Below are 49849 nucleotides of genomic sequence, written 5' to 3'. Positions count from 1 at the left end.
CTGGGCCTCCGACGACTGGGCGGCGCGGGCCTGGGCCGGCGACGACTGGGCGGCCCGCGCCTGGGCCGGCGACGACTGGGCCGCGCGGGCCTGGGCGGCGGACCGATGGAGCGCCCGCTCCTGGGCGTGGTTGCCCGCCTCGTGATCTCAGCACCGTCAAGCGCCGGCCGCCCGGGTCTGTCCCGGGCGGCCGCCGCCGTGCGCGAACAACTGCGTGATCCGATCCTGCGCCGGGTCGTGGGTGTCGCCCTGCTGGGCGCCGTCCTGGCCGGCGCGGTGGCGATCGGCCTCGCGGATCGCGGCAGCGTCCTGCGGGGCCTCGGCGTGCCGACGGCGGCGTTGCTGCCCGGGCTGACGGTGCTGAGCTGCCTCGCCGAGATGACCGTGGTCCGGTTGCGGCACGGGGAGGCCGTCGAGGAACTCAGCCTCTACGAGGTGGCGCTGGTCATCGACGTGCTGCTGCTGCCGCCGCGGGACGCCCTCATCGCCGCCGCCGCCGGGCTGGTGCTCGCCAGCGCGCTGCAGCGGCGGGCGGTCGTCAAGGCCGTGTTCAACCTCGGCACCTACACGGCGGCCACCGCCGTCCTGATCCTCATCGTGCACCTGATCGGCGGTGCGCCCGGGGCGATGACCCTGGGGGTGCTGGCCGGCGTGGTGGCCGGCACGATCGCCTTCACCGGGGTGAACCTCTGCTGCCTGGCACAGATCCTCGGCGTGATCAACGAGCTGCCGCCCTGGCGGATCGTGCGCTCGGAGGCCCGGCTGTCCGCCTACATGGCCGTCGGGACGATGGCGACCGGGCTGATGACCGCCGAGATCGCGCTGCACTCGCCGCTGCTGCTGCCGTTCATGGCGATGCCCGCCCTCGCCGTGACCTACGCGTACCGGGCGGCGGCGCGGGAGGCCGACGAACACGCGCGATCCGCCTGCCTGCTCCAGTTGTCCCACGCGCTGGCCGAGCGGGAGGACGTGGTGCGCCAGTTCCTCGTCCTGGTCCGGGAGGCCTTCGGTGCCGACTTCGCGGTCGCGGTGCTGGAGCACGACGACCTGGCGCTGTCCGTGGAGGGCGCCGACCCCTCGACGCTGCTGCAGGGGCCGGTGCCGGAATACCTCGCCGCCCTCGGCCGCATCGACGGGCCCGTGCACCTCGCCGAGGACCTGCCCGACGGCCTGCGCCGGATGGTGGTCGTGCCGGTGCAGGGCGGCGGGAGCCGATTCGGTACGGCGGCCTTCGGCACCCGGGACCGCAGCCGCGGCTGGATGACCACCGGGGACGTCACCCTGCTGGCCTCGCTGGCCAGCGCCCTCGCCGTGGCGATGCGCGGCGCCGAGCACCTGGACCGGCTGGTGGCCGAGACCAGCAAGCTGCAGGCGGTCGTCGAGCAGTCCGCCGAGGGCATCATGGTGATCGACGGCGCCGGCCTGGTCGAGGTCTGGAGCCGGGCGCTGGCGGAGATCACCGGGGTCGACGCCGGCGACGCGATCGGCCGGCCGCTCGCCGAGGTCCTCGACGTGCCGGCCGAGGAGGAGGGCCAGCTGCTGATGCCCGTCTCGGTGGCGCAGCCGATGACGGTCGCCGAGCTGACCGTCCGCCGCCGGGACGGCGAGCAGCGCCGGCTGCGGCTCGCGCACTCGGCGATCTTCACCGCCGGTCTGCTCGTCCGGGACGTGGTCGTGATCAGCGACCTGACCCGCGAGTACCGCACCGAGCGGCTCAAGTCCGACTTCATCGCCATGGTCTCCCACGAGCTGCGCACCCCGCTGACACCGATCATCGGCTACGTCGATCTCCTGCGTTCCCGGGGCGAGCGGATGACCCCGCAGAAGCGGCTGGACGCGCTGAACCTCATCGGCGACCGCGCCGGGCACCTGTCCCGGCTGGTGGAGGACCTGTTGCTCGCCTCGCGGTTCAGCGACAACCCGGACGACGTCTCGTTGCAGGTGTCGGCGGGCACCCACGACCTCTGCGCCCTGGCCACCCAAGCGGCCCGCGACCTCGGCTCCGACCGGGTCGTGCTGGAGCTGCCCCCGGGGCCGGTCCTGGCGCACTGCGACGACGGCCGGGCCCTGCAGGTGCTCGCCAACATGATCGGCAACGGCCTCAAGTACTCCGCGGCGGAGACCGAGGTGTCGGTCGGCATGCGGCTCGACGAGACGCGGGTGCACGTCGACGTCCGCGACCACGGCCGCGGCATTCCCGCCGACCAGCTCGACAAGGTCTTCGACAAGTTCCACCGGGTCGAGGACCCGATGACGATGAGCACCAGCGGCACGGGACTCGGACTGTTCATCGCCCGCCGGCTGGCCCGCGCGATGGGCGGGGACGTCGCGGTCACCTCCGTGCTCAACAGCGGATCGGTCTTCACCCTCTCGCTGACCTACGGGACCTCGGAGCAGAGTGCGGGAATCCCGTCCGGAAAAGCATAGGAGCAGATATATTCGGCTAATTCGGACAATGCGAGGAGCCCCGCATGACGACCGCCGTCGACAAACCCCGGATCCTGCTGGTCGACGATGAGCCGAATCTGCTCGACGGGCTCCGGCGGCAACTGCGGCGCGACTTCACGGTCGAGACCGCGGTCGGAGCCGCGAACGGGTTGTTCGCCCTCAAGCCGGACGATCCGTTCGCCGTGATCGTGTCGGACTTCCTGATGCCCGGCATCAACGGCGCCGAGTTCCTGGCCGCGGCGGCGAAGGCGGCGCCCACCAGCACCCGGATGCTGCTCACCGGCCACACCAGCCTCGCCGACGCCGCCGTCACCGTGAACAAGGGGCGCGTCTACCGGATGCTCCTCAAGCCGGTCGACCCGGAGACCATGACGGCCGCCCTGCGCGACTGCGTCACCCAGCACAAGCTGATCGTGTCCGAGCGCGAGCTGCTGGAGCGCACCCTGCAGGGCAGCGTCAAGGCCCTGTCCGACGTGCTGTCGCTGGCCAGCCCGATGGCGTTCGGCCGCGCGGCCCGGATGCGGCGGGTGGCGTCCGCGATCCTCGACAAGGTCGAGGTCGAGGACCGGTGGGCGGTCGAGCTCGCCGTCGAGATGGCGCAGCTGGGCATCGTGTCGCTGCCCCCGACCGTCGCCGGCAAGCTCGATGCCGGTGTGGAGCTGAGCCCGGCGGAGCAGGCGATGGTGGACCAGTTGCCGGCCGTCGCGGAACAACTCATCTCACCGATTCCCCGGATGGCCCAGGTCGCCGAGTGCATTCACTACTCCCGCAAGGGCTTCGACGGTTCGGGGCCACCCGCGACCGCCGTCTCCGGCGACCGGATCCCGTTCGGGGGGCGGCTGCTGCGGCTGGTGCAGGACCACGACGCGCTGCTGCTGCAGGGGATGTCAGCGACGGTCGCGCTGGCGACGATGCGTGCCAACACCCAGCACTACGACCCCGCCCTGCTGGAGGCATTCGCGTCGACCGCCGCGGCCACGACCGAGTCGATCCGCGGTGTCATGCTGGACGACCTGCAGTCCGGCATGGTGCTGGCCGCCGCCGTGCGCAGCAAGTCCGACGTCCTGCTGGTGAACGCCGGTCAGGAGGTCACCGTCGGTCTGGTCACCCGGCTGCGCAACTTCGCCGCCCTGGAGGACAGCGTCGCCGAGCCGCTGATGGTCCTGGACAACGACGCTGTCACTGCTGATGCCGGCTCCGCTCCCGGCGCCACCGGGTGATCGCCTCGCGGGCCTGGTCGTCGAACTGATCCTCGTCTAGCGAGGCGGCACCGCCCGGCCCGCACACCGGACCCATCTCCGCCTCCACCACCATGTGCGCCAGCGCGACGGCGGACGACGCGTCGACCACCGCACCGGGTTGCACCGTCGCCGCGTGGCCGGCGACCGCCTCGATCACCGGGACCGGCAGTCCCCAGAACCGCAGCAGATCGGCACCCGCGTCGATGTGCGAGAAGCCGATGATCGCCGACTCCGTGACGCACAGGAAGGCGGTGTCCGCCGGCTCCGCCTCCGGGCCGCGCCACGCCTCGAGGGCTTCCGCGAACTCGCCCGGTCGCGTCGAGGCGAGGACCAGCTGGCCCACCTCGTGCAGCAGGCCGGCGGTGAAGGCGTTGCTCTCCCAATCGGTGCCGTCGGCGAACATCCGGCACAGCCGCGAGGTCTCGACCGAGTGCAGGGTCAGCCCATCCATCCACGCGGCCGGAACCCCGCCCGCGACGTCGAACGTGCGGATCAGGTCGTGCATCAGCACCAGCCCGCGCACCGTGTGCAGGCCGAGCAGGGCCACCGCCTGGCCGACATCGCTGATCTTGCGGCCCACCGTGTACGCCGACGAGTTCACCAGCTGCAGCACCTTGGCGGTGGCGGCGGGATCCTGCTCGATGATGGTGCCGATGGAGCGCGCCGACGCCTCGTCGTTGTCCAGCGCCGCCGTGAGCTCGATGAGCGTGTGCGGCGGACTCGGCAGCGACTGGACGTCGGCCCGCTCCGACCGGGTGCCCGCACCGGTGGTCGCGCGGACGTCGATGAGCCGTTCGACCGTGGCGACCAGCTGCTCCGGTGAGCTCGGCTTGGTGAGGAACTCGTGGGCCAGCACCATGATGCTGAGCAGGTTGTCCTCGTTGGTCTGGCCCGAGAGGATCACCCGGGCCGTGCCCGGATACTCCAGCCGCACCCGTTCCAGCAGCTGCGCGCCGTTCATCCCGGGCATCCGGTAGTCGGAGACGATCACGTCGCACGGCCGGTCCCGGAGCGCGACCAGGGCGGCCTCGGCGCCCTCGGCGAAGGACATGTCCCAGCGGTCCCGGTAGGTCCTGAGCATGCGGCGCAGGCCGCCGAGGATCCGGGGCTCGTCGTCGACGAACAGGATGTGTGGCCGCTCGGTCACGACACTGCCCGGGGTCACAGGGAAACCTCCGCGAGCTCGGTGTTCATCGGCAGCTCCTCGAGGCCGGCCACCGGCAGCCGTACGGTGAAGACGGTGCCGACCCCGACGGTGCTGGTGAAGTCGATGGTGCCGCCGTGCCGGTCGGCCACCAGGGTGCGCACCAGCGCGAGTCCCTGCCCGGTGCCCGTGCCCACCTCCTTGGTGGTGAAGAACGGGTCGAACAGCTTGTCGGCGATCTCCGCGGGCACCCCCGTACCGCTGTCGGCGACCTCGATGACGGCGAACCCGTCCTCCGGGCGGGTGCTGACCCGGATCGTGCCCCGGCCGCGATCCGCGGCACCGATCGCGTGGGCGGCGTTGACCACCAGGTTGAGCACCACCTGGTTGATGTCGCCGAGGTGGCAGTGCACCAGCGGCAGGTCCCCGAGGTCGGTCTCGACGTCGGCGATGTACTTGATCTCGTTGTTGGCGACCACGATGGTGTTCTTGATCGCCTCGTTGAGATCCGCCCGGCTCTTCTCCTCCGTGCCGGGATGACCGAACGCCTTCATCGCGCGGACGATGTTGGCCACCCGGCTGATGCCCTCGAGGGTCTGCGAGATGGCGGTCGGCACCTCCTCCATCACGAACTCGATGTCGATCTCGGTCGCCACCGCGTCGACGTCCCGCAGGGTGGTCTCGATGTCACCGTTCGCCTGCGCGGCCGACACCAGCTCGCGGTACGCGGCGAGCAGCCGGTCCAGGTCCGTGAACGCGGTCTCCAGGAAGCGGGCGTTGTCCCCGACGAACTGGATCGGCGTGTTGATCTCGTGCGCGATGCCGGCGGCGAGCCGGCCGACCGATTCGAGCTTCTGCGCGTGCCGCAGTTCCAGTTCGAGCCGGTGCCGTTCGGAGACGTCCCGCGCGGTGAAGACGATGCTCCGCGAGCCGTCATGCTCGCTCACGTACTCGACCAGTGCCTCCACATCGGTCCACTCGGCGTGCTCGCGCCCGCGGATCCGGCAGGGCACCGGCGTCGGCCGGACGAACGACGACACGACCTCCCGCAGCGCGGTGACATCGCCCTCGTGCACCAGCGGCCAGAGGTTCGAACCGACGAGTTCCTCGCTGGGGCACGCCAGCATCATCTCGGCCGCGGGATTCACGAACCGGATCAGACCCGACTCGCTGGCGAGGATCAGCGCGTCGGCGGAGTGCTCGACCACGATGCTCAGCCGGGACCGGCTCAGCAACTGGTCGAGGGTGAGGGCCGACTCGTCCGCCAGGGTCGTCACGGCTGCCGACAGATCATCGGTCGGCAGCCGGTCGAGGGCCACCACCAGCAGACCGAACGCGTCACCGTGCGCCGCCATCGGCGCGAGCACGATCATGGCGGGCGGGGGCAGCCGCAGAACCTCGGCGACCTCGGCGGCGGTCTGGTCGCAGACGACCGCGCATCCGCCCGGCCGCAGCGCTGCCCTGGCCTCCTCGGGCAGCCTGGTCAGTTCGGTGACCCAGCCATAGGCCTCGGGCCCGACGTCCCCGGCCGCCGCGATCACGTGCAGCGAAGGCCCGGTGACGGTCATGATGAGGGCGGCGCTCGCGGCGCGGTCCATGCTGAGCGCGGCGCCCAGGGTCACGTCCATCGCCTCGGCCCGGGTCGTCGAGGCGACCAGCCCGGCGCCGGCGGAGGCCAGCGTGCCCTCCCGGTCGGCCGACCGGTCGCGGGCGCTGCTGCCCATCGCGAGCACGTGGCTGACCGCGAGGGAGATCAGCGCGGTGAAGAACAGCGGAATGGCGACGCCCGGCCGGACGTCGAACATCAGGGCCCCGGCAGCCATGATCCCGCAGACCACGGCGGTCCCGAGGATCTTCTCGCGCAGCCCGCCGTACAGCGCGCGGAAGCTGACCCAGACGAAACACAGGCCGATGGTGGGGCCGTACTCGGAGGCCGCGGCGACCAGGCACACGCCGGCGCCTTCGAAGATCCAGCTCCAGGCGGGGAAGCGCTGCCGGCGATAGCCGGCGTAGAGCCACCCCACCACCGCGAGAGCGGTCACCACCGCGAGAGCGGCCAGCTCGGGCCGGGAACCGAGCAGGCCCCACAGGCCGAACGCGGGCCAGAGCAGCAGAACGCCGAGGAACAACGTGCGAACCTGCCCCCGCATCGTGTCCGTTCCGCGAAGCCAGCGTTGTGCCCACAACGCCCCAGCTACCATGGCCGCCCCTTCAGCCCCACCCGGTATCAACATTTACCGGACTCATGGTGTATATCGGTTCATAGTCTCAGAACCGAGGCGCTGCGGCGGCCGTTCAGGCCCATCGTGCGGCGGGTACCGTCGACCGGTCCGCCACCGGGCGCGGTTCACCCCCGCGATCAGGATGCCGGCGCGGGTTTGACTTCGGAGATCATGGGTACGGGCGGGTCCAACTACTCCAGGGGGAGGGCTGCAGGTGCTGGACATCCAGGCCAACGGCTCGGGGACAGTGGAGGTGGCCATCCGCGGGGAACTGGAGATGCAGCACGCACCCCAGCTCCGCGAATCCCTGCTGGCTCTGCTCAACCGCGGCGACGTGACCGGCGTCAACCTCAACCTGGCGGCCGTGACCCTGCTCGACGCCACCGGGGCGGGCGCGCTCATCGTCACCCACCGCATCGCCACGAATCGGCGGGTGGCCCTGCGGATCACCGCGGTCAGCGTGGTCGTGGTGCAGATCCTCACCCTCGTCGGCGCGGCGGATCTCCTCCCGGTCTAGCCAGCTCCCGCGGGCTAGTAGGCGACCGAGAAGTGCATCCGGTGATGCTTGGGGTTGTCGATCTCGTCGACGACGGCGGAGGCGAAGTCGGCGCCGGAGATGACCGACTTGCCGTCGGCGTCGGCGATCGCGACGTCGCCGCCGAGGCGGTAGGCGCCGGTGGCCTCGCCCGGGGCGAAGGCGCCGTACTGCGCTGCCGGGCTGACGAAGAACCAGTCGAGCCCCTCGGGCGCGGACAGCAGGGCGTCCGCGACGGCGGCCATCGTCCGGCCCTCGGCGGCGAATTCGGGCGGCAGGTCGCCGTCGGCGAAGCGGGGAGCGCCCGGCGCCGGTCGCAGCGAGCTGTAGCCGCCCACCACGCCGAAGCGGACGCCGGCCGCTGCGGCCAGCTCGCCGAGGCGGGTGTCGACGGAGAGCAGTTCGCGGGTCAGCTCGCCGCGCGGCGACAGGGCGGACACCACGACGTCGGCCCGCTCGACCGCGCGGGCGCGGACCTCGTCGTCGAGCATCGAGCCCTGCTCGTACCGGACCCCGGGCACCGGCTCGGCGGGCGCCGAGCGGCTGTACGCGGTGACCTCGTGACCGCGGGCCGCGGCCTCGCGGACGATCGACGCCCCCGCGTAGCCGGTGCCGCCGATGACGGTGATGCGAGCCATGAGGATCCCTCTCTCCGACGGCCGGGTGCCGCCATCCGATAGTGACCGTAGGCGAGCGGGTGTCGCCCGGGAAGCAGGCACCTGCCGGGAAGTGTCGTCAGCCGCGCCGGCGCAGCCTGCTGCGGAGGTGGGCGCCGACGCGCCGCGGCGTCAACGGCGCCACCGAGACCATGAGCCGGCCGGAGCCATCCACCGTGCAGGTCACCGCGGCGAACCGGGCGCCGCTGCGGACCATCAGCGGCCGGAGACCGCGCATCCCGGGTGCGCGCAGCGCCATCGACCCGGCCGCCCCGGTGGCGTTGGCGGCACCCATCGCGCCGTCCACGTGCCAAGTGCCGGCCTGGGCTGAGATGGTGCGGCGCTGGCCGGTCGCCGCGCTGGCGGCGAGCAGGTCCGCCGCCGGGAACCTGATCCGTAGGGTGGTGCCGGTGGCGTCGCTGCCGAGGACGCTGACATCGGCGCGGATCTCCTCGGCGCTCACCGCGATCCGGTCCGCCCCGAGGGCGGACAGGTCGGCGACGGGCGTACGCGCGGTGATGGCCAGCACCCGCCGGCCGCGCTCGTCGGCCGTCCAGGCGAGCCCGGTCGCGTCGAGCCGGGCCGCCCAGTCGGGGATCGCGGTCACCTCGAAGCAGGAGTCCGGCAGCCGGCGGTCCGGGTCGCGGAATCCGGGATACATCGCGTACCGCCGGCCGTCCTCGACCAGGGTGGCCGGCGCACCGGTCCGCGCGTCCCGGCGGATCACGGCGAGCAGGTCGTCGACGTCGCCGTCGCGGGTCAGGGCCATCCTGATCCGGGCCTCGGCGCCCAGCCGGCCGGCGATGCCGTCGGTGAGGTGGTCGGTGACCAGCCGGCCCACGCCCTCGTGGATCTGCCGCTGGACGTCCCGGTCCAGCCGCAGGAGGTCGTCCTCCAGCAGCCGGGCCACCTCGTGGTCGAAGCGGCGCAGCATGATCGCGTCGCGTTGCCGGCCGGGCCCGATCAGCTTGGCGACGAACGCCATGTTCGCCTCGACCGTCCGGAGCCGCTCCACGTGCCGGCTGAGATAGGTGATGTTCGTGGCGCTGAACCGCCGGACGGCGTAGTAGTACTCGTAGTCGGCCAGCACCGAGATCCGCCGCGCCCGGTAGCACGCCTCCAGGGTGAACGGCAGGTCGCTGCCGATCCGCATGTCCTCCGGGTAGCGGATGGCGTGCTTGTCGAGCAGTTCGCGCCGGAACAGCTTGGTGTTGGCCAGCGACCGCGGCAGCGGCGAGTCGAACAGGTCGAGGTCGGGCTCGTCGCGGGCGAAGATGTCCTGGTAGATGTGCCGGCTATGGACGCCGACGACCTTGCCCAGCACCACGTCGGAGCCGTAGGTGTCGGCGGCGGCGACCAGCCGTCGCAACGCATCCGGGCCCAGCCGGTCGTCGGAGCCGACGAAGAAGACGTAGCGGCCGGTCGCGACCTCCAGCGCGCGGTTGCACGGCCCGGCGGGGCCGCCGGAGTTGGCCTGGTGGATGACGGTGAAGGCCGCCGGATACCGCCGCGCGAACCGGTCCAGCTCCGCGCCGCTGCGGTCGGTCGAGCCGTCGTCCACGGCGACGATCTGGATCCGGTCCAGCCCGATGGTCTGCTCCACCAGCGAGGTCAGGCACTGGGTGAGGTAGGGCATGGTGTTGTAGACCGGCACCACGATGCTGACGTCGGGCTCGCTCATCGGGCCGTGGCCTCCTTGCTCGTCTGGTCGCCCGCCAGCAACCTCTGGTAGAGGGCGTCGAGCAGCGCCGCCTGGGCCTCCCAGGTCCACGCCGGCAGCGGGCTGTCCGGCCCGTCGTAGCCGGCCCGGTATCGTCCCGGGTCGGCCAGCACGGCCCGGGCCGCGCGCGCGAAGTCGGCCGGGTCCCGGGTCCGGAACACCTCGCCCTGCCCGGTGGCGCGGACGGTCTCGGCCATGGTGCGCACCTCGCTGACCACGATGGGCAGCCGGGCGTGTGAGTATTCGAAGAACTTCGTGATCAGGGCGATCTCGTGGTTCGGCCAGTGGTGGATCGGGATGACCCCGGCGTCGGCCGCGGCCAGCAGGGCCGGCACCTGCCAGTGCGGCACGTAGGGAACGGTATGGACCCGGTCGGCGACCCCGAGCCGGGCCGCGGCGGCGAGTAACTGCCGCAGGTACGGCGTGGCCGCGTCGCCGACGACGAGCGCCAGGTGCACGCCGTCCAGCCGGGCCAGCGCCGCCACGACGGTGCCCAGCCCGCGCTGGGCCGTCGCCGATCCGCTGTAGACCAGCAACGGGGTCCCGCCGTCCACTCCGCACAGTCGCCGCAGGTCCGGAACCGGGGTGGACTCCGCCGGCGGGTGCGGGGTGACCGCCGGGGCGTTGAGCACCACGGTCGGCAGCTCGGCCAGGTGGTGCTGACGCCGCAGCAGGTCGGCCAGCGCGGTGGAGACGGTCACCACCGCGTCGGCGTACGGCACGTACTCCCGCTCGTGGGCGAGGTGGGCGGGCAGCCAGCGCGCGTTGGCCCGCCTGGGCTTGGCCCCGGGCAGGAACTCGTGCGCGTCCCAGAGTAGCTTGACCGGGCGGCCGGCGGCCCGGGCCCGTTCCGCCGCCCGCGCGCCCACGCCCAGCATCCGGAAGTCGTGCGCGTGGATCAGATCCGGCGCCAGCCCGTCGATCACCGCGCCGAAGGCCCGCTCGTAGTTCCACAGGCCCGGCTCCAGCCGCCGCCAGGACCGGTCGCCCTGGGCCGCGCGCCAGAACCACACCTGCGCGTACTCCACCGGCCGCCGCGCCCACCGTGCCGCCCGCAGCAGCGGCCCGCCGCGGGCGAGCAGGCGTGCGCGGAGGCGCCCGGTCGCGGACCGGTGGCCGGCGGCGGCCGGCGCCGCGTTCATCGGGAGCAGGTGCACCTGGGCCGGGCCGAGCCGCCACCGCTGCGGGGCATCGGTGGGGGAGCAGCCCAGCAGGATCACGTCCCACCCCGCCTCGGCGGCCGACCGGGCGGTCTTCTGCACCCGGGAGTCGCCCTCGACGCCGTTGTCGACCAGCATCACGATGCGGCGGCCGGCGGTGGCATCGTCGACTGTCATCTGCGGCTTCTCCGGCTTCCGTCCTCGGCCCGAACGTCGGTCGCTCGAACGTCGGCGAGTGTATAGGCCGGGTCCGGCCGGCGGTGGCGGCGGAGAAACGCGGGGACGGCGGATATTCAACCGGCGGCAGCGCGTTATTGGGAGAAGGTGCGATCGGCTGTCCTTTTCCGTTAACCGGAAATTTGCCGGCGACTGGTCGGCGGGGCCGGCGCGGCGCCGAGCCGCGCGCGTCAAGGCATCGACTTCTAGCAGCTCAGCATTGATGACGCCGGTTTCCCGCCGGTGGTCTTCGCGCGGTTCGCCGCCGCCATTTCGGGCCGGGGCAGTGCTTGGCCGAACGACCTGCGTTCGCCACCGGCTATTCATCCGGGCGCCTTTCACGAGCCGTATCTTCCATCCGTGTCGCGGCCCTTGGCGCTCCCGATGCGACCGCGCGGTGAATTCGCTCTCGCCAATGCGCTCGTCCTCATTGCTGTGTGTTGAGAGGTTTCTCATGGATAGGCTGCCCGAAGTCAGCGTGGTCGTGCCGACGCGCTTCCGACCGGAGCTGGTGACCCGGGCGGTCCGCAGCGCGCTGGCGCAGACGGTCGGCGCCATCGAGGTCATCGTGGTGATCGACGGACCGGACGAGCCGACGAGCCGCGCGCTGGCCCGGATCACCGATGCCCGGCTGCGGGTGGTCGTGGTGCCGGCGCCGGGTGGCGCGCCGAACGCCCGCAACGTCGGCGTCCGCGCGGCCCGCGCGCCCTGGACGGCGCTGCTGGACGACGATGACGAGTGGCTGCCGCACAAGCTCGCGGTCCAGCTCGACGCCGCCAGGGGCGCGAAGACGGCGATGCCGGTGGTGGCCAGCCGGCTGATCAACCGCACCCCGCGCGCCGACTCGGTCCTGCCGCGCCGGTTGCCGGCCCCGGGCGAGCCGGTGAGCGAATATCTCACCGTGCGCCGCGGGCTGTTCTACGGCGACGGCTTCATCCAGACGTCGACGATCATGGCGCCGACCGTGCTGCTGCGCCGGGAGCCGTTCACCGTCGGGCTGCGCCGGATGCAGGAACTCGACTGGGTGCTGCGGGCGGTCCACCACGAGGACATCGAGCTGGTCTTCGCGGCCGAGCCGCTGGTGATCTTCCACCAGGACGAGAACCGGCCGCGGATCACGCTGCACTCGCCCTGGGAGGGTCAGCTCGAATGGCTGCGGCGCAGCCGCCACCTGGTCACCCCGCGGGCGTACGCGGCATTGATCATGAGCGTGATCAGCTCGATGGCCGCGCCCACCCGCAGCGCCCGGGTCTTCGGGATGCTGCTGCGCGAAGCGCGCCGGCACGGGCGGCCCGGTGCGATCGACTACCTGACCTTCCTGCAGATCTGGCTCATCCCGCCGAAGCTGCGCGCCAGCCTCCGCGACCGGGTGCTCGGCCGCCGCCGTGGGCAGCGTCCCGCCGCAGCGCCCGCGGTGCCCGCCGCAGCGGAGAGCAGCGGCGATGACGGGGTTCTCCGGCTTCCCGCCCAAGCGGACCGCAGTGAGGAGCTGGCGCGTGACGGCGCCCGCGGGTAGGACGGTCGCGATCTGGCGCAGTTGCCTACTGCCGGCCTCCGAGACGTTCATCCGGCACCAGGGCGGCGCGCTGACGCGCTGGCGGCCGGCGTACGTGGGCGCCGTCAAGGTCGAGTCGCCGATCGCCGTGGACACCGATGCCATCGCCTACCCGGACACCGCCGGAGGCCGGCTCGGCTGGCTCCTGCTCCGCCTGACCGGGAGGTCGCCGCGACTGCGCGGGCTGCTGTCCGGCCTGCGCCCGACGGTGATCCACGCGCACTTCGGGGGCGACGGCTGGCTCGTCAGCCGGGCGGCCACCCGGCTCGGCGTCCCGCTGATCATCACCCTGCACGGCCTCGACGTGACCAGCCAGGCCCGGCGGCCGGGCCTGCGAGGGCTGCGGCACCGCAGGCACCTGCGCGCCGCGTTCGCCCGGGCGGCCCTCATCATCGCGGTGTCGGAGTTCATCCGGGCCCGGGCGATCGAGCTCGGCGCGGACCCCGCGAAGGTGCGCGTGCACCACACCGGCGTGCCGATCGCCGCCGTTCCGGCCCCGGTGCCGCCGAAGTGGGACATCGTCTTCGTCGGGCGCTTCGTCGCGAAGAAGGGCATCGACGATCTGGTGGAAGCGGTCGGGATGCTCCCCGACCTGCGCCCCCGGGTCCTGCTCATCGGCGCGGGACCGCTGGCGGAGCCGATCCGGCTGCGGGCCGCGGAACTGGGCCTGGACGCGACCTTCCTGGGCGTCCAGGACGCCACGGTGGTGCGCCGTGCCCTGGCCGAGTCGAAGGTCTTCGTCTCCCCGTCGAAGACGGCACCCAACGGTGACACCGAAGGGTTGCCGACCACGATCCTGGAGGCCGGGAGCATGGGCCTGCCGACGATCTCGACCTACCACAGCGGCATCCCGGAAGCGGTGCTGCACGGCGAGACCGGCCTGCTCTGCCGGGAGGGCGACCGCGCCGCGCTGGCGGTGGCCATCCGGCGGCTGCTCACCGACGACGAGTTCCGGGCCCGCCTGGGCCGCCAGGCGCGCCGGCACATCGAGGCCCACTTCGACCTGGACGAACAGACCGGCCTGCTGCAGGAGCTGTACGAATCCGTCGGATCGCCGCAGCCCGCGGCGATCTGACCGGCCGGTGGACGCCCCTCGTCAGATCTCCGCCAGCGCGTGGAAGGTCCGCTTGGGTGCGAGATCGCCGTCGGGCATGACCTTGCAGACCCCGAAGGCGGCCAGGTCGAGGTCGAAGCGCGGATCATCGCGGTGCGGGAGGTGGTAGCCGGCGAAGGTGAACCAGAACGCCGTGTCGACGCCCTCCTTGTCGAAGGCGGTGAAGAGCTCGCGCAGGTAGCTGGCCTGTTCATCCTCGTCGCGGACGTAGTCGCCGTCGATGTGCGGCGGATCGGCGTCGTAGTCGACGATGTCCCAGCCCATTCCGCTGCGGGCGGCCGCGCCCCGGTATGTGCAGCAGCCGAACTCGGTCGCCGCGACCGGCTTGCCGTGCCGGAGGTAGCTTCGCAGGCCCGGGAGGAAGGCGGGGTCTGTGGGATCGACGTAGGCGTCGACGCCGACGATGTCGAAGGGCGCCCAGTCGATCTCCTCCCAGGTGGCGGAAGCATAGGTGATCTTGCCGCCGAACCGCTCGCGCACGGTCGCCGCGGTTGCGGCCAGCAGGGCGTTCATCGGGGCGCGGGCGTCGGCGAGCGCGCCGAGGACCGCGGCGTCGCCGCCGGTGAGGGCCTTGATCCGGGCGAAGGTGTCCGCTCCGGGCAGGAAACCGGAGGCGAACAGACTCAGCTCACAGCCGGCTACGAAGACGTCGGCTCCGACCGCCTCGGCGCGGTCCGCGCAGTCGGCGAAGTACGGAAGCAGTTGGCCGGCGGAGAGTTCGCAGGGAAACGGGGAGAACCAGACCTCGAGCCCGGCGTCGGCGGCGTGCCGGGCCGCGACCGCCAGCCGCTCGGGGTCACCGCCGGTGATCCGTACGGCATCGCAGCGCAGGTCTTCGGCGATGGTCCGGATCTCCCGCCGCACCGCGTCGGCGTGGAAGTCAGCTCGCGAGCTGCGCCCACCAGGGGTGAATCCGGTGTCGTAGGTGATGCCCTTGGCGCGCATGAGTGCTCCTGTTCGCTGGTCTGTCTCGAATGTCATCCCGTCTCCGCGGGGGTGACCGGATTCGATCGTTCAGCAAGAACCGAAGACCGGGCAACGGCCCGGCGCGCCGGGTTCGCACCGTCTGTGCAGCTCACAGCCGCGATCAGTGATTGCAATGGTGGTGCCGGTTAATGCACGGCGAAGGCGGTACGTTGCACCGGCCGACGACCGGCACACATACTGCGTCGGGTCCACCGGACAGAAGGAGGCGGCCGGATGCCAGGACGCAGGCTGACCAGAGCCGACCGACAGCGGATCGCCGCGGGTTTGGCGCGGGGCCTGGACTACGTCCAGATCGCCCGGCAGCTCGGCCGTCCCACCTCGACGGTCAGCCGCGAGGTCGCGCGCAACGGCGGACCGGGCCGATACCGCGCGGAACTGGCGCAACTCGCGACGACCCACCGCGCCCGGCGCAGGCCAAGCCCGCCGGCCGCGACGCGGCAACTCAGCGAAAGCAGCGGCCCCGATCCCGGCACGACGGCGGCGTTCGTCACCGAGCTCACCGCGGCGCTCATCGAAACCGGCCTGCCACGCACGGCCGCCGGCATCATGGCCTGCCTGTTCACCTCGGAGACCGGCAGCCGCACCGCCGCCGAACTGGCGAGCCACCTCCAGGTCAGCGCGGCGACCATCTCGCACGCGGTCGCCCTCCTCGACCAGCAGGCTCTGATCCGCCGCGACCGCGACCACGGCGGCAGACGCCACCGGTACCACCTCGACGAGGACGCGGGCTTCCGGTCGGTGCTGGTCGGCGCCCGCGCCAACCAGCGGCTCGCCGCCACCGTGCTGCGCGGCGCCGACATCTTCGGGGCCTGCCCCGCCACCGAAGCCCGACTCACGCTGGCCGGTCGCTTTCTCGAGCAGATCGGCAACGACATCATCCGGTCCGTACGACAGCACCGGCCTGACTTGCCCACACCCTGATTCATAGGTAGCCGCCGGCGGACGAGCACTGACTGCCTGGACGTTGAGTCCTGAGCCGACGCTGTCGGCCCGCACCAGCTGCGCTTGATGGCCGGTGACAGCGCGCGGGCCGAGGTGCTCAAGGTCGTCACCCGGATGCACAAGACGCTGATCTGGGAACGGACCACCGGCACCGTCTACAAACGAGACAACCGCCTGGTCACACCACCTCCCCAAGGCAGCCGCTCGACACCTGGGCTCATGGGACGCCTTTGCTCTGCTTCCTCATCGGAAACACCCCCGGCCAACGCCCGGCTGATTTCGCTCGTGAGAGCGGGGTTCTGTCCCGTGAAGAGTGATCGATCTTGGTCAGGTGGGCAGCGATTGGGCCGCCAACTAAGCCCGGTTACCGACAGGTGGTCGGCTGGCGCGGAATCGGGGACCTCAGGTCGCGGCTGAGGAGCGAGTTGATCCGGTCGCAGCGGGCTAGCCTCGGGTGTGGCAGCTCCGCCAGCTGGGGAGGAGTGAGCAGGGGATGCGGATCAGTTCGGCGCTCTTTCTGTCCTGGATCGCGCGTTCGCGTCGGGGCGTTGGCCACGGTGTGCTCGCCCGAGCCGCGTGGCGGCGCTTGGTCGCGGCCGGCGCCCGCGGCGACGCGAACGCGTTCACCGGAGTCTGGTACGCCTGGTGTCCGGACAAGAGCCAGGAACTGCCCGACGGGTTCGCCAGTTGGCCGGTGCCTGCCGATCTGGCGTTCAGTGTCGGCTGGGTGTTGACCGACCCGCAGCTCACCGGCGTCAACCGGAGGGCCGTCGCCACGCTTGTGGCCGGGAGCCCGCGGGCGATCAGCGTCGCCTGGACCGCCTGCAGTGCTGACCCGGAGCGGCCGGTGCCGGCCGAGCTGACCCGCTGTCCGGTGCCGGACTCCGCGGTCGGCGACCTCATCCGGACCGCCGAAGACGTCCGGCGCAGCGCCCGTGAGCGCGCCACCGTCGGTTCGCTCCTCCCCGACCGGGTGCTGGCCGAGTGGGGACCGCGCCGGCTGGCGAGTTTCTACGCGCTGACCGGGCAGATGGCGCGGCTACCCGGAATCGATGCGGACGGTTCAGTGCTCGCCGACGTTCTCGAGGATGTCGACGAGCGGACCCGGGCGACGATACGCGAGACTGTGCGCATGGCGGCCACCGCCACGGCGGCCACGGAGGTCGCCGGACCGCAGGACTGGCCACGCCGGTGGGACAGCGCAAGCAGGCTTTCACTGGCGGACGCGGCGGCGGTCGCCCGTTCCATCGCCGGCCGGTGGCAGCCCCCCGACGCGGCCTCGCGGCGGCTGTTCGACCTGCTCGCGCGGGCCGATCCGGATGCGCTGGCGGCCGGCCGATCGGCCTTGGCGTTCCCAGCGCCGGTACGGCTGCACACGGACACCGCGCCGCACAGTTGCTCGTTCTCCCCGGACGGGCGATGGGCGGTCGTCACCGTCCCGTCCTCCAGAGCCGTCTCGTTCTCCAAAGCCGACCTGACCGTTGATTGGCTGCTGTTCAGCCTGCCGGACGGCAACCTCGTCGAGCGGCGGCGGCGTGCCGGTGTCCTCTATGACGCGAGGCTGGCAGACCGCGGGGAAAACCGCGGGTACCGGCCGGCCATTGTCGTCGACGGCCACGTCACCGGGCTCCACAAGGGCAACACCGCCGTCGCGCACCAGATGATCCTGCCCCGCTCCGACGGGTTCGTCCGGGAGGACGTGATCCTGCCCGGCCGCGGTGTGCCGCCTCCTTACCAGGGTGGACTGCCGCACGACGGCACCCTGACGTTCTTCGACGCCGCCGGGCACGAGGTGAGCAACGTCCGTTTTCACCGTGACCTCGGCCTGCCGGACCGGTGGCACTACGGGCTGACGGCGGTCGACCCACTCGACGGGCGGGTGCTGGTCGACAGCGGCGAGCGGGTCTGGCTCCTCGACACCATGGCGCGGCGCGTGCTCGCCAGCAGTCCGCCCGACACCTTCGTGAACGCCGCCGCCTTCCTCGCCCCGGACCGCCTGGCCATGGTCGGCTCGGCACCCGGCGGCCACTCAGGACCCTACCTGCGGATCTGGCGGGTGCGCGGCGACACGATCGAGATCGAGACCGAGCCCCCGCACCGGCACCAGGTCTCCTCGCTGGCCGTGTTCCCCGGCCGCGGCGAGATCGCCACGGTCGACATCGAGGATCGGCTGCACTGGAGCGACGCCCGGACGCTCACCGAGATCGGCGGCCCGGCGCTGCCCGCTGTAACACTGTGGGACTCGCCGGACGGCCACATGTTCGCGTGTCCCGCGGCGGATCGCACGGGGGTCGACGTGTTCGTCGACCCCCTACCAGCTCGCCTGGCAGCCCTGCCCAACCTGCCACTGGCCGACGCGACGCCCGCGGACCTCACGGCCGTGATCAAGGCGCTCGACGACCCCCTGCCTGCGGCCCGACCGTACCTCGAACTGCTTCGCGGATACCTGGAACTGCGCTTCGGCCCGACTGGCTGACTGGAAGGCACGACCCATGGGTCCACCACGGGTTCGACCACGGTTACCACGGGCGCGGGCCGGCGTTAGGCGAACGAGGTGTAGGCCTCGGCGACGGCGGCCACCGCCTGGCGCTCACCGGCCGCGGCCGCGCGACCTGCGGGCCATCGTTCGCCGAACCGCGTGAACGTGATCTGATCTCGGATCACCTGATGGCCGTCCAGCCGCGATCGTGATCGATCGGTCAAGCCGGATCGGCCTGGTGATGGGCGGCAGCCAGGCGCTGAGCCGGTCGCTGCTGCTCCCGACCAACCTTCGGAACCTCGCCATCACAGCCTCGGACTGGTGATTGCGAAACCGACGGACCCGGCTCCACCCGGGTGGCCCGGTGGAATCCGGTCAGACCGATTTAACCAGCCGGCATCAACCGATAAGCAAACCCGCACATTCCACCCGGTGTTTCCGATGGGGAAGCAGAGCAAAGCGAGCAACCACCACCACCCCCGCCGGGCGGACACCGGCAAGGGAGCCGGACAAAGCGTCGTCGACGAAGTCCGGATGCTGGTTTGCCCGGCGTCACGTGGTAAGGGAACGCGCCTTCTCGAGGATCGGCAGGAAGCAGGCCGATGGAGCCGACGACCAGGCCGCCGTCGCTCGCGCCACCGCGAGAGTAGCCACCCGGCACGGTGCCGGCGGAGGCAATGGCGCGGCGTTCGGTCGCACCGTCGACGATGTCGCTGCTGGGGCTGGTGCGGCATCTGGCCGAAGTGGAGCGTGCGACGTTCCGGGTGCTGATGTCGGGACAGGACGTGCCCCGGCTGTATTGCTCCGACACCGACCGCGACGGTGACTTCGACGGTGCTGTCGCCGACCCCCGGGTGGTCGCGGAGGCGTGGGACGCCTGGCGTGCGGAGGTGGATTTCGCGACGCGGTTCGTGGCCGAGGCGCCCGGTCTCGACATCACCGGTGATGATCCGCTGAACGAGCACGGCAGCGGCGGCGGGCTGATGTCGCTGCGCGACGTGCTGGTCGGCATGGTGCATGAGTATGCCCGCCACCTGGGCCACGCGGACCTGTTGCGCGAGCGGATCGACGGGCGCATCGGCCAGTAGCGCGGCGTCAGGCGGCGCCGGCGCGATCCGGCACGGCCGCGGCCCGCTCGCGCGGGACGGTGGCCGGCAGGGTGAACCAGAACCGGCTGCCGCCGCCGGGGTTCGCCCGCACCCCCACCTCGCCGCCGTGGCGTTCGATGATGCGGTGCACGATGGCCAGCCCCAGCCCGGTGCCGTGGTAGTTCTGGCTGCCGTCGGCCCTGGTGAACGGGGTGAAGACGGTCGCTTGCTGCGCCGCCGGGATGCCGATGCCGCGATCGGCCACCTCGATCCGGCAGCCTCCGCCGTCCTGCGGGGTAGCGCTGATCTCGATGCGTGGGTCCTGGCCGGCGCGGGTGTATTTCAGGGCGTTGCCGATGAGGTTGTCGAGGACCTGGTGCAGCAGGACCGGGTCGCCGTCCACGGTCGGCAGCGGCCAGAGCACGATCGCGGGCTGCTGGTCGTCGTAGCCGTTCACCCGGTCCCGGATCACCTCGGCCACCACCCGGTTCAGGTCGACCTGCTGGCGCAGCAGCGTCTGGTTGTCGGCGGTGGCGTAGTTCAGCAGGTCGTCGATCAGCGACTGCATGCGCCGGGCGCCGCCGTAGAGGCGGTCGAGGAAGTCGCGGTGCTCCGGTTCGAGCCGGGGCGCGGCCTGCTCGCGCAGGAAGTCGGCGTAGCCGGTGATGCGGGCGAGCGGGCTGCGCAGGTCGTGGGCGACGATGCCGGCGAATCCGACCAGTTCCTCCTCGCGGCGGCGCAGTTGCTGCTCGACCGCCTCGCGGCGGCTGATGTCGTCGCGCAGCGCGGCGGTGGCGATGTCCACCCGCCGCAGCGCGCGGTTGCGGGAGCTGACCATCGCGCCGGTCAGCGCGGCGAGCAACGCCGTGATGAGGGTGCCGATCAGCGCGGCGACGACGTCGAGGTGCAGGTCGGCGTCGGGCAGGACCTGGTCGGTGGGCGCGACGGTGACCTGCCAGGTGCGCTGCGGCACGATGATCGGCGCCGTACGGGCGGGCCGGCCCTCGTCGATCCCGGCCGCCGGCAGCCGGCGCCCGACCGGGGCGGTGGCACCGGTCTCCGGGTCGGAGAGCGTGACGGCGACGGCGTTCCCGGCGATCCGGCCGATCGCGTCCCGCAGGAAGTCGCCGCCCCGCAGCGCCATCACCATCCAGCCGCGGAACTGCCCGGCGTCGCTCGCCGACGGTGAGGTGGCGTACACCGGCGCGGCGAGCAGGAACCCCAGTTGGCGCTCGCCCTCGGGCACCTCCGCGTCCTGGACCAGCTGGTAACCGGCGCTGATCGCGATCTGATGGCCCTCCCGGGCCCGGCTGAGCGCGGCAGTGGCCTCGGGCGACGCCGCCAGGTCCTCGCCCGCGCTCGAACCGGTGCCGTCGATGGACCGGCTCAGCACGACGAACAGGTGCCCGGAGGAGTGCCCCGGCGCGGGCCGCAGCCGCAGGTCCGGGCTTCCGGCGCGGCGCCAGGTGGCCTGCACCCGGTGCACCTCCGCGCCGGTGGCGGGCACGACCAGCGCGACCCCGGTGGCCCCGGGCAGCCGCTGCTGGTCGGTCGCCGCGGTGATCGCCTCGAACTCGCGCGTCGCGAGCTGGGCCTGGGCGCCGACCGCGCCGGCCAGGTCGAGCAGGGAGGTGCTGTACCGCCGCATCTCGGCGGTCAGGGTGTGCGCGACCATCGTGGTCCGCTGGGCGAGCGCCCGGCTGAGCCTGTCCTCGTCGGTGCGCCGCAGCGCGCCCACCGCCAGCCCGGTGCCGATCATGCCGAGGCAGATCACCAGGGCCAGGATCCGCGACCGGCGTCCCCGACCACGGGGTCGGCCGTCGGCCGGGGTCTGCCCCGTCGGCGCGGACTTCACCCAGGTCAGGGTACGCCGCCGGGCGCGCCGGCAGGTGTGCTTCGGGCAGACCCGGCGGTTGTAACTTTACCGTCCGGAAGGTAAAGTAACCCGGATGAGACCAAGTCAGCGGACGGCACTGCTGGACGCGTCCCTGCGGCTGCTGCGGGTGTCGGACGGCGCCGACATCACCCTGGACGCCGTGGCCCGGGAGGCCGGCATCACCAAGCCCGGCCTGATGTATCACTTCCCGAGCCGGGAGGCGCTGATGCTGGCCATCGTCGACCACGCGGCCGCCCGCCTGGAGCGGGCGATGGCGGAGTGCCTCGGCGGCGCCCTGGCCGACGCGACGCCGGCGGAACGCATCCGGGCCTACGCGGAGGTCGCCGCCCAGGGCTCGGATTCCCGCGGCGAATATGCCGTCTACACCGAGGCGGCCTACCGTCCCAGCCTCGCCGGGCCGTGGCTGGAGCGGATGGGCCGCTGGTTCGACCTGCCGGCCGGGCTCGACGGCCGCACCCGGGCCGCCCTGACCGTCGCCCGCCTCGCGGCCGACGGTCTCTGGGCGGCCGAGGCTACCGGGGTCTTTCCGCCCGGCCCCGCCGATCGCGACGCCGTCGTCGACCTGATCCGCTCCCTCACCACCGAAAGCGAGCACCGCTGATGAAGAAGTGGCTCATGCTCACCGCCGCGATCGGCAGCGAGGTCGCGGCGACCCTCGCCCTCAAGGCCGCCCTCGACCAGCCCGCCTGGTACGCGCTGGTGACCGCCGGTTACGTCGCCGCGTTCGCCTTCCTGGCGGTCTGCCTGCGGCTCGGCATGAAGATCGGCGTCGCGTACGGCATCTGGGGCGCCGGCGGCGTCACCGTCACCGCGATCCTGTCCGCGGTGATCTACGGCGAACCGCTGACCGCGCTGATGGGCCTGGGCATCGCGCTCATCATCGCCGGCGTGCTGACCGTCGAGCTCGGCTCGCAGCGGGCCGCCCGGGAGCACGAGGTGCCGGCATGACCTGGGTGTTCCTCATCGCCGCGATCCTGAGCGAGGTCGGCGCCACGATGTCGCTGCGCGCCTCCGGCGGCCTGACCAGGAAGGCCTGGATCCTGCCGGTCGCCGGTGGCTACGTGCTGGCCTTCGTCTTCCTGAGCCTGGCGCTGGCCGAGGGGATCGCGCTGGGCGTCGCCTACGGCATCTGGGCGGCGTCCGGGGTGGCGCTGACCGCGGTCCTGGCCCGCTTCATCTTCCGTGAGCCGCTGACCCGCACCATGGCCGTCGGCATCCTGCTCATCTCCGCCGGGGTGCTGATCGTCGAGCTCGGCGCCGACGCCGCGCACTGAGGGTCACCCCTGCCCGCGGTCAGTAGCGGAAGCGGGAGACCAGGTCCTGGAGCTGCCGGGACATCACCGCGAGGTCGGCGGCGGCCTGGCTGGTCTCGTCGATGGTCTCGGTGGTCCGGCGGGTGGCGTCCGACACCCCGGCGATGGTCGCCGCGATGTTGCCGGCCCCGTCGGCGGCTTCCGACAGGGTCCGGTTCATCTCCTGGGTGGTGGCCGTCTGCTCCTCGACCGCGGAGGCGATCGTCACCTGGATGTCGTTGATCCGTTCGATGATCGCGCTGATCTCGCCGATCGCCGCCACCGCGCCGGAGGTGTCGGCCTGAATCGTCTCGACCCGGCGCACGATGTCCTCGGTGGCCTTGGCGGTCTCCTGGGCCAGGTCCTTGACCTCGCTCGCGACGACCGCGAAGCCCTTGCCGGCGTCGCCGGCGCGCGCCGCCTCGATGGTCGCGTTCAGCGCCAGCAGGTTGGTCTGCTCGGCGATCGCGGTGATGACCTTGACCACGGTGGCGATCTCGGTGGACGACTCGCCGAGCCGTGCGACGGTGGCGTTGGTGGCGGCGGCCACCTGCACCGCCTGCGCGGCGACGCCCGTCGCCTCCGAGGTCGAAGCGCTGATCTCGCGGATGGAGGCGCCCATGTCCTGCGAGCCGGTCGAGACGATCTGCAGGTTGTTCGAGACCACATCGGCCGCCGAGGCGACCGAGCCGGCCTGCACGGACGCCTCGTTGGCGGCCGAGCTGACGGCGCCGGAGACCGACGTCAGCTGGTTGGCGGAATTCCGCAGGGTGGTGGCGTTGCCCACGAGCTGCACCACGTCCTCGCGCAGCCGGCTGATGCCGCGGTCGAGCGCGGCGGCCATCCGGCCGACCTCGTCGCGGACGGTCACGTCGCAGGACCGGGTGAGGTCGCCCTCGGCCAGCCCCTCGGCCGCGTGGGAGACCCCGGCGACCGCGCGGCGGACGCGGTTGGCGACCCGCATCCCCAGATACAGGCTGACCACCACGCCGGCGACCAGCAGGACCACCATGGTCTGGACCGCCGAGGACTCGCGCTCCTCGGCGTCCGCGATCTGCGCGCTCACCCGGTCGGAGACGTACTGCTCCACCGCGGCCTGATCGCTGACGAGCTCGTCGTGCAGCTTGGTGAAATCGGCCAGTCCGGTGGCCAGTTCCGCGGGCGTGGCCGTCGGCGGCACGCTGGTCAGGAAGGTCTTGAAGGCGTCCCAGTCGGTGCTCATCTTGGCGACGACCGTCGTGCCCGCGGGGTCGGTGAGGCTGGTGGCCAGCGTCTTCAGGCCGGAGTCGACCGTCTCCTGCTGCACCGCCAGATTCTTGGCGATGTCCGCGGCGATCGCCGGATAGGCCTTCATCGCGGTGATGGAGCCGACGAAAGCCTCGAGGTTCTGCCCGACGGCCGACGAGGCCTTCAGCACGCCGAGGTCGTGTCGCTGGGCGGCGATGGAGGTATCGCCCATCTGGTAGAGCGTCCGCAACGCGACCGCCGCGATGATCACCCCCATCGTGGTCGCGACCAGCACGGCCGAGCCGATCTTCGTCCGCAGCGAGCGATTGTCGAACGCCGATCCCAGACCGCCGGTCCGTGCCATGCCCTGTTCTCCCTCACGCTTACTGGTCCCTCACCCCCGTTCGACCGTCCCGGGCCAAACCTGAGCCGGGCCGCCGCGGGTACGGTTGCAGGCCTATGCGCAGGGGCCGCACGGTGGTGAGGGCGGAAGCGCGGCGCCGCTGGGGCATCGTGCTCGGCGTCGTCACGCTGTTGTGCGGCATTCCGATCGTCGTCAACCGGTGGCCCGTGTCCGCCGCCGAGCCCGGCGTGGCCGTGCTGCGCGAGCGGATGGTCGCCTCCTCCGACCAGCCCTATCAGGGCTTCGCGCAGAGCAACGGCCTGCTGCCGATCCCGCCGCTGCCCAACCTGGCGCGGGTCACCGCCCTGGCCAGCGGCACGACCGAGATGCGCACCTGGTATGCGGCACCCGACCGCTGGCGGGTCGACGTCATCGCCGGCGGCACCGAACGCGATCTCTACCGCACCCCGGAGGCGGAGTACGTCTGGGACTTCGACGACAACCAGCTTTCCCGGATCGTCGGTGATCAGCGGGTCCGCCTGCCCCGGGCGGCCGACCTGACCCCACCCGACCTGGCACGCCGGCTGCTCGGCCTCGCGGCGGGCGAGGCGCTCCAGCCGCTGCCGGCCAAGCGGGTCGCGGGCATTCCGGCGGCCGGCCTGCGGATCGCGCCCGCGGCGGGGGACAGCACCGTCGACCACGTCGACATCTGGGCCGATCCGGCTTCCGGCCTGCCGCTGCGGGTCGAGCTCACGGCGCGGGGCGGGGAACGGCCGGCCTTCATCAGCCGCTTCCTGGAGCTGCGCCTGAGCGTGCCGGACGGCGACGTGCTGACTCCACCGGCCCGGCGGCCGGGCATGGGCTACGCGCTGGGCGAGGCGCCGGACGTGCTGGGTGCGCTCAACCGCGGCCGCTTCGGCGTACCGCCGGACCTGCTGGCCGGTCAGCGGCGCCGCGACCCGCTCGACGGGACCCGGGCCGTCGGGGTCTACGGCGCCGGGCTGGCGCAGTTCGTGGTGCTGCCGGTGCCACGCCGATTCGGCTCCGAGGCGTACGACAACGCGGTGCGGTTCGGCCGCGGCCTGCCGGTGCCGAGCGGCCGGGCCGCGCTGCTCGGCACCGGGCTGCTCACCGTCCTGGTCGTCCAGGCCGAGCGGACCTTCCTGGTCGCCGGGCTGGTGCGGCCCGCCGTGCTGGAACGCGTCGCCACCGACCTGGCCGGAGCCGCCCGATGATCAGAACCACGGACCTGACCAAGCGGTACGGCCGGATCCACGCCGTGGACGGGGTCGACCTGGAGGTTCGCGAGGGCGACCGGTACGGCCTGCTCGGCCCGAACGGCTCCGGCAAGACCACCCTCGTCCGGATGCTGCTCGGCCTGGTCTTCGCCACCCGCGGCGAGATCGAGGTGCTCGGATCGGCCGTCCCGCGCCGGGTGAAGGAGATCCTGCCGTCGGTCGGCGCCCTGGTCGAGGGCCCGGGCGCCTACCCGCACCTGTCCGGCCGGACCAATCTGAGCCTGCTGGACGCGGCCGGGCCGGGCGGTGGCCGCCGCGACCGCCGCGCCCGGGTCGGCGAGGCCCTGGAGCGGGTCGGGCTCGCCGGGATCGACCGCCGGCCGGTGCGCGCGTACTCGCTGGGCATGCGGCAGCGGCTCGGCCTGGCCGCGGCCCTGCTGCGCCGGCCCCGGCTGCTGATCCTCGACGAGCCGACCAACGGCCTGGACCCGCGCGGCATCCGGGAGATCCGGGACCTGCTGATCGAGCTCAACGCCGACGGCACCACCGTGTTCCTCTCCAGCCACCTGCTCGGCGAGATCGAGGCGCTGTGCACCCGGGTCGGGGTGATGGACCGCGGCCGGCTGGTGCTGCAGGACGACCTCGCCACGCTGCGGGCGCCGACCGGCCGGGTGGTGGTCGGCACCCCCGACCCGGAACGGGTGGTCGCGCTGCTGGACGGCAAGGTCGAGGCCGTTCAGGGCCATCTGCTGACGGTGCGTCATCCCGACCCCGGCGACCTGAACGCCGAACTGGTCCGGGCCGGCATCCGGATCACCGAGTTCGCCGGCGAACGGCGCTCGCTCGAACAGATCGTGCTGGCCGCGACGACGACCAGTGCCGACCGGGTGGAGGCGCCATGATCACGGTGGAGCTGGCGAAGCTGTTCCGGCGGCCGCGCACCTATCTGATCGCGGCGCTGCTCTGCGCCCTGCCGCTGATCGTCGCGGTCTTCCTGGCCACGACCAGGATCCCGCCGCCGCCCGGGCAGGGCGGCGCGTTCCTGTCCGCGGTGCTGAGCAACGGTGCCCTGTTCCCGGCCGCCGCGATGGCGCTGGTCATGCCGATCTTCCTGCCGGTCTCGGTGGCCGTGCTGGCCGGTGACTCGATCGCCGGGGAGGCCGCCACCGGCACCCTGCGCTACCTGCTGATCCGCCCGGTCGGGCGGACCCGGCTGCTGGTCGCGAAGCTGATCGCGCTGATCGTCTTCGTGCTGTTCGCGATCGGGGCGGTGCTGCTCACCTCGCTGGCCGCCGGGCTGACCCTGTTCGGCGGCGAACCGTCCGCCGGGGTGGCCCTGCCCGCGGACGTGACCTCGCTGTCCGGCGTCACCATCACCCCGGCCGGCCTGATGCTGCGGCTGCTGGGCACCGTCGCCTACATCGCCGTGTCGATGCTGGGGGTGGCGGCGATCGCGCTGTTCCTGTCCACCGTCACCGACTCGGCGCTGGGCGCCGCGATGGGGGCGCTGTCCGTGCTGGTCACCAGCCAGGTGCTGGCCACCCTGGACGCGGCCGCGGCGATCCGGCCGTACCTTCCGACCCGCTACTGGCTCGCCTGGATCGACTTCTTCCGCGAGCCGATCCTCTGGCGCGACATCGAGCGCGGCGCCGGCATCCAGGTGGTCTACCTGGTCGTCCTGCTCGGGGCCGCCTGGGCGAACTTCACGACCCGCGACATCACGAACTGACCGGGCAGGCGTCCGGCGCCGCCAGCGGCGCCGGGCCGAGCGCCCGCAGCACCAGGGCGGTGACCACCGGGTCCGTCGGCAGCTCACCGTGCGAGATCACCGCGCCGGGACAGAGACTCTGCACCGGTACGTTCACAGCTCCGTCCAGCCGGGCCGACTCCGGTGGCTGGACGGTCTGGTCGTTCTCCGTCCAGATCGACAGCCACGGCAGCCCCGGCGGCAGGGGGTCGCCGGCGAGGTCGTTCAGGACGGCGCTGCCGGGGGCGAGCTGGCGGCACGCCGTCGGGCAGGCGTCCGGTGCCAGCGCCGAGCCGATCCCGGCGATCCGTGCGCCGTGCAGCGGGGAGCCCAGCGTGACGATCCGCCGGGCGGCGGTCGCGCCCTCGTGCCGCCGCACCCAGAGCCGGGTCACCACGCCACCGGCCGAATATCCGATCACGTCGACGGACGGCGCGCCGCTGCCCAGCGCCGTCCGCACGGCGTCTTCCAGGGCGTCGGCCTGCACCAGCAGATCGCCGGTGCCGTCGCCGGGCAGGGCGACGACCCGCGCGACCCGGCCGGCGGCCGCCAGCCGCTGGGCCAGCCGGGACAGCGCGGCCTGGCTGCCGCCGTACCCGGGGACCAGCAGGACCGTGCCGGGAATGGCCTGGTCCGGCCGCCCGGACCGGCTGTCGCCGCCGAGCAGGCGCACGCCGAGGCCGGCCAGCACCGCGAGCACCACCACCGCGGCGGCGATGATCGCTATCCGGCGTCGGGGAGCCACCGGTCCATCATGCCGCGCGCTGGAAGAGATCGATGACCACCTATTGACTGTGCCGGGTGGCCCGCGCACCATGGTCGTGCTGGCCACCAGAACGCATCCTTCCGGGCAGGGATATCGGGCGGCCGACCTCAACCCTGTCCGAACGACGTTGGGATGCTGTGATGAGACCTCGGGTCAAGGTGCGCCGATGGCTGGCCGTGCTCGCGCTGATCGTGTTCGGCGCGGCGCCGCTGGCCGTGCCGGATCTGTTGCCCGCCGCGAACGCCGCGGCCAAGACCGTATGGATCCCGGCCCGCTGGCAGAGCACCGGTGAGGTGCCGTGGGCGCAGAACCGGACCAGGGAGTCGGCCGACTTCATCCTGCTGTGGGGCGAGAAATCCGGCACCGACCCGAAGACCGCGGCGGGGGAGTACCGCTTCGACCCGGACAACATCCTCAGCCAGCTGGAGACCCTGTACAGCTACTACGTGAACACGATGAAGTTCACGCCGGAGACCGGGCTGCTGGCCCAGCACAAGATCATCGTGATCGTCACCCGCACCTGGAACCGCACCGAACTCGACGCCTGGGCCACCGGCGGCTCGACCGACAACCGGGTCGGCGTGATCAACATCGCGCCCGGCGCCGCCCAGCCCGGCTCGTGGGGCCTGGCGCACGAACTGGCGCACGTGTTCCAGAACTACACCTTCCTGGGCCGCTCCGGAGTTGGCTTCACGCACCCGTCGGCGGGCACGTTCTGGGAGGCCAGCGCCGAGTTCATGGCCATGCAGGTCTACCCGCGGACGGCCGCCGGCGACCTCACCCGCTGGCTGCGCACGGAGAATCTGTACTACTCCTCGTCGCGTCACCACTACGGCGCCTGGATGCTGCTGCAGTACATCAAGGACCGTGACGGGCTCGCGATGGTCAATCGCATCTGGAACGAGGCGCTCAGCTCCGAGCACCCGCTGGAGACCTACCGGCGGATCAGCGGCAGCACGCAGGCCGAGCTCAACCGTCGCCTCGGCGAGTACGCCCAGCACAACGTGACCTGGGACTACACCAACCGCGCCGATTTTCTGCCGTTCATCACCGGCGTGTACGGCGCCGGCTTCCTCAACGCGTACAAGGGTGTGCCGGTCGAGGCGGTCGACGGCAATGCCCGGCACTACCGCGTCTCCGACGCGATGGCGCCGTCGGACTACGGCTACAACAAGATCCAGCTCGTGCCGGACAGCGACGGCGCGCTGATCCGCCTGCACCTGAAGGGCCACGCCGAGACCGGCGCGACCGGCTGGACGTTCGGCTTCGTCGCCGTGCGCAACGGCACCCCGCGATACGGGGAGCTGACCCAGGGCACCGACAACCAGATCAGCTTCCAGACCCAGCCCGGTGAGCGCGAGGTCTTCCTGGTCGTCACCGGTACGCCCGCCGGCGCCGTGCCGAAGTACGGGTTCCTCGACGGCTGGCCCAAGAACCGCCGCTACCCGTACGAGTTCCGGATCTCCGGCGCGATCCCGTCCGGCCACGAGCCCGGCTACGTCAAGCCGGCGGCCACCAACGGTGGGCGCTGGCACAGCAACGGCGGCGGCTGGGTCGCCGGCAACGCCAACGTGGCCGCCAGCGCCTACGTCGGGCCGCGCGCGGCCGTGTACAGCGGCACGGTCAGCGGCAACGCCCGGATCGAGGACCTCGCCTGGGTCAACGGCGGCACGGTGACCGGCAACGCGGTCGTGCGGGGCAACGCGATCATCCAGGGCGGCGCCACCATCGGCGGCAGCGCGGTGATCGGCGGCGACGCCGAACCGCCGGCCGCGCCGACCGGAAGCACCTGCAACTCGGGCACCTACCTGATGTTCAACCCGAGCCGCGCCTGCGACGGCGGCGCGGGCGAGGCGGACGTCAACCCGGCGCACGGCACGTTCACCGCCGAGCAGCTCGCGATCACCGGTGGGACCACGCCCACCACCCCGCCCACCACCCCGCCGACCTCCACGCCACCGACGAGCACCCCGCCGACGACGGCGCCGCCCGGCGGCACCGCGGCGTGCCGGGTGACCTACGCGGCCACCTCGTGGAACACGGGATTCACCGGCGACGTGACGGTCACCAACACCGGCAGCACGCCGGTCGCCGGCTGGGCGCTGACGTTCTCGTTCGGGAACGGCCAGCAGGTCACCGGCAGCTGGAACACCACCCTGACGCAGAACGGGCCGGCGGTGACCGCCACCAACGTGAGCCACAACGCCACGATCGCCGCGGGCGGCACCGCGTCGTTCGGCTTCCAGGGCACCCACACCGGCACCAACCAGCCGCCCACCGGCTGGCAGCTCAACGGCACCGCCTGCACCACGTGACCCCGGCGCCGGCGGTGGGGCGGATTCCGCCCCGCCGCCGGCCGGCCGGTCAGTGGCGGAATCTGTCGGAGACCATGCGCAAGCTGTTGGACAGCTGAGACAGCTCGAGCGCCGCGGCCTCGGTCTGGGTCGCCGCCTCGTGGGTCAGGGTCGTGGTGTCCGCCACCCTGCCGATCGACTCCGACACCCCGGTCGCGGACACCACCGCCGCCGCGATGCTCGCGACGATCTGGCTGGTCGCGTTCGTCTGGGCGTGCACCGCCGTGGAGATCGACCGCTGCAGTTCGTCGATCCGGGCGATGACCGCGCTGATCCGGGTGATCGCGTCGAGCGCTCCCGCGGTGTCGGTCTGCATCGCCGTCACCTTCGCCGCGATGTCGCCGGTGGCCGACGCCGTCTCCCGGGACAGGTCCTTCACCTCGCCCGCCACCACGGCGAAGCCCTTGCCCTGCTCGCCGGCCCGCGCCGCCTCGATCGTCGCGTTCAGGGCCAGCAGGTTCGTCTGCTCGGCGATGGCCGTGATGATGGTGACCACCGCCGACACCTCCTCGCTGGAGGTGCGGAGGCGGTCGATGGTGCGGTTGGTGGTGGCCGCCAGGTCCACGGCCTCCTTCGCCACCGTGTCGGCCTCGGTCACGGCCGACGTGATGTCCTGGATCGAGCTCTCCAGCCCGTGCGCCGCGGCCGTCGTCTCGTCGACGCTCGAGGTCACCAGGCCGATGTCGCGGCTGGCCACGCCGGCCTCCGACGAGGCCGTTCCGGCGCCCTGCGACAACTGCCGGCTCGTCGCGGTCAGCTCCTCGGAGGCGGCGGCGACGGAGTTCGCGTTGCCGCCGATCTCGATCAGCGCCGTGCGCAGTGAGCCGACGATCCCGTTCAGGCTGTCGCCGAGCTGGGCCAGCTCGTCGCTGCCGGTCAGCGAGGCGTCCACCGTCAGGTCGTAGGCCGCGACGGACCGCGCCGCCGCGAGGCAGTGGTCCATCCGGCGGGCGATGCGGCGGGCCAGCAGGAGCGCGGCGCCGCCGAGGACCAGGGCGGCCAGCAGGCCGGTGACCAGGGTGAGCAGCTTCGCGTCGGTGGCGACGTCGGTGGCCTCGTCGTAGGACTGCTTGACCCGCAGGCCGATCGCGGCCTTCAGCGCCTCCAGGGTCTCCGCGGCCTTGGCGTCGACCGCGTCGTAGGCGGGCCGGGCCGCCAGGGCCCCGGACCGGGTCGGGTCCGAGGCGACCCGGCTGGCCAGCGTGACCATCCGCTGGCCGGCGGCGATCAGCTGATCCAGGGCGGGCAGGACGGCGTCCGCCTGCGGCCGCAGCTCCGGCGCGTGGCGGATGACGTCGTCGATGCCGGCCCGGGCCTGCGCCACGTTGCGGCCGAGACTGTCGAGCACCGTCTGGCGTTCCGTGGCGTTGTTGGTGACCAGCGCGGCCAGCACGTTGCCCCGGAACAGCGCCCGGGCCAGGTCGGCGGACTGCGCCGCCTGCAGCGCCGCCGCCGAGTCCCGGGCGGCCACCTGCTGTTCCGCGATGGCCGAGATGCCGCGATATCCGATGGCTCCGGCGACGATGACCAGGACGAACCCGATCACCGCCAGGCCGGCGATCTGGCGCCGGATGGTGAACGTCACGGGAACCCCCTTGGTCTCAGATTATCTTCAAAGCCCGCATAGCGGGCATCTTCGGCTCAGCCCGGCACGCCGGTGGCCGAAGAGAGCGGTAGTCGCCTGGGAGGTGTCGTGAAGGTCATCGCGCTGCTGCTGAGCTTCGTCCTGACGCTGGCCGGTGCCGCCGGCTGCGCGGGCCGGGATGCCGGGGCCGGCGAGCCGGTCGACCGGCTCGCCGAGGCGCGGGCGGCCCTGCCGGACGCGATCAAGCAGGCCGGGGTGCTGGTGGGTGGCACCGATCCGACCTTCGAGCCGATGACCTTCATGGCCGGGTCCACCTTCACCGGCCTCGACATCGGCCTCGCCGAGGCGATGGCCGAGCGGCTCGGGCTCGAGGTGCGGTGGCAGAACGTCGGCTTCGGCGACCTGCTCGACCAGGTGCAGGCCCACAAGATCGATTTCTCGATGTCGTCGATGTTCGACCGGGCGGTGCGGCAGGAGAAGGCGGACTTCGTCAACTACCTCAACGCCGGCACGTCGATCGTCGTGCCCAAGGGCGTCGGCGACATCGGTGGCATGCCCGGGCTGTGCGGGCGCAAGGTCGCCGCGCAGGCGGACACCGTCTTCGTCGAGATGGCCCAGGCGCAGCGGAAGGCGTGCGGCAGCAAGGGGCTGACCATCGTGCTGTCCGAGACGCCGTCCGCGTCCGTGCGCGACGGCAAGGCCCAGGCGGCGCTCAACGACTTCCCGATCGCGGTCATCGACGTCGAGAAGATGCCGGCGCTCGAGCTCTCCGGTCCGCAGATCGAGGCGATCCCGTACGGGCTCGGCGTCGCCAAGGACCGCAAGGCCCTGACGGGCGCTTTCCAGGCAGCCCTGTACTCGCTGATCAACGACGGCGCCTACGACGAGTTGCTGGCCAAGTGGAAGGTCAAGGAGGGCGCGCTGCGGACGGGCGCCATCAACGGCGGTGCCTGATCAGCGGGCCGGCCGTGCGGAGGAGACGATGACGCCACCAGAGCCGGAGCCGCAGCCGGTCGCGTGCCCCGGCGGGCTCCTGCACGACTCGCCGGCAGTGCTCGCCGTCGCGCTGCAGGCCTACATCGCCATCGCCGCCACCGGCCGGGTCCTGGCGTGGAACCCCGCCGCCGAGACCACCTTCGGTTTCACCCACGCCGAGGCGTGCGGCCGGCCGATCGAAGAACTGATCATCCCGGTCCGGTTCCGGGCCGCGCACCGCGCCGGGCTGGGGCGGCTCGCCGCCGGTGGCCCCGGCCGGGTCCTCGGCCGGCGGCTGACCCTGGACGCCCTGCACGCCAACGGACACGAGTTCCCCATCGAGATGACCCTGACCGCCACCGACGAGTCCGCCGGGCTGGTGTTTCACGCCTTCGCCCACGACGTCACCACCGCGCAGCGGGCCAGCCGCTTCGCCGACGTGGAGGCCGCCGTCGCCCGGGGCCTGGCCGAGGCCGATTCGAGCACCGCCGCCGCGGCCCGCGTGGTCGAGGCGCTGGGGGTGAAGATGGGCTGGCCGGTGGTCGAACTGTGGCGGGTCGACGACGACCGCCAGCTGCTGACCTGCGCGGCCCGGCACGTCGCACCCGGCCGGCAGGTCCGGGGCTTCGCCCTCGACGAACTCGACCGCGGCACCGGGCTGCCCGGCCGGGTCTGCGCCGACGCCGTCGCACACTGGATCCCCGACCTGTCCGCCGACACCGGCTCGGTGCGCAGCCGGGCCGCGGCCCGCAACGGGCTGCGCGTCGCCGTCGGCGTGCCGCTGAGCACCGGCGCGCAGACCCTGGGCGCGCTGTGCGTCTACGGCGACCGCGTCGAGGACCCCGAGGACACCCTCACCGGGCTGCTCGGTGGCCTCGCCGCCCAGGTCGGGCAGTACCTCGAACGGCGCCGTGCCGAGGAGCTCACCGTCGAACTGGCGCGGACCAAGGACGAGTTCCTCGCCATGGTCACCCACGAACTCCGCAACCCGCTGGCGGTGATCACCGGCACCGCCGCCCTGTTCGACGACGAGCTCGACTGCCTGACCATCGATCAGCAACGGCACTATCTGCGGGTCATCAACCGCAACGCCCAGCGCCTGTCCGTCATGGCCGAGGACCTCCTCGACCTCGCCCGCCTCGAATCCGGGCACCTCGCGGTCGACCCCACCGACACCGACCTGTGCGCCATCATCGACCAGGCGGTGCAGGCCCACGCGCCGCAGACGGCCGACAAACAGCTCACCGTCGCCGTCCGGCTGCCGGAACACCTCGAGCTCCACGCCGACCCGCACCGGCTCCGCCAGGTCGCGGACAACCTGCTGGGCAACGCCATCAAGTACACCCCGGCGGGCGGCACCATCACCATCACCGCTGCCCTCGACGCCACCGGTGAGGGGATCACCTGGAGCATCTCCGACACCGGCATCGGCATCCCACCCGGCGACCGGCCCCGGCTGTTCCGGCGCTTCTACCGCGCCTCCAGCGCCCTCGACCGGCGCATCCCCGGCACCGGCCTGGGCCTGGTCATCACCCGCACCATCATCGAACGGCACCACGGCACCATCGACCTGGCCGACAGCGCCGGCGCCGGCCCCGGCACCACCTTCACCATCGAACTGCCCACCAAGCCGCGCTGACCCGCCGGCCCGCGGGCTCAGACCCGGGTGCTGACGGTGATGCTCGTGCCCCGGCCGTCGCTGTCGATGACGAGCTGTTCGACGCTGTGGTGGGCGAGCCAGAGGCCGCGCCCACCGACGGCGTCGGGCGGCGGCCGGTGCGGGAGACGGCCGGCGGGCAGGCCCTTGCCCCGGTCGGTGACGCGGCAGTGCAGCCGGTCGGCGGTACGCCAGAGCGCGAGCTGTCCGCTGCCCCCGCCGTGCCGCACCGCGTTGGTGGTGAGCTCGTTGACGGCGACGACGAAGCGGTAGAGCTCCAGCCCGGCCAGGCCGTGCTGCGCGGCGCAGCGCTCGAGGTCGTGGCGCAGCGTGACGAGGCCGTCCAGGCCGAACTGCCGCGTCAGCAGGTCGGCGGGCGAGGGGCTGGCTCCCCGGCTGGCCGGCTCACTCATCGTGACGGCCGGTGGCGGCGGATCGGCGGGCGGCGAGGATGCAGGTGTCGTCGTCGGGGTTGGCGGTCCGCAGCTCGGCGACCAGGAAGTCGAGGGGGCGGTGCGCGGCGCAGACGCGGTTGAGGGTGGCCATGACCGGTGCGAGACCTTCCTCGAGGCTGTGCGAGCGGTGTTCGATGAGCCCGTCGGTGTAGAGGACGAGCACGTCACCTTCCCCGAGGCTGTGGGTGGCGGTTTCGTAGCCCGGGTGGGGCAGGGCGCCGAGCAACGGCCCGCGTGGCCGGGGCAGCTCGGTGGTGACGCCGGCCCGGGTGCGCAGCGGGGCGGGGTGACCGGCCTGGGCCCACCGCAGGTGGTGGGTGGCGGGGTCGTAGCGGACGATGACCGCGGTGGCCGTGCTGACCGTGGGGTCGCTGGAGTAGAGCAGCTGGTTGAGGTGGGCGAGCAACTCGGCGGGGTGCGTCGTGGTGGTGACGGTCAGGGTCGTGAGGGCGTGCCGCAGCAGGGCCATCGTGGCCGCGGCGTACACCCCGTGGCCGGCGACGTCGCCGACGGCGAGGATGACGCTGCCGTCGCGGGCGGTCGCCGCGTGATACCAGTCGCCACCGACCCGGCTGGCCTGCTCGGCGGGGAGGTATCGCACGGCGGCCCGGATCCCGGGCAGGTCGATCGGCGCGGTCGGGATGGGCAGCACGATCTGCTGCAGCTGGGCGGCGAGGCGGTGCTCGACGGCCAGGCTGGCCTGGTGCTCGCGCAGCTGCTGTTGCACCTCGGCCAGCTTGGCGCGGCTGGTCTCGCGGGCGGTGACGTCCTGGATGATGCCGTAGATCCGCAGCGGCCGGCCGCCGGCGTCCCGGACGGCGTCGACCACGGCCCGCACATGCTTGACGCGGCCGTGAACGCGGATCCGGTAGGTGACGTCGACGGTCTCGCCGCGGCCGAAGGCCTCGGCCGCCTGCCGGCGTACGGGCTCGTCGTCGGGCAGGGCGAGGGCCTCGGACTCCTCGCGTGGCAGCGGCCCGGCGGTGGGGTCGCGTTCGTAGATGCGGTACAGCTCGTCGGACCAGACGGTGGTGTCGGAGACCAGGTCCCACTCGCCCCAGCCGAGGCTGCCGAGCCGCTCGGTCTGTGCCATCCGCTCGGCCAGCCGGGTCTGCTCGTCGTGCGGGATCCCGGAATCGAGCGGGCCCGGCCCCACCACCGGCTGGGCCCGCTCCGTCAAAGCCGCGGCGGCGGCGGTGCGCAGCCGGCCGGGCGGGGTGACGGCACGGGCCTCCAGCGTGACCATGACCTCGGCGGCCACCGCGCGGACGTCGCGGTCCTGCTCGGTGGCCAGTTGCCGCAGATAGGCATGCGCTTCCTCGACCCGGCAGCCGATCCGTCCGGCCAGCAGCCCGGCGGCCCGCTCGTATCCCACGTCGGGGTCGAGCCGGGCCCGGCCGATCTGGGCGTTGAGCTCGGTGAGGCGCCGCATGTATCCCTGGTGTGCCTCCATCGGCTGCCCCCGGCCTCGCGTGTCCGACCCCGTGCGGAGCATTGGCAGTCTCGCCCGCCCGCGCGGCCGATGTCGACCCCCCGGAGGTGTACTACGACCGGGTAACCCCGAACGGCTCGAGCAGCCCGGCGGTGTCCAGCTGGTCCAGCACTTTGTCGGTGGGCTGCTCGACCCGGAAGATCGCGTCGAAGGCCGCGGCGGCCTTCATCGCCTGCACCAGGACGCCGATGCCGGAGGAGTCCAGGAACGTGACCTCGGCGAGGTCGACCCGCACCGCGGTGGGCCGCTCCGCCACGATCGCCGCCCGGATCGCCTCGGCGGAGGTGGCGGCGTTGGTGAAGTCGACCTCACCGCGCAACACGACCTCCAGCGAACGGTCCAGCCCCACGTCGATCGACACCCTCTGCATGGGTCCTCCTCGCCTGCCGGATGACGCTCACGGTACGCCCCCCGCACCCGCGCGGTCCGTCACCGGACGGGGGAGAATGGCAGGGTGACACCCCCTTCGACCGCTGGGAGATCCGTGCTTTCCGCAACCTTCACCCTCGATCCCGCGTTCACCATCGCGCCGGTTTCCCGCCGCACCTTCGGTTCCTTCGTCGAGCACATGGGCCGGTGCGTCTACACGGGCATCTACGAGCCGTCGCACCCGACCGCGGACGCCGACGGCTTCCGGGAGGACGTGCTCGCGCTGACCCGCGAGCTGGGCGTCTCGGTCGTGCGGTATCCGGGTGGCAACTTCGTCTCCGGCTACCGCTGGGAGGACGGCATCGGCCCGGTCGCGGACCGGCCGGTGCGCCGCGACCTCGCCTGGCACAGCCTGGAGACCAACGAGGTCGGCATCGACGAGTTCGTGCGCTGGGCGCGCAAGGCCGGCGTCGAGATCATGTACGCGGTCAACCTCGGCACCCGCGGCATGCAGGAGGCGCTGGACGTCCAGGAGTACATGAACCAGCCCGACCGCACCCACCTGGCGCGCCTGAGGGCGGCCAACGGCTCCGCCGAGCCGTACGGCGTGACCATGTTCTGCCTCGGCAACGAGCTCGACGGACCGTGGCAGACCGGCCACAAGACCGCCCACGAGTACGGCCGGCTCGCCGCGGAGACGGCCCGGGCGATGCGCAGCGCCGAGCCGGGCCTGGAGCTGGTGGCCTGCGGCAGCTCGAACTCCTCGATGCCGACGTTCGCGGCGTGGGAGGCCGAGGTGCTGGAGCTGGCGTACGACGCCGTCGACTACATCTCCGCGCACGCCTACTACGAGCCGGTCGACGGTGACCTGGGCAGCTTCCTGGCCTCGGCGGTCGACATGGACCACTTCATCACCAGCGTCGCCGCCACCGCCGACAGCGTGGGCGCCAGGCTGAAGAGCCGCAAGAAGATCAAGATCTCGTTCGACGAGTGGAACGTCTGGTACCACAGCGCGTTCGCGGCCAAGCAGGAGACCGAGTGGCAGGTGGCCCCCCGGGTCATCGAGGACTGCTACAACGTCGCCGACGCCGTGGTGGTGGGCAACCTGCTCATCTCCCTGCTGCGGCACAGCGACCGGGTCACCGCCGCCTGCCAGGCCCAGCTGGTCAACGTCATCGCGCCGATCCGCACCGAGGCCGGCGGCCCGGCGTGGCGGCAGACCATCTTCCACCCGTTCGCGCTGACCTCCCGGCTGGCCCGCGGCGAGGTGCTGCGCGTGGAGACGCATTCGCCCAGCTACGACACCGCGAAGTTCGGCGCCGTGCCGGTGCTGGACGCGGTCGCCACCCACGACGCCGAGAGCGGCGACGTCACGGTCTTCGTCGTCAACCGGCACCTGACCGAGAGCGTCGACCTCGCCGTCTCGCTGGCCGGCTTCCGGGCGGGCCTGCGGGTGGCCGAGTCCTGGACGCTCGCGGACGACGACCTGTACGCGGTGAACACCGCGACCGATCCGGACCGCGTGGTGCCCCGCCCGGCCAAGGACGCCGACGTCAGCGACGGCCTGCTGCGGGCGAGCCTGCCGCCGGTGTCCTGGACGGCCATCCGGCTCGCCGCCCGATGACCCTCACTGCTCCCAGACGGCGGTGGCGGAGAGCGGCTCGGCCTCCTCGAAGACGAGCAGCGTGCGGGTGTTGACCACCCCGGGCATGCCCTGGATCTCATCCAGGACCAGGCGGCGCAGGCCGGCGTTGTCCCTGGCGCGCACCAGCAGGATCGCGTCGAACTCGCCGCCGACCAGGGCGATGTGCACGACGCCGGGCAGCGCCCGCAGTTGCTCGCCCACGTCGCGCCACTCCGCCTGGTGCAGGTTGACCGTGACGTAGGCGGAGGTGGCCAGGCCCGCGGCGACCGGATCGATGTCGGCCCGGAAGCCCCTGATCACCTTCGCGGCGCGGAGCCGCTCGACCCGGGCGTAGGCGTTGGCCCGGGAGATGTGCAGGCGCTCGGCCAGGGTGCGCATCGACATCCGGCCGTCGCGGGTCAGCTCCGCCAGGATCTGCCGGTCGACCTCGTCCAGGGGGCTGGCCACTTGTCTCGTCCTCCTCGTCTCCAGACCGGGTTGGCTGGACATTTGGCCGCCCTCTGCCGGGCAGCTCCGTACATTTTCTCGGTTTTCCGCCGGTTGTGGAAACCGAATGGTCGGGCAACGACCATGTGGGCATGACACGTGACCCGCACCACCTGCTGCCCTCCGCCGAGCCGGTCACGCTCATCGACAAGCACGGACGAGCGGTCGGCGCGCCGGGGTATGCCGCCCCGGACGGCGCGGCGCTGGTCCGGGCCTTCGCGGCGCTGGTCACCGCGCGGCGGCTCAACGATCAGGCGTACGCGCTGGTCCGGCAGGGCCGGCTGGCGGTCTACCCGTCGTCGCACGGCCAGGAGGCCTGCCAGGTCGCCGCCGCGCAGGTGCTGGCCGACGGCGACTGGCTGTTCCCCACGTACCGCGACACGATCGCCGCGGTGGGCCGGGGCGTGGACCCGGTCGAGGCGCTGAGTTTGCTCAAGGGGGACTGGCACTGCGGCTACGACCCGTACGAGCACAAGGTCGCCCCGCACGCCACACCGCTGGCCACCCAGCTCCCGCACGCGGTGGGCGTCGCGCACGCCGCGCGGCTGCGCGGCGAACCGACCGTGGTCATGGCGCTGTGCGGCGACGGCGGCACCAGCGAGGGCGACTTCCACGAGGCGCTCAACTTCGCCGCGGTCCTGCGCGCGCCGGTCGTGTTCCTCGTGCAGAACAACGAGTACGCCATCAGCGTGCCGCTGGCCCGGCAGACCGCCGCCCCGTCGCTGGCGCACAAGGGCATCGGCTACGGCGTGCCGGGCGAACGCGTCGACGGCAACGACGCGGCCGCGCTGCTGGCCGTGCTCGGCGCCGCCGTCGACCGGGCCCGGTCCGGCGAGGGACCACAGCTCATCGAGGCGCACACGTACCGGATGCAGGCGCACACCAACGCCGACGACGCCACCCGCTACCGGCGCGACGAGGAGGTCGCGGCCTGGATCGAGCGCGACCCGATCACCCGGCTGGAGGCCCACCTGCGCGGGCGCGGCCTGCTCACCGACGCGCAGTTGACGGACTTCACGGCGCAGGCGGATCGGGCTGCCACCCACCTGCGCGACGGCCTCAACCGCGACGTCGAGCCCGACCCCGCGATGCTCTTCGACCACGTGTACGCCAGGCCCACCCCACAGCTCACCGAGCAGGCCGCGCTGGTCGCCGACGAGCGGGAGCGCGAAGGAGCGCTGCGATGACCCACTTGAAGTTGACGATGGGGCAGGCGCTCAACCGGGCCCTGCGCGAGGCGATGGCCGCGGACCCGACCGTGGTGACCTTCGGCGAGGACGTGGGCGCGCTCGGCGGCGTCTTCCGGATCACCGACGGCCTGACCGCCGAGTTCGGCGAGGACCGGTGCTTCGACACACCCCTGGCCGAGTCCGGCATCGTCGGCGTGGCGATCGGCATGGCGATGAACGGCATGCGCCCGGTGGTGGAGATGCAGTTCGACGCCTTCGCCTACCCGGCGTTCGAGCAGATCGTCAGCCACGTGGCGAAGATGCGCAACCGCACCCGCGGCCGGGTCACGCTGCCGATGGTGATCCGGGTGCCGTACGCGGGCGGCATCGGCGGCGTCGAGCACCACTGCGACTCCTCCGAGGCGTACTACGCGCACACGCCCGGCCTGCACGTGGTCGCACCGGCGTCGCCGGCGGACGCGTACGGTCTGCTGCGCGAGGCGATCGCCTCGCCCGACCCGGTCGTCTTCCTCGAACCGAAGAAGCTCTACTGGACCAAGGAAGAGGTCGAGCTGGGCGCGCCGGTGCCCGGCATCGGCACGGCGGTGGTACGCCGCGCGGGCACCGACGCCACCCTGATCGCGTACGGCCCGTCGGTGCCGGTGGCGCTCGAAGCCGCCGAGGTGGCCGCGAGCGAGGGCCGCAGCCTGCAAGTGGTCGACCTGCGCTCGATCGTGCCGTTCGACGACGAGACGGTCTGCGCGGCCGTCCGCGGCACCGGCCGGGCCGTCGTGGTCGCCGAGGCCGCCGGCTTCGCCAGCGTGTCGTCGGAGATCGTCGCCCGGGTCACCGAGCGGTGCTTCCACGCGCTGGCCGCGCCGATCCGCCGGGTGACCGGCTTCGACATCCCGTACCCGCCGCCGAAGCTGGAACACTTCCAGCTGCCCGGCGTGGACCGCGTCCTGGACGCCGTGGACGACCTGCAATGGGGGGACCGGTGACCGCGCGGGTGTTTCTGCTGCCGGACCTCGGCGAGGGCCTGACCGAGGCGGAGGTGGTGCGCTGGCTGGTCCAGGAGGGCGACACCGTCGAGGTCGATCAGCCGGTGGTCGAGGTGGAGACGGCGAAGTCGCTGGTCGAGGTGCCGACGCCGTACGCCGGCCGGGTCGCGACCCGGCATGCCGCCGAGGGGGCGACCCTGGAGGTCGGCAAGCCGCTGCTCACGGTCACCGCGGCGGTCCTGGCGGAGCCGGCCGGCTCCGGCAACGTCCTGATCGGGTACGGGACCTCGGGTGGCACGGTCACGTCGCGGCGCCGCCGGCCGCGGGTTCGCCCGGCTTCGGCCGGCCCGGCTTCGGCTGGTCGCGTGCCGCTCGTGGTCTCGCCGCTGGTGCGCCGGCTCGCCCGGGAGGGCGGGGTGGATCTGGGCACGGTCGAGGCGACCGGTGCCGGTGGTGTCATCGTCCGGGCGGATGTGGAGCGTGCGCTGGCCCGGCCCGCTTCCGCGTCGCCGGCCGCGCCGATGGCTTCGGCCGCGCCGGTGGCTCCGGCCGCTCCGGCGGTCTCGGCCGCGCCGATGGTTTCGGCCGCTCCTGCGGTTTCGGCCGCGCCGGCGGTCTCGGCCGCCATGGGGGAGCGTCGCGTCGCTCTCAGCGGCTTCCGCAAGGCGGTCTCGGCCGCGCTGTCCCGCAGCCGCGCCGAGATCCCCGAGGCGACCGTCTGGGTCGATGTCGACGCCACCAGGCTCTGGGAGCTGCGTCAGAGCACGCCCGGCCCCGGGCTGCTCGCCTACATCGCCCGGTTCGTGGTGGCGGGGCTGCGGCAGTATCCGATGCTCAACGCCCGGGTGGACACCGAGCGGCAGGAGATCGTCGAATACGACCGGATCAACCTCGGCATCGCGGTGCAGGGCGAGCGCGGGCTGGTCGTGCCCGCGGTGCTCGGCGCCGAGGCGATGACGACCGGGCAGCTGGACGCCGAGCTCCGCCGGGTCACCGCGAGCGCCAGGGAGGGCCGGGTGACGGGCCAGGAGGCCGGGACCTTCACGCTCAACAACTACGGCAGCTTCCGGGTCGACGGCAGCGCCGCCATCATCAACCATCCGCAGGTGGCGATCCTGGGCCTCGGCCGGATCATCGACCGCCCCTGGGTCGTCGACGGCGAGCTGTGCATCCGCAAGATCACGCAGATGAGCTTCGTGTTCGACCACCGGGTCTGCGACGGCGGAACGGCGGCGGGCTTCATGCGCAGCGTCGCGGACGCGATCGAGGACCCGGCGTCCGCCATCGCCAGACTCTGACTCGGGGTGATCGCGATCGACCCCGTCGACCCAGTCACTGGTTGCCAGGATCGCGGCGGCGGCGAAGGGGGCCGGCGGGGCCGACTGTGGCGCGGGTGTCGTGGCCGTCGCCGGGGGTCGCCGGGTGCGAAGATCTCCGCATGCGTGAAGTGGTCGACGGAGTCTTCGAGGTGGGCATCGGATACGTCAACGTGCATCTGGTCGTGACCGACGACGGGGTCGTGCTCGTCGACACCGGGCTGCCGGGCCGGTCCGCGAAGATCGGCCAGGTCCTGCACGGGCTGCGCCGCAGCATCGGCGACGTGCGGACCGTGCTGCTCACCCACTATCATCCCGACCACACCGGCGGGCTCGCCGAGGTGCGCCGCCGCTCCGGCGCCCGCGTCGTCGCGCACCAGGCCGACGTCCCATACGTCACCGGCGCCGAGCGGCCCGTGATCCGGCACCCCGTCGTGAAGCTCACCTCGCGGCTCATGGGCACTCCCGAGCCGGCGCCGGTCGACGATGTGGTGACGGCCGACGGGTATTCTCCGCTGCCCGGCTTCACCGCGCTGCACACCCCCGGCCACACCGCCGGTCACCTCTCCTACCTGCTCGACCGCGCGGGAGGCGTGCTGTTCGCCGGTGACGCCGCCGCGGGCAAGCGTGGCGGCCGCGTCGGCAGCACGCCCAAGATGGTGTCGGTGGATCTCGACCAGCAGGCGAAGAGCGTCGCCCGGCTGGCCGGGCTCGACTTCGAGCACGCCGTGTTCGGGCACGGCCGGGCCGTCTCCGGGCGCGCGGTAGAACGCTTCCGCGAGTATGTCGCCCGCTGAAGCGGGTCCCGGGCTGCTTCATGATCAGGTGCTCGACGCCTTCGCGGCCGAGACGGCCGAGCTCGCCGCTGTCATGCTCGACGTGGCCCCGGCCGACTGGTCACGAGCCAGTCCCTGCCCGCCGTGGACGGTCGCCGAGCTGCTGGGCCACGTGGCGACCGTGATCGGCTGGCTGCCGGGCATGCTCGCGGCGCCCGCACCGCCGCGGGCCGAGGTGTCCGCGGCCGGCTACTACCGTGCCGACGACCGTTTCTCGCCGGCTACCAATGCCGCCCGCCTCGACCTGGCCGCCCGGCGTGCGGCCGCCGCCTCGGACGGGCACGCGCTCGCTCTCGCGTTCCATGCCGACCAGCGTGAGATCGTCGGGCTGTGCCGCCGCGAGCCGGCCGATCGGGTGGTCGGCACCCGGCACGGCGATGCCATGTCGCTGACGGACTTCCTGGTCACCCGCATCGTCGAGGTCGGCGTTCACGGCCTCGACCTCGCCGACGGCCTCGGCCGGCCGGCCTGGCTCACCCCGGCCGCGGCCGGCGTGCTCACCGACCTGTTCCTCGGCGACGGGGGACGGGCCACCGGCCGCCGCCTCGGCTGGGACGATCCGACGCTGCTGCGCAAGGTGACCGGCCGGCGGACCCTCACCGACCGGGAGGCCGCCGGCCTGCGGCGGCCGGGCGTTCGAAGGCTGACGCTGGGCTGACCGTGGGCTGACGGCAGGGCGCCGGCCGGAACCCTGTGGCTTCCGGCCGGCGCGTGTTCGGAGAGGTCAGCGGGCGCCGATCAGCTCCGGGGACTGCTCGTCCTGCGGCTCCGCGTCGTCGGCGCCGGCCGCCGGACCGCCGGCGGCGTGCCGGCCGCGGCCCCGCAGCAGGCGCGGCGCCCACCAGTTCGCCGGGCCGAGCAGCGTCATCAGCGCCGGCAGCACCACCGCCCGGATCAGCGTCGCGTCGAGCAGGATCGCCGCGGCCAGGCCGACGCCGAGCTGCTTCATGTCGATCGTGGAGAGGGTCGCGAAGATCGAGAAGACCGCTACCATCACGATGGCGGCGCTGGTCACCACCCCGGCCGAGCTGGTGATGCCCTCGGCGACCGCCTCGCGGTTCGGCACCCCGCGTAGCACCGCCTCCCGGATCCGGCTCACCACGAAGACGTGGTAGTCCATCGACAGGCCGAACAGCACCACGAACAGGAACAGCGGCAGCCAGGTGACGATCGCGCCCATCGAGGTGAAACCCAGGATGTCCTCGGCCCAGGTGCGCTGGAAGACCAGCACGAGCAGACCGTACGAGGCACCGGCGGAGAGCAGGTTGAGCACGATGGAGGTCAGCGCCACCACTACCGAGCGGAACGTCCACGCCATCACCAGGAACGTCAGCAGCAGCACGAAGCCGACGACGATGGGCAGCTTCTTCCACACGTGCGCGGCGTAGTCCTCACTCTCGGCGACACCACCGCCGACCGCGTACGAGGCGCCGCTGAGCCCGCCGAGGGCGGCCGGGACCAGGCTCTCCCGCAGCCGGTGCAGCGACTGCGCGGCCTCGTCGCTGCGCGAGGAGAACGGTGTGGCGATCGACAGCACCGTCACCCGGGCGTCGGGGGAGACCTCGATGTCCGCCCCGGCCTGCTCCGGCGCGGCGAACAGCCGGTCGCCCGCGGTGCTCGCGGCCAGCTTGGTCAGGGCCGCCTTGACGGCGGGCGCCTGGTCGGCGGAGGCCCGCACGGCCACGATGTGGTTGGTGCCGTTGCTCGGGTACGCGGCCGCCAGCCGGTCGTACGCCTGCATCGCCGGGGTGGTCCGGGGCAGGTCCTCGGTGCCGGGGAACTTGAGCTGCATGCCCAGCGCGGGCGCGGCCAGGGCGAGCAGCAGGCCGACGCTGATCAGCAGGGTCGGCAGCGGCCGGCGCAGGGCCGGGCGCAGCACGAGCGACCAGAAGCGGCTCGGCCGCTCCACGCCGTCCGGGCCGGTACGGCGGGCGGTGAGGCGCCACAGCAGCGGCACCCGCGGCCGGTCCACCCAGCGGCCCAGCTTGGCCAGCAGCGCGGGCAGCACGGTCAGCGAGCCGATCACCGCGACGGCGACGACGAGGATCGAGCCCACGGCCAGCGAGGAGAAGACGGCGTCCTGGGCGAGGAACAGCCCGGCCATGGCGATGACGACAGCCGTACCGGAGACGACGACCGCGTGCCCGGAGGTCTCCGCGGCGATCTCCACCGCGTCGACGTGGCCGCGGCCCTTGGCGCGTTCCTCGCGCTCCCGGCGGACGTAGAACAGCGAGTAGTCGATGCCCACGGCCATGCCGATGAGCAGGATGACGCTCGACGTGGAGTCGTTGGCCGGCACCAGGTGCGAGGCCAGCGTGGACAAGCCGATCGCGGCGGCCACCGACGACAGGGCCAGCAGCACCGGGATGCCCGCGGCGATGAGCGCGCCGAACGCGACGATCAGGATCGCCAGGGTCACCGGCAGGCTGAGGATCTCCGCCCGCTGGAAGTCCGCGCCGAGGGTGTCGTCGAGGGCCTTGCCGATGGACGGCCCGCCGACCTGCTCCACCCGCAGCGCCGGATGCTGCTCCTGCACCTTGGCGGTGGCCGCACGCAGCGGTTCCACCCGGTCGGAGGCGGTCTCGGGGTCGCCGCTCATGGTGATCGGCACCAGCAGCGCGGAGCCGTCGTTGGCCTTGATCGGCTCACCGACCTGCGCCACGCCCGGGACCGTGCGCAGCTGGGCCGACGCGGCCGCGGCCGCGGCACCGGCGGCGGCCTGGTCGAGCGGGCCGGAACGGGAGGTGATCAGCACATTGTCGACGGCCGGCTCGTCGGCGAACTTTCCCTCCTCGATCATGACGCCGGCGCGTCCGGACTCGCCCACGGCCTGGTCCTGTGCGGTGGCCTCCTGCAGGCCGGCCGCGTTGCCCCCGACGAAGCAGACCGCGACGAACACCACCCACAGCGCCACCGCCCGCCAGGGATGCTCGGCGCTCCACCGCGCCACCCGAACCGTCACCGGTCGCTTGCTCATCGCTGAATCCCCCTGCATCGATTCCTGTGTCGAACCTGAACCTAGGCAGGGGGAGCGCTGGGAACATCCGGGTCGGACCCGCGCCGCACCCGGAGCCGGCCGCGGGGCGGCTCGGGTGCCCGCTCACCGGGGGAAAGCGGCGAAACGGTGGTTCCGGACGCCGGTCGGGGTCCCGGCTCCGCCTGGCGGAGGACCCGGCGACCGGGGACCCCGAGAGATCCTCAGGGTTTGCCCCGGCCCGCCTCCGCGGCGGGGGACCAGCCGATCGCCGGAGCGATGTGTCGGGTAATGGTCTGCAGGATCCGCGCGTTGTAGTCGACCCCGAGCTGGTTGGGCACGGTGAAAAGAACGGTGTCGGCGGCCTGGACGGCCGCGTCGGCCGCGAGCTCCTTGGCGATCCGGTCCGGCTCCCCGGCGTACGTGCGCCCGAAGCGCGACCGGACCCCCTCGAGCAGCCCCACCTGGTCGTCGTGGGCCTGCTCGCCGAAGTAGATCCGGTCGATCTCCTCGGTGATGGGCAGCACGCTGCGTGACACCGAGACCCGCGGCTCCCGGTCGTGGCCCTGCTCGCGCCACGCCTGCCGGTACAGCTCGATCTGCTCGGCCTGCAGCTGGTCGAACGGCACCCCGGTGTCCTCGGACAGCAGGGTGGAGCTCTGCAGGTTCATCCCGGACCGGGCGGCCCATTGGGCGGTGGCCCGGGTGCCGGAGCCCCACCAGATCCGCTCGCGCAGCCCTGGGGACTGCGGTTGCACGGCCAGCCCGCCGCTGAAGCCGGTCCGGGCCGGGTCGGTGCGGGCGACCTTGGCACCGTCGATCGCGGCCAGGAACACCTCGGTCTTCTGCCGGGCGGCGTCCGCGACGCTCTCGCCGTCGGCCGGGCGGTAACCGAACACCTCGGCGCCGCGCAGCACGGTCTCCGGCGATCCCCGGCTGACGCCGAGTTGCAGCCGGCCGCCGCTGATCAGGTCGGCCGCCGCGGCCTCTTCCGCCATGTACAGCGGGTTCTCGTAGCGCATGTCGATGACGCCGGTGCCGATCTCGATCCGCGAGGTGCGCGCGCCGATGGCCGCCAGCAGCGGGAACGGCGAGGCGAGCTGGCGCTCGAAGTGGTGGACGCGGACGAACGCGCCGTCCACGCCGAGGTCCTCCGCGACCTGGGCCAGGTCGATGGTCTGCAGGAGGGCGTCGGCGGCGGTGCGGGTCTGCGAGCCGGCCGCGTCGCGCCAGTGCCCGAAGGACAGGAAACCGATCTTCTTCACCTCGGTGCGAACCAAGCGGAGCCGCAGCGGATTCCCGTGCTTGCGCCGCGCCGCGCCGCGCCCGCCTGACCGCAGCCGCGGCCGCAGTCAGGCGGGCGCGGCCGCGGTGGCTGTACCCGTCAGGAGTCCAAGACCCCGTCCGTGGCGAGGAAGCCCTGAGTGCCGCCCTCCAGGAGCACGAAGACACCTGTCGTCGTCGTGTCCCGGGCCTCGCTCCAATGAGTCGTTCCGTTGCCCTGGCTGTTGGTGGTCAGCGTGGTGTCGACGGCTCCGCAGTTGCCACCGAGCCCGTTGGGCGTCTGTACCAGTCGAACCTGGTAGGTCGTGTTGGCGTCAAGCTTCTTGAGCTTGATTGTCGCGGAGACGGTGCCGTTCGACGGAAAGTTGATGATGGCGAAGCTGTCTGTCGTGGCGCCGACCGTGGCGCCGACGTTGCAGTCGCCGAAGGCGTTCTTGAAGGCGACTTCCTTGGTCGCGCCGGCCGCCTCCGCCGCGCCGGTGCCCAAGAGGAACGTCGCCGCGACCAAGCCTGCGACAACTGATGTTCGTGCTACCGCTCGCATTTTCCAGCCCCCCGAATTGCCTTGGACTCCGCCATCGGTGCGGAGTGACCGCCGGCGTCTCCGCCAACCGCGCTGACGTCGCGCCACGGGGACGGTACCGCCGGCATACCGGGCAGATGCCGTGATTACCCGGATTCCGCACCTTGCTCACCCCGGGTTGCGCGGGGAGTGTCGGATTGGCGACACGCCAGCTGCTGTTCGGCCCTATCGACTGGTCTGCCGGCATGTACAGCGGGTTGCCGTTCTTCTCGAATTGTCTGACGGGATGGAGCCCCGCTGTGAACGACCATGACCCTGCCGTGTGCGCAGCCTTGGCAGCGCTGGCCCCCAGGACGGATGGCGACAACGGTCCCGGGGGCTCTCGTTCCGCTCAATCGACCGAGTCCTGAGCCGTTCTGGTAGCGCGGCCCCAGGGGTGCGTCGGGGAAGTTCCGGCCGCCCGGTCACGGTCGAACCCCCGCATGAACGCGGCGCGTGTCGTGCCCCTGCGGACACGTCAGGGTGATGCCACAGTCGCGGCATCCATGTTGTTTGCTCGGGTTTGCTTGGACCCGGCAAGCCTTGACAGCGGGGCGACACGAGCAAACGATTGTTCTAGGTGAAGCAAACTCCCGCAACTTCCAACCGGAAGGATCGGACCTGCAGCTAACGTTCCTAGGCAAGTCGACGCAAGGCGGTGGCTCTCCCACCCTGTACGCAACGGACCGTGACACGTACGTGGTCCAAGGGTGGAAGGTGGCGGGCAAGCCGCTGAGCGTTGTCGAGATCCCGGAATCCCTACTCGTGTACCTGCGACCGGGCACCCGGTTGGGAGTGCCCTTGAAGGCGACCGGCAACCGATGGCGGGGCGACGACGGGGAGTGCGACACGTACACCTTGACCGGCGAGGCCGTGACCGACTCGGAAGCGTTGGCAACGATGAGCGTTCCTGATATTTACCGTCTTTACTCCCGACGGGACGTTCTCGGGCGGTGCCGAGACTGTAGACCCTGTAATCGTTGACCGATGCGTGCGTGTACGCGACACACTGTGGTCGATTGCCATTTCCCATGCTGACTACGTGAATAGCTGAGCGGTGTTCCGTTGGTTACAAGTACCGTCCACCAGGCGCGCGAAGCGCTAGGTAACCGCCTGCGTGACGTTCGCCGAGATGCTGGGCTGACCGGCCGAGGACTCTCAGCCCTCGCCGGTTGGCACAGCTCCAAGGTGTCGAAGATTGAGTACGGCAAGCAAAGCCCGTCAGTGGCGTCCCTGATAGTGGTGTAACGCGATCGGCGTGATCGTCGGGCGGCCCGTCTGCGGGCTGAACGAAGAGCGCGGTCATCGCGTGATCTTTCGAGTGAACCTCTCACAGCACTCTCGAAAGGGCTCTATCGCGATGACCGCACCTCACATCATCAACCCTGCCGGGCTGTTGGACCAAGCTCTCGGCGACGCGTCGCCGGACCTGATGCGGCACCTGCTGTCCACGGTGATCAACTCGCTGTTGTCGGCCGACGCGGACGCGGTCTGCGGCGCCGAGTACGGCGTGAGTTCACCGGAGCGGGTCAACTCCCGTAACGGCTACCGCCATCGTGACCTGGACACCCGCGTTGGCACGATCGACGTCGCGGTCCCGAAACTGCGCCAAGGCACGTATTTCCCGATTGGCTGCTCGAGCGGCGTAAGCGGGCCGAGGCCGCCCTGGTGA

At 72.3% G+C, this 49849-nt stretch carries 43 protein-coding genes and 1 pseudogene; 26 read left to right on the top strand and 18 right to left on the bottom strand.

Annotation, left to right across the window (positions count from 1 at the left end; all coding sequences use genetic code 11):
- Positions 1 to 141: 141 nt before the first annotated feature.
- Positions 142 to 2427 (top strand): cell wall metabolism sensor histidine kinase WalK, encoded by a 2286-nt coding sequence (locus DMB66_RS45605; protein WP_233625310.1) that lies wholly within the window; start codon positions 142 to 144, stop codon positions 2425 to 2427.
- A 44-nt stretch (positions 2428 to 2471) separates the two neighbouring features.
- A complete protein-coding gene (locus tag DMB66_RS45600) occupies positions 2472 to 3668 on the top strand; it encodes an HD domain-containing phosphohydrolase (RefSeq protein ID WP_125810361.1) in 1197 nt (398 codons plus the stop codon).
- Here DMB66_RS45600 and DMB66_RS45595 read toward each other — a convergent pair.
- Both DMB66_RS45595 and DMB66_RS45590 read right to left on the bottom strand, forming a co-directional pair.
- The gene (locus tag DMB66_RS45595) at positions 3628 to 4854 is read right to left on the bottom strand and encodes a response regulator (RefSeq protein WP_125810360.1); all 1227 of its coding nucleotides are present in this window, start codon (positions 4852 to 4854) and stop codon (positions 3628 to 3630) included. The two genes, DMB66_RS45600 and DMB66_RS45595, sit on opposite strands and share 41 nt — an antisense overlap.
- On the bottom strand, positions 4851 to 6983 hold the full coding sequence (locus DMB66_RS45590; RefSeq protein ID WP_158647572.1) for an ATP-binding protein: 2133 nt from the start codon (positions 6981 to 6983) through the stop codon (positions 4851 to 4853). The genes DMB66_RS45595 and DMB66_RS45590 overlap by 4 nt, the downstream gene beginning before the upstream one ends.
- A 286-nt stretch (positions 6984 to 7269) precedes the next feature.
- On the opposite strand from DMB66_RS45590, the gene DMB66_RS45585 reads away from it, so the two are divergent.
- A complete protein-coding gene (locus tag DMB66_RS45585) occupies positions 7270 to 7572 on the top strand; it encodes an STAS domain-containing protein (protein ID WP_125810358.1) in 303 nt (100 codons plus the stop codon).
- A gap of 14 nt (positions 7573 to 7586) precedes the next feature.
- Here DMB66_RS45585 and DMB66_RS45580 read toward each other — a convergent pair whose 3' ends face one another.
- The 3 genes from DMB66_RS45580 to DMB66_RS45570 form a co-directional block, all read right to left on the bottom strand.
- Positions 7587 to 8228 (bottom strand): NAD(P)-dependent oxidoreductase, encoded by a 642-nt coding sequence (locus DMB66_RS45580; RefSeq protein ID WP_125810357.1) that lies wholly within the window; start codon positions 8226 to 8228, stop codon positions 7587 to 7589.
- A 97-nt stretch (positions 8229 to 8325) separates the two neighbouring features.
- Entirely contained in the window at positions 8326 to 9927 is a 1602-nt protein-coding gene (locus DMB66_RS45575) for a glycosyltransferase (protein ID WP_125810356.1), read from the bottom strand.
- A complete protein-coding gene (locus DMB66_RS45570; protein WP_233625309.1) occupies positions 9924 to 11303 on the bottom strand; it encodes a glycosyltransferase family 4 protein in 1380 nt (459 codons plus the stop codon). The genes DMB66_RS45575 and DMB66_RS45570 overlap by 4 nt, the downstream gene beginning before the upstream one ends.
- A gap of 493 nt (positions 11304 to 11796) precedes the next feature.
- On the opposite strand from DMB66_RS45570, the gene DMB66_RS45565 reads away from it, so the two are divergent.
- On the top strand, positions 11797 to 12858 hold the full coding sequence (locus DMB66_RS45565) for a glycosyltransferase family 2 protein (RefSeq protein ID WP_125810355.1): 1062 nt from the start codon (positions 11797 to 11799) through the stop codon (positions 12856 to 12858).
- Positions 12839 to 13972 carry a glycosyltransferase gene (locus tag DMB66_RS45560; protein ID WP_233625308.1) on the top strand — a complete coding sequence of 378 codons (1134 nt, stop codon included), beginning with the start codon at positions 12839 to 12841 and terminating at the stop codon, positions 13970 to 13972. Before DMB66_RS45565 ends, DMB66_RS45560 begins: the two co-directional genes overlap by 20 nt.
- A gap of 21 nt (positions 13973 to 13993) precedes the next feature.
- Here DMB66_RS45560 and DMB66_RS45555 read toward each other — a convergent pair whose 3' ends face one another.
- The gene (locus tag DMB66_RS45555; protein ID WP_199753006.1) at positions 13994 to 14992 is read right to left on the bottom strand and encodes a hypothetical protein; all 999 of its coding nucleotides are present in this window, start codon (positions 14990 to 14992) and stop codon (positions 13994 to 13996) included.
- 219 nt (positions 14993 to 15211) lie between these two features.
- Between DMB66_RS45555 and DMB66_RS45550 the strand changes: the two genes are divergently transcribed.
- Both DMB66_RS45550 and DMB66_RS45545 read left to right on the top strand, forming a co-directional pair.
- Entirely contained in the window at positions 15212 to 15919 is a 708-nt protein-coding gene (locus DMB66_RS45550) for a helix-turn-helix domain-containing protein (protein WP_125810353.1), read from the top strand.
- A gap of 514 nt (positions 15920 to 16433) precedes the next feature.
- Positions 16434 to 18416, top strand: coding sequence for a hypothetical protein (locus DMB66_RS45545; RefSeq protein ID WP_125810352.1), 1983 nt, complete (start codon positions 16434 to 16436; stop codon positions 18414 to 18416).
- 65 nt (positions 18417 to 18481) lie between these two features.
- Here the strand turns inward: DMB66_RS45545 and DMB66_RS65400 are convergent, their stop codons facing one another.
- Positions 18482 to 18604 carry a hypothetical protein gene (locus DMB66_RS65400; RefSeq protein ID WP_255441341.1) on the bottom strand — a complete coding sequence of 41 codons (123 nt, stop codon included), beginning with the start codon at positions 18602 to 18604 and terminating at the stop codon, positions 18482 to 18484.
- Between the two features lie 492 nt (positions 18605 to 19096).
- Between DMB66_RS65400 and DMB66_RS45535 the strand changes: the two genes are divergently transcribed.
- Positions 19097 to 19507, top strand: coding sequence for a DinB family protein (locus DMB66_RS45535; RefSeq protein ID WP_125810351.1), 411 nt, complete (start codon positions 19097 to 19099; stop codon positions 19505 to 19507).
- A gap of 7 nt (positions 19508 to 19514) precedes the next feature.
- On the opposite strand, the gene DMB66_RS45530 is transcribed toward DMB66_RS45535, so the two are convergent.
- Complete coding sequence (locus DMB66_RS45530) at positions 19515 to 21362, bottom strand: ATP-binding protein (protein ID WP_125810350.1); 1848 nt, start codon at positions 21360 to 21362, stop codon at positions 19515 to 19517.
- Positions 21363 to 21456: 94 nt separating this feature from the next.
- On the opposite strand from DMB66_RS45530, the gene DMB66_RS45525 reads away from it, so the two are divergent.
- Genes DMB66_RS45525 through DMB66_RS45515 form a run of 3 tightly spaced genes read left to right on the top strand, consistent with a single transcriptional unit; the run spans position 21457 to position 22678 of the window.
- A complete protein-coding gene (locus DMB66_RS45525) occupies positions 21457 to 22005 on the top strand; it encodes a TetR/AcrR family transcriptional regulator (protein WP_125810349.1) in 549 nt (182 codons plus the stop codon).
- Positions 22005 to 22352 (top strand): multidrug efflux SMR transporter, encoded by a 348-nt coding sequence (locus tag DMB66_RS45520; protein WP_125810348.1) that lies wholly within the window; start codon positions 22005 to 22007, stop codon positions 22350 to 22352. Before DMB66_RS45525 ends, DMB66_RS45520 begins: the two co-directional genes overlap by 1 nt.
- Positions 22349 to 22678, top strand: coding sequence for a multidrug efflux SMR transporter (locus tag DMB66_RS45515; RefSeq protein WP_125810347.1), 330 nt, complete (start codon positions 22349 to 22351; stop codon positions 22676 to 22678). The genes DMB66_RS45520 and DMB66_RS45515 overlap by 4 nt, the downstream gene beginning before the upstream one ends.
- Before the next feature lie 19 nt (positions 22679 to 22697).
- On the opposite strand, the gene DMB66_RS45510 is transcribed toward DMB66_RS45515, so the two are convergent.
- Complete coding sequence (locus tag DMB66_RS45510) at positions 22698 to 24287, bottom strand: methyl-accepting chemotaxis protein (RefSeq protein WP_125810346.1); 1590 nt, start codon at positions 24285 to 24287, stop codon at positions 22698 to 22700.
- A gap of 113 nt (positions 24288 to 24400) precedes the next feature.
- Here DMB66_RS45510 and DMB66_RS45505 point away from each other — a divergent pair, with 113 nt between their 5' ends.
- The 3 genes from DMB66_RS45505 to DMB66_RS45495 are packed head-to-tail and all read left to right on the top strand — an operon-like array spanning position 24401 to position 27233.
- Entirely contained in the window at positions 24401 to 25501 is a 1101-nt protein-coding gene (locus DMB66_RS45505) for a hypothetical protein (protein WP_125810345.1), read from the top strand.
- On the top strand, positions 25498 to 26406 hold the full coding sequence (locus tag DMB66_RS45500; RefSeq protein WP_125810344.1) for an ABC transporter ATP-binding protein: 909 nt from the start codon (positions 25498 to 25500) through the stop codon (positions 26404 to 26406). Before DMB66_RS45505 ends, DMB66_RS45500 begins: the two co-directional genes overlap by 4 nt.
- Positions 26403 to 27233 (top strand): ABC transporter permease, encoded by an 831-nt coding sequence (locus DMB66_RS45495; RefSeq protein WP_125810343.1) that lies wholly within the window; start codon positions 26403 to 26405, stop codon positions 27231 to 27233. The genes DMB66_RS45500 and DMB66_RS45495 overlap by 4 nt, the downstream gene beginning before the upstream one ends.
- Here the strand turns inward: DMB66_RS45495 and DMB66_RS45490 are convergent.
- A complete protein-coding gene (locus tag DMB66_RS45490; RefSeq protein ID WP_125810342.1) occupies positions 27223 to 27996 on the bottom strand; it encodes a lipase in 774 nt (257 codons plus the stop codon). The two genes, DMB66_RS45495 and DMB66_RS45490, sit on opposite strands and share 11 nt — an antisense overlap.
- A gap of 161 nt (positions 27997 to 28157) precedes the next feature.
- Between DMB66_RS45490 and DMB66_RS45485 the strand changes: the two genes are divergently transcribed.
- The gene (locus DMB66_RS45485) at positions 28158 to 30332 is read left to right on the top strand and encodes a DUF6055 domain-containing protein (RefSeq protein WP_125810341.1); all 2175 of its coding nucleotides are present in this window, start codon (positions 28158 to 28160) and stop codon (positions 30330 to 30332) included.
- 49 nt (positions 30333 to 30381) lie between these two features.
- Here DMB66_RS45485 and DMB66_RS45480 read toward each other — a convergent pair whose 3' ends face one another.
- Positions 30382 to 31956 (bottom strand): methyl-accepting chemotaxis protein, encoded by a 1575-nt coding sequence (locus DMB66_RS45480; RefSeq protein ID WP_125810340.1) that lies wholly within the window; start codon positions 31954 to 31956, stop codon positions 30382 to 30384.
- A gap of 108 nt (positions 31957 to 32064) precedes the next feature.
- Here DMB66_RS45480 and DMB66_RS45475 point away from each other — a divergent pair, with 108 nt between their 5' ends.
- Together DMB66_RS45475 and DMB66_RS45470 are read left to right on the top strand one after the other, a co-directional pair.
- The gene (locus DMB66_RS45475; protein WP_125810339.1) at positions 32065 to 32910 is read left to right on the top strand and encodes a transporter substrate-binding domain-containing protein; all 846 of its coding nucleotides are present in this window, start codon (positions 32065 to 32067) and stop codon (positions 32908 to 32910) included.
- Positions 32911 to 32938: 28 nt separating this feature from the next.
- The gene (locus tag DMB66_RS45470; protein ID WP_125810338.1) at positions 32939 to 34570 is read left to right on the top strand and encodes an ATP-binding protein; all 1632 of its coding nucleotides are present in this window, start codon (positions 32939 to 32941) and stop codon (positions 34568 to 34570) included.
- A gap of 17 nt (positions 34571 to 34587) precedes the next feature.
- Here DMB66_RS45470 and DMB66_RS45465 read toward each other — a convergent pair whose 3' ends face one another.
- From DMB66_RS45465 to DMB66_RS45455, 3 genes are all read right to left on the bottom strand, one after another.
- Positions 34588 to 35001: an ATP-binding protein gene (locus DMB66_RS45465; protein ID WP_125810337.1), complete on the bottom strand. Its 414-nt coding sequence runs from the start codon at positions 34999 to 35001 to the stop codon at positions 34588 to 34590.
- Positions 34994 to 36496 carry a SpoIIE family protein phosphatase gene (locus tag DMB66_RS45460; RefSeq protein ID WP_199753005.1) on the bottom strand — a complete coding sequence of 501 codons (1503 nt, stop codon included), beginning with the start codon at positions 36494 to 36496 and terminating at the stop codon, positions 34994 to 34996. The genes DMB66_RS45465 and DMB66_RS45460 overlap by 8 nt, the downstream gene beginning before the upstream one ends.
- 91 nt (positions 36497 to 36587) lie before the next feature.
- The gene (locus tag DMB66_RS45455; protein WP_125810335.1) at positions 36588 to 36905 is read right to left on the bottom strand and encodes an STAS domain-containing protein; all 318 of its coding nucleotides are present in this window, start codon (positions 36903 to 36905) and stop codon (positions 36588 to 36590) included.
- A gap of 114 nt (positions 36906 to 37019) precedes the next feature.
- Here DMB66_RS45455 and DMB66_RS45450 point away from each other — a divergent pair, with 114 nt between their 5' ends.
- Entirely contained in the window at positions 37020 to 38528 is a 1509-nt protein-coding gene (locus DMB66_RS45450; protein ID WP_125810334.1) for an alpha-N-arabinofuranosidase, read from the top strand.
- Positions 38529 to 38531: 3 nt separating this feature from the next.
- On the opposite strand, the gene DMB66_RS45445 is transcribed toward DMB66_RS45450, so the two are convergent.
- Positions 38532 to 39038 (bottom strand): Lrp/AsnC family transcriptional regulator, encoded by a 507-nt coding sequence (locus DMB66_RS45445; RefSeq protein ID WP_125810333.1) that lies wholly within the window; start codon positions 39036 to 39038, stop codon positions 38532 to 38534.
- Between the two features lie 89 nt (positions 39039 to 39127).
- On the opposite strand from DMB66_RS45445, the gene DMB66_RS45440 reads away from it, so the two are divergent.
- The 5 genes from DMB66_RS45440 to DMB66_RS45420 all read left to right on the top strand — a co-directional run bounded on the left by DMB66_RS45440 (position 39128) and on the right by DMB66_RS45420 (position 44015).
- Entirely contained in the window at positions 39128 to 40222 is a 1095-nt protein-coding gene (locus DMB66_RS45440; protein ID WP_125810332.1) for a thiamine pyrophosphate-dependent enzyme, read from the top strand.
- The gene (locus tag DMB66_RS45435) at positions 40219 to 41205 is read left to right on the top strand and encodes an alpha-ketoacid dehydrogenase subunit beta (RefSeq protein ID WP_125810331.1); all 987 of its coding nucleotides are present in this window, start codon (positions 40219 to 40221) and stop codon (positions 41203 to 41205) included. Before DMB66_RS45440 ends, DMB66_RS45435 begins: the two co-directional genes overlap by 4 nt.
- The gene (locus tag DMB66_RS45430) at positions 41190 to 42503 is read left to right on the top strand and encodes a dihydrolipoamide acetyltransferase family protein (RefSeq protein WP_199753004.1); all 1314 of its coding nucleotides are present in this window, start codon (positions 41190 to 41192) and stop codon (positions 42501 to 42503) included. Before DMB66_RS45435 ends, DMB66_RS45430 begins: the two co-directional genes overlap by 16 nt.
- 140 nt (positions 42504 to 42643) lie before the next feature.
- Positions 42644 to 43318, top strand: coding sequence for an MBL fold metallo-hydrolase (locus DMB66_RS45425; protein ID WP_125810329.1), 675 nt, complete (start codon positions 42644 to 42646; stop codon positions 43316 to 43318).
- Positions 43305 to 44015: a maleylpyruvate isomerase family mycothiol-dependent enzyme gene (locus DMB66_RS45420; protein ID WP_125810328.1), complete on the top strand. Its 711-nt coding sequence runs from the start codon at positions 43305 to 43307 to the stop codon at positions 44013 to 44015. The genes DMB66_RS45425 and DMB66_RS45420 overlap by 14 nt, the downstream gene beginning before the upstream one ends.
- Positions 44016 to 44081: 66 nt before the next feature.
- Here DMB66_RS45420 and DMB66_RS45415 read toward each other — a convergent pair whose 3' ends face one another.
- The 3 genes from DMB66_RS45415 to DMB66_RS45405 all read right to left on the bottom strand — a co-directional run bounded on the left by DMB66_RS45415 (position 44082) and on the right by DMB66_RS45405 (position 48123).
- The gene (locus DMB66_RS45415) at positions 44082 to 46334 is read right to left on the bottom strand and encodes an MMPL family transporter (protein WP_125810327.1); all 2253 of its coding nucleotides are present in this window, start codon (positions 46332 to 46334) and stop codon (positions 44082 to 44084) included.
- Positions 46335 to 46555: 221 nt separating this feature from the next.
- Positions 46556 to 47596, bottom strand: a complete 1041-nt coding sequence (locus DMB66_RS45410) for an LLM class flavin-dependent oxidoreductase (RefSeq protein ID WP_199753003.1) — start codon at positions 47594 to 47596, stop codon at positions 46556 to 46558.
- A 119-nt stretch (positions 47597 to 47715) separates the two neighbouring features.
- Positions 47716 to 48123 carry a hypothetical protein gene (locus DMB66_RS45405; RefSeq protein ID WP_125810325.1) on the bottom strand — a complete coding sequence of 136 codons (408 nt, stop codon included), beginning with the start codon at positions 48121 to 48123 and terminating at the stop codon, positions 47716 to 47718.
- A 964-nt stretch (positions 48124 to 49087) separates the two neighbouring features.
- On the opposite strand from DMB66_RS45405, the gene DMB66_RS66255 reads away from it, so the two are divergent.
- The 3 genes and pseudogenes from DMB66_RS66255 to DMB66_RS45395 form a co-directional block, all read left to right on the top strand.
- Entirely contained in the window at positions 49088 to 49231 is a 144-nt protein-coding gene (locus DMB66_RS66255; protein WP_370320521.1) for a DUF6879 family protein, read from the top strand.
- An 11-nt stretch (positions 49232 to 49242) separates the two neighbouring features.
- Positions 49243 to 49425, top strand: a complete 183-nt coding sequence (locus DMB66_RS45400) for a helix-turn-helix domain-containing protein (protein WP_125810324.1) — start codon at positions 49243 to 49245, stop codon at positions 49423 to 49425.
- A gap of 112 nt (positions 49426 to 49537) precedes the next feature.
- Positions 49538 to 49849, top strand: a pseudogene (locus tag DMB66_RS45395) (transposase); the annotation flags it as partial.

It is taken from the genome of Actinoplanes sp. ATCC 53533, assembly GCF_003947245.1.
This window is presented reverse-complemented; position numbering and strand designations above follow the sequence as displayed.

Excerpts from the sequence above, each read along its gene's own strand:
- DMB66_RS45420 (WP_125810328.1), top strand. The coding sequence starts at position 43,305 with ATGTCGCCCGCTGAAGCGGGTCCCGGGCTGCTTCATGATCAGGTGCTC.
- DMB66_RS45590 (WP_158647572.1), bottom strand. The coding sequence starts at position 6,983 with ATGCGGGGGCAGGTTCGCACGTTGTTCCTCGGCGTTCTGCTGCTCTGG.
- DMB66_RS45520 (WP_125810348.1), top strand. The coding sequence starts at position 22,005 with ATGAAGAAGTGGCTCATGCTCACCGCCGCGATCGGCAGCGAGGTCGCG.
- DMB66_RS45575 (WP_125810356.1), bottom strand. The coding sequence starts at position 9,927 with ATGAGCGAGCCCGACGTCAGCATCGTGGTGCCGGTCTACAACACCATG.
- DMB66_RS45440 (WP_125810332.1), top strand. The coding sequence starts at position 39,128 with ATGACACGTGACCCGCACCACCTGCTGCCCTCCGCCGAGCCGGTCACG.
- DMB66_RS45500 (WP_125810344.1), top strand. The coding sequence starts at position 25,498 with ATGATCAGAACCACGGACCTGACCAAGCGGTACGGCCGGATCCACGCC.
- DMB66_RS45565 (WP_125810355.1), top strand. The coding sequence starts at position 11,797 with ATGGATAGGCTGCCCGAAGTCAGCGTGGTCGTGCCGACGCGCTTCCGA.
- DMB66_RS45570 (WP_233625309.1), bottom strand. The coding sequence starts at position 11,303 with ATGACAGTCGACGATGCCACCGCCGGCCGCCGCATCGTGATGCTGGTC.
- DMB66_RS45435 (WP_125810331.1), top strand. The coding sequence starts at position 40,219 with ATGACCCACTTGAAGTTGACGATGGGGCAGGCGCTCAACCGGGCCCTG.
- DMB66_RS45495 (WP_125810343.1), top strand. The coding sequence starts at position 26,403 with ATGATCACGGTGGAGCTGGCGAAGCTGTTCCGGCGGCCGCGCACCTAT.
- DMB66_RS45460 (WP_199753005.1), bottom strand. The coding sequence starts at position 36,496 with ATGGAGGCACACCAGGGATACATGCGGCGCCTCACCGAGCTCAACGCC.
- DMB66_RS45545 (WP_125810352.1), top strand. The coding sequence starts at position 16,434 with ATGCGGATCAGTTCGGCGCTCTTTCTGTCCTGGATCGCGCGTTCGCGT.
- DMB66_RS45415 (WP_125810327.1), bottom strand. The coding sequence starts at position 46,334 with ATGAGCAAGCGACCGGTGACGGTTCGGGTGGCGCGGTGGAGCGCCGAG.
- DMB66_RS45430 (WP_199753004.1), top strand. The coding sequence starts at position 41,190 with ATGGGGGGACCGGTGACCGCGCGGGTGTTTCTGCTGCCGGACCTCGGC.
- DMB66_RS45525 (WP_125810349.1), top strand. The coding sequence starts at position 21,457 with ATGAGACCAAGTCAGCGGACGGCACTGCTGGACGCGTCCCTGCGGCTG.
- DMB66_RS45470 (WP_125810338.1), top strand. The coding sequence starts at position 32,939 with ATGACGCCACCAGAGCCGGAGCCGCAGCCGGTCGCGTGCCCCGGCGGG.
- DMB66_RS45465 (WP_125810337.1), bottom strand. The coding sequence starts at position 35,001 with ATGAGTGAGCCGGCCAGCCGGGGAGCCAGCCCCTCGCCCGCCGACCTG.
- DMB66_RS45425 (WP_125810329.1), top strand. The coding sequence starts at position 42,644 with ATGCGTGAAGTGGTCGACGGAGTCTTCGAGGTGGGCATCGGATACGTC.
- DMB66_RS45535 (WP_125810351.1), top strand. The coding sequence starts at position 19,097 with ATGGCGCGGCGTTCGGTCGCACCGTCGACGATGTCGCTGCTGGGGCTG.
- DMB66_RS45515 (WP_125810347.1), top strand. The coding sequence starts at position 22,349 with ATGACCTGGGTGTTCCTCATCGCCGCGATCCTGAGCGAGGTCGGCGCC.
- DMB66_RS45580 (WP_125810357.1), bottom strand. The coding sequence starts at position 8,228 with ATGGCTCGCATCACCGTCATCGGCGGCACCGGCTACGCGGGGGCGTCG.
- DMB66_RS45445 (WP_125810333.1), bottom strand. The coding sequence starts at position 39,038 with ATGTCCAGCCAACCCGGTCTGGAGACGAGGAGGACGAGACAAGTGGCC.
- DMB66_RS45485 (WP_125810341.1), top strand. The coding sequence starts at position 28,158 with ATGAGACCTCGGGTCAAGGTGCGCCGATGGCTGGCCGTGCTCGCGCTG.
- DMB66_RS45600 (WP_125810361.1), top strand. The coding sequence starts at position 2,472 with ATGACGACCGCCGTCGACAAACCCCGGATCCTGCTGGTCGACGATGAG.
- DMB66_RS45550 (WP_125810353.1), top strand. The coding sequence starts at position 15,212 with ATGCCAGGACGCAGGCTGACCAGAGCCGACCGACAGCGGATCGCCGCG.
- DMB66_RS45510 (WP_125810346.1), bottom strand. The coding sequence starts at position 24,287 with ATGGCACGGACCGGCGGTCTGGGATCGGCGTTCGACAATCGCTCGCTG.
- DMB66_RS45555 (WP_199753006.1), bottom strand. The coding sequence starts at position 14,992 with ATGACATTCGAGACAGACCAGCGAACAGGAGCACTCATGCGCGCCAAG.
- DMB66_RS45455 (WP_125810335.1), bottom strand. The coding sequence starts at position 36,905 with ATGCAGAGGGTGTCGATCGACGTGGGGCTGGACCGTTCGCTGGAGGTC.